The 54,260-nt window shown below is 72.0% G+C and carries 57 protein-coding genes and 1 pseudogene (1 of these 58 running past the window's edge); 35 read left to right on the forward strand and 23 right to left on the reverse strand.

Features of this window, described 5'->3' with window-relative positions; all coding sequences use genetic code 11:
* The first annotated feature begins 388 nt into the window (after positions 1-388).
* Positions 389-1,612, forward strand: coding sequence for a phosphatidylserine/phosphatidylglycerophosphate/cardiolipin synthase family protein (locus tag ACFYXC_RS35890; protein WP_389556664.1), 1,224 nt, complete (start codon positions 389-391; stop codon positions 1,610-1,612).
* A 31-nt stretch (positions 1,613-1,643) separates the two neighbouring features.
* Here ACFYXC_RS35890 and ACFYXC_RS35895 read toward each other — a convergent pair whose 3' ends face one another.
* Entirely contained in the window at positions 1,644-2,348 is a 705-nt protein-coding gene (locus ACFYXC_RS35895) for a GAF and ANTAR domain-containing protein (protein WP_388905735.1), read from the reverse strand.
* 249 nt (positions 2,349-2,597) lie between these two features.
* Between ACFYXC_RS35895 and ACFYXC_RS35900 the strand changes: the two genes are divergently transcribed.
* The 4 genes from ACFYXC_RS35900 to ACFYXC_RS35915 all read left to right on the forward strand — a co-directional run bounded on the left by ACFYXC_RS35900 (position 2,598) and on the right by ACFYXC_RS35915 (position 4,521).
* A complete protein-coding gene (locus tag ACFYXC_RS35900; protein WP_388905737.1) occupies positions 2,598-2,855 on the forward strand; it encodes a WhiB family transcriptional regulator in 258 nt (85 codons plus the stop codon).
* A gap of 197 nt (positions 2,856-3,052) precedes the next feature.
* Positions 3,053-3,406, forward strand: coding sequence for a hypothetical protein (locus tag ACFYXC_RS35905; RefSeq protein WP_389556666.1), 354 nt, complete (start codon positions 3,053-3,055; stop codon positions 3,404-3,406).
* 214 nt (positions 3,407-3,620) lie between these two features.
* Entirely contained in the window at positions 3,621-3,962 is a 342-nt protein-coding gene (locus ACFYXC_RS35910) for a hypothetical protein (RefSeq protein WP_389556667.1), read from the forward strand.
* 67 nt (positions 3,963-4,029) lie between these two features.
* Positions 4,030-4,521: a hemerythrin domain-containing protein gene (locus tag ACFYXC_RS35915; protein ID WP_388905744.1), complete on the forward strand. Its 492-nt coding sequence runs from the start codon at positions 4,030-4,032 to the stop codon at positions 4,519-4,521.
* A 106-nt stretch (positions 4,522-4,627) separates the two neighbouring features.
* Here the strand turns inward: ACFYXC_RS35915 and ACFYXC_RS35920 are convergent, their stop codons facing one another.
* Both ACFYXC_RS35920 and ACFYXC_RS35925 read right to left on the reverse strand, forming a co-directional pair.
* Complete coding sequence (locus ACFYXC_RS35920; RefSeq protein ID WP_388905748.1) at positions 4,628-5,086, reverse strand: ATP-binding protein; 459 nt, start codon at positions 5,084-5,086, stop codon at positions 4,628-4,630.
* Positions 5,087-5,161: 75 nt separating this feature from the next.
* Positions 5,162-5,335, reverse strand: a complete 174-nt coding sequence (locus ACFYXC_RS35925; RefSeq protein ID WP_388905751.1) for a CsbD family protein — start codon at positions 5,333-5,335, stop codon at positions 5,162-5,164.
* A 319-nt stretch (positions 5,336-5,654) separates the two neighbouring features.
* On the opposite strand from ACFYXC_RS35925, the gene ACFYXC_RS35930 reads away from it, so the two are divergent.
* From ACFYXC_RS35930 to ACFYXC_RS35965, 8 genes are all read left to right on the forward strand, one after another.
* Entirely contained in the window at positions 5,655-6,632 is a 978-nt protein-coding gene (locus tag ACFYXC_RS35930) for an ABC transporter substrate-binding protein (protein ID WP_389556669.1), read from the forward strand.
* A gap of 332 nt (positions 6,633-6,964) precedes the next feature.
* On the forward strand, positions 6,965-9,553 hold the full coding sequence (locus ACFYXC_RS35935; RefSeq protein ID WP_389556671.1) for a LuxR C-terminal-related transcriptional regulator: 2,589 nt from the start codon (positions 6,965-6,967) through the stop codon (positions 9,551-9,553).
* 189 nt (positions 9,554-9,742) lie between these two features.
* Positions 9,743-9,940, forward strand: a complete 198-nt coding sequence (locus tag ACFYXC_RS35940; protein ID WP_388905760.1) for a hypothetical protein — start codon at positions 9,743-9,745, stop codon at positions 9,938-9,940.
* A gap of 268 nt (positions 9,941-10,208) precedes the next feature.
* Positions 10,209-10,709: a PLDc N-terminal domain-containing protein gene (locus tag ACFYXC_RS35945; protein WP_389556673.1), complete on the forward strand. Its 501-nt coding sequence runs from the start codon at positions 10,209-10,211 to the stop codon at positions 10,707-10,709.
* A 37-nt stretch (positions 10,710-10,746) separates the two neighbouring features.
* Complete coding sequence (locus ACFYXC_RS35950) at positions 10,747-11,208, forward strand: hypothetical protein (protein ID WP_388905765.1); 462 nt, start codon at positions 10,747-10,749, stop codon at positions 11,206-11,208.
* A gap of 129 nt (positions 11,209-11,337) precedes the next feature.
* A complete protein-coding gene (locus ACFYXC_RS35955) occupies positions 11,338-12,003 on the forward strand; it encodes a TetR/AcrR family transcriptional regulator (protein WP_389556674.1) in 666 nt (221 codons plus the stop codon).
* A 103-nt stretch (positions 12,004-12,106) separates the two neighbouring features.
* Positions 12,107-13,174 (forward strand): threonine aldolase family protein, encoded by a 1,068-nt coding sequence (locus tag ACFYXC_RS35960; protein WP_389556675.1) that lies wholly within the window; start codon positions 12,107-12,109, stop codon positions 13,172-13,174.
* Between the two features lie 221 nt (positions 13,175-13,395).
* Positions 13,396-14,361 carry a YihY/virulence factor BrkB family protein gene (locus ACFYXC_RS35965; protein WP_388905773.1) on the forward strand — a complete coding sequence of 322 codons (966 nt, stop codon included), beginning with the start codon at positions 13,396-13,398 and terminating at the stop codon, positions 14,359-14,361.
* A gap of 25 nt (positions 14,362-14,386) precedes the next feature.
* On the opposite strand, the gene ACFYXC_RS35970 is transcribed toward ACFYXC_RS35965, so the two are convergent.
* Positions 14,387-14,767: a hypothetical protein gene (locus ACFYXC_RS35970; RefSeq protein ID WP_389556677.1), complete on the reverse strand. Its 381-nt coding sequence runs from the start codon at positions 14,765-14,767 to the stop codon at positions 14,387-14,389.
* A gap of 295 nt (positions 14,768-15,062) precedes the next feature.
* Here ACFYXC_RS35970 and ACFYXC_RS35975 point away from each other — a divergent pair, with 295 nt between their 5' ends.
* Positions 15,063-16,325 carry a helix-turn-helix domain-containing protein gene (locus ACFYXC_RS35975; protein ID WP_388905778.1) on the forward strand — a complete coding sequence of 421 codons (1,263 nt, stop codon included), beginning with the start codon at positions 15,063-15,065 and terminating at the stop codon, positions 16,323-16,325.
* Positions 16,326-16,446: 121 nt separating this feature from the next.
* A complete protein-coding gene (locus ACFYXC_RS35980) occupies positions 16,447-18,090 on the forward strand; it encodes a GMC oxidoreductase (protein ID WP_389556679.1) in 1,644 nt (547 codons plus the stop codon).
* Between the two features lie 55 nt (positions 18,091-18,145).
* On the opposite strand, the gene ACFYXC_RS35985 is transcribed toward ACFYXC_RS35980, so the two are convergent.
* Together ACFYXC_RS35985 and ACFYXC_RS35990 are read right to left on the reverse strand one after the other, a co-directional pair.
* Positions 18,146-18,625, reverse strand: coding sequence for a carboxymuconolactone decarboxylase family protein (locus ACFYXC_RS35985; protein WP_389556681.1), 480 nt, complete (start codon positions 18,623-18,625; stop codon positions 18,146-18,148).
* 25 nt (positions 18,626-18,650) lie between these two features.
* Positions 18,651-19,724, reverse strand: coding sequence for a dihydrodipicolinate reductase (locus ACFYXC_RS35990; RefSeq protein WP_389556682.1), 1,074 nt, complete (start codon positions 19,722-19,724; stop codon positions 18,651-18,653).
* Between the two features lie 350 nt (positions 19,725-20,074).
* On the opposite strand from ACFYXC_RS35990, the gene ACFYXC_RS35995 reads away from it, so the two are divergent.
* From ACFYXC_RS35995 to ACFYXC_RS36010, 4 genes are all read left to right on the forward strand, one after another.
* The gene (locus tag ACFYXC_RS35995; protein ID WP_055510728.1) at positions 20,075-20,278 is read left to right on the forward strand and encodes a cold-shock protein; all 204 of its coding nucleotides are present in this window, start codon (positions 20,075-20,077) and stop codon (positions 20,276-20,278) included.
* 142 nt (positions 20,279-20,420) lie between these two features.
* The gene (locus ACFYXC_RS36000) at positions 20,421-21,950 is read left to right on the forward strand and encodes a DEAD/DEAH box helicase (RefSeq protein WP_389556684.1); all 1,530 of its coding nucleotides are present in this window, start codon (positions 20,421-20,423) and stop codon (positions 21,948-21,950) included.
* A gap of 159 nt (positions 21,951-22,109) precedes the next feature.
* A complete protein-coding gene (locus ACFYXC_RS36005; protein ID WP_388905791.1) occupies positions 22,110-22,541 on the forward strand; it encodes a hypothetical protein in 432 nt (143 codons plus the stop codon).
* A gap of 59 nt (positions 22,542-22,600) precedes the next feature.
* On the forward strand, positions 22,601-23,371 hold the full coding sequence (locus tag ACFYXC_RS36010) for a YqjF family protein (RefSeq protein ID WP_389556686.1): 771 nt from the start codon (positions 22,601-22,603) through the stop codon (positions 23,369-23,371).
* A gap of 17 nt (positions 23,372-23,388) precedes the next feature.
* Here the strand turns inward: ACFYXC_RS36010 and ACFYXC_RS36015 are convergent, their stop codons facing one another.
* On the reverse strand, positions 23,389-25,947 hold the full coding sequence (locus ACFYXC_RS36015) for a SpoIIE family protein phosphatase (protein WP_389556687.1): 2,559 nt from the start codon (positions 25,945-25,947) through the stop codon (positions 23,389-23,391).
* A 357-nt stretch (positions 25,948-26,304) separates the two neighbouring features.
* Between ACFYXC_RS36015 and ACFYXC_RS36020 the strand changes: the two genes are divergently transcribed.
* From ACFYXC_RS36020 to ACFYXC_RS36035, 4 genes are all read left to right on the forward strand, one after another.
* Positions 26,305-26,622, forward strand: a complete 318-nt coding sequence (locus ACFYXC_RS36020) for a hypothetical protein (RefSeq protein WP_388905799.1) — start codon at positions 26,305-26,307, stop codon at positions 26,620-26,622.
* A gap of 204 nt (positions 26,623-26,826) precedes the next feature.
* A complete protein-coding gene (locus tag ACFYXC_RS36025; RefSeq protein WP_389556689.1) occupies positions 26,827-28,383 on the forward strand; it encodes a hypothetical protein in 1,557 nt (518 codons plus the stop codon).
* Positions 28,384-28,668: 285 nt separating this feature from the next.
* Positions 28,669-29,322, forward strand: coding sequence for a YceI family protein (locus ACFYXC_RS36030; RefSeq protein WP_388905804.1), 654 nt, complete (start codon positions 28,669-28,671; stop codon positions 29,320-29,322).
* A gap of 104 nt (positions 29,323-29,426) precedes the next feature.
* On the forward strand, positions 29,427-29,846 hold the full coding sequence (locus tag ACFYXC_RS36035) for an ATP-binding protein (RefSeq protein ID WP_389556691.1): 420 nt from the start codon (positions 29,427-29,429) through the stop codon (positions 29,844-29,846).
* A 14-nt stretch (positions 29,847-29,860) separates the two neighbouring features.
* On the opposite strand, the gene ACFYXC_RS36040 is transcribed toward ACFYXC_RS36035, so the two are convergent.
* The 5 genes from ACFYXC_RS36040 to ACFYXC_RS36060 form a co-directional block, all read right to left on the reverse strand.
* Positions 29,861-31,057 carry a GDSL-type esterase/lipase family protein gene (locus ACFYXC_RS36040; protein WP_389556693.1) on the reverse strand — a complete coding sequence of 399 codons (1,197 nt, stop codon included), beginning with the start codon at positions 31,055-31,057 and terminating at the stop codon, positions 29,861-29,863.
* A gap of 53 nt (positions 31,058-31,110) precedes the next feature.
* Entirely contained in the window at positions 31,111-31,680 is a 570-nt protein-coding gene (locus ACFYXC_RS36045) for a TetR/AcrR family transcriptional regulator (protein WP_389556695.1), read from the reverse strand.
* 133 nt (positions 31,681-31,813) lie between these two features.
* Positions 31,814-32,749 carry a hydroxymethylbilane synthase gene (gene hemC, locus ACFYXC_RS36050; protein ID WP_388905813.1) on the reverse strand — a complete coding sequence of 312 codons (936 nt, stop codon included), beginning with the start codon at positions 32,747-32,749 and terminating at the stop codon, positions 31,814-31,816.
* A 195-nt stretch (positions 32,750-32,944) separates the two neighbouring features.
* Positions 32,945-33,178: a hypothetical protein gene (locus tag ACFYXC_RS36055; RefSeq protein ID WP_389556696.1), complete on the reverse strand. Its 234-nt coding sequence runs from the start codon at positions 33,176-33,178 to the stop codon at positions 32,945-32,947.
* Between the two features lie 125 nt (positions 33,179-33,303).
* Positions 33,304-33,909: a CGNR zinc finger domain-containing protein gene (locus tag ACFYXC_RS36060; protein ID WP_389556698.1), complete on the reverse strand. Its 606-nt coding sequence runs from the start codon at positions 33,907-33,909 to the stop codon at positions 33,304-33,306.
* A gap of 50 nt (positions 33,910-33,959) precedes the next feature.
* On the opposite strand from ACFYXC_RS36060, the gene ACFYXC_RS36065 reads away from it, so the two are divergent.
* The 3 genes from ACFYXC_RS36065 to ACFYXC_RS36075 all read left to right on the forward strand — a co-directional run bounded on the left by ACFYXC_RS36065 (position 33,960) and on the right by ACFYXC_RS36075 (position 36,803).
* Positions 33,960-34,745 carry an AzlC family ABC transporter permease gene (locus ACFYXC_RS36065; RefSeq protein ID WP_389556700.1) on the forward strand — a complete coding sequence of 262 codons (786 nt, stop codon included), beginning with the start codon at positions 33,960-33,962 and terminating at the stop codon, positions 34,743-34,745.
* Positions 34,742-35,050, forward strand: coding sequence for an AzlD domain-containing protein (locus tag ACFYXC_RS36070; protein ID WP_389556702.1), 309 nt, complete (start codon positions 34,742-34,744; stop codon positions 35,048-35,050). The genes ACFYXC_RS36065 and ACFYXC_RS36070 overlap by 4 nt, the downstream gene beginning before the upstream one ends.
* Before the next feature lie 205 nt (positions 35,051-35,255).
* Positions 35,256-36,803 carry a CHAD domain-containing protein gene (locus tag ACFYXC_RS36075; RefSeq protein WP_389556704.1) on the forward strand — a complete coding sequence of 516 codons (1,548 nt, stop codon included), beginning with the start codon at positions 35,256-35,258 and terminating at the stop codon, positions 36,801-36,803.
* 45 nt (positions 36,804-36,848) lie between these two features.
* On the opposite strand, the gene ACFYXC_RS36080 is transcribed toward ACFYXC_RS36075, so the two are convergent.
* On the reverse strand, positions 36,849-39,863 hold the full coding sequence (locus ACFYXC_RS36080; RefSeq protein WP_389556706.1) for a SpoIIE family protein phosphatase: 3,015 nt from the start codon (positions 39,861-39,863) through the stop codon (positions 36,849-36,851).
* Positions 39,864-40,072: 209 nt separating this feature from the next.
* Between ACFYXC_RS36080 and rpmG the strand changes: the two genes are divergently transcribed.
* From rpmG to ACFYXC_RS36095, 3 genes are all read left to right on the forward strand, one after another.
* Positions 40,073-40,237 (forward strand): 50S ribosomal protein L33, encoded by a 165-nt coding sequence (gene rpmG, locus ACFYXC_RS36085; protein ID WP_388905828.1) that lies wholly within the window; start codon positions 40,073-40,075, stop codon positions 40,235-40,237.
* 47 nt (positions 40,238-40,284) lie between these two features.
* Positions 40,285-40,545, forward strand: a complete 261-nt coding sequence (locus ACFYXC_RS36090; RefSeq protein ID WP_389556709.1) for a type B 50S ribosomal protein L31 — start codon at positions 40,285-40,287, stop codon at positions 40,543-40,545.
* 244 nt (positions 40,546-40,789) lie between these two features.
* Positions 40,790-41,353, forward strand: coding sequence for a snapalysin family zinc-dependent metalloprotease (locus ACFYXC_RS36095; protein WP_389556711.1), 564 nt, complete (start codon positions 40,790-40,792; stop codon positions 41,351-41,353).
* A gap of 125 nt (positions 41,354-41,478) precedes the next feature.
* On the opposite strand, the gene ACFYXC_RS36100 is transcribed toward ACFYXC_RS36095, so the two are convergent.
* Entirely contained in the window at positions 41,479-41,721 is a 243-nt protein-coding gene (locus ACFYXC_RS36100) for a DUF6411 family protein (protein ID WP_388905835.1), read from the reverse strand.
* A gap of 449 nt (positions 41,722-42,170) precedes the next feature.
* Between ACFYXC_RS36100 and ACFYXC_RS36105 the strand changes: the two genes are divergently transcribed.
* A complete protein-coding gene (locus ACFYXC_RS36105) occupies positions 42,171-43,859 on the forward strand; it encodes a serine/threonine-protein kinase (protein WP_389556713.1) in 1,689 nt (562 codons plus the stop codon).
* Between the two features lie 15 nt (positions 43,860-43,874).
* Here ACFYXC_RS36105 and ACFYXC_RS36110 read toward each other — a convergent pair whose 3' ends face one another.
* The 5 genes and pseudogenes from ACFYXC_RS36110 to ACFYXC_RS36130 form a co-directional block, all read right to left on the reverse strand.
* On the reverse strand, positions 43,875-44,117 hold the full coding sequence (locus tag ACFYXC_RS36110; protein ID WP_388905839.1) for a helix-turn-helix domain-containing protein: 243 nt from the start codon (positions 44,115-44,117) through the stop codon (positions 43,875-43,877).
* On the reverse strand, positions 44,117-44,614 hold the full coding sequence (locus ACFYXC_RS36115; protein WP_388905842.1) for a DUF2975 domain-containing protein: 498 nt from the start codon (positions 44,612-44,614) through the stop codon (positions 44,117-44,119). Before ACFYXC_RS36115 ends, ACFYXC_RS36110 begins: the two co-directional genes overlap by 1 nt.
* Before the next feature lie 78 nt (positions 44,615-44,692).
* Positions 44,693-45,244, reverse strand: a pseudogene (locus ACFYXC_RS36120) (MFS transporter); the annotation flags it as partial.
* 45 nt (positions 45,245-45,289) lie between these two features.
* Positions 45,290-45,766: an excalibur calcium-binding protein gene (locus ACFYXC_RS36125; protein ID WP_389556715.1), complete on the reverse strand. Its 477-nt coding sequence runs from the start codon at positions 45,764-45,766 to the stop codon at positions 45,290-45,292.
* A 238-nt stretch (positions 45,767-46,004) separates the two neighbouring features.
* Positions 46,005-46,958, reverse strand: a complete 954-nt coding sequence (locus ACFYXC_RS36130; protein WP_389556717.1) for an alpha/beta hydrolase family protein — start codon at positions 46,956-46,958, stop codon at positions 46,005-46,007.
* A 238-nt stretch (positions 46,959-47,196) separates the two neighbouring features.
* Between ACFYXC_RS36130 and ACFYXC_RS36135 the strand changes: the two genes are divergently transcribed.
* Genes ACFYXC_RS36135 through ACFYXC_RS36145 form a run of 3 tightly spaced genes read left to right on the forward strand, consistent with a single transcriptional unit; the run spans position 47,197 to position 48,735 of the window.
* Complete coding sequence (locus ACFYXC_RS36135) at positions 47,197-47,808, forward strand: TetR/AcrR family transcriptional regulator (RefSeq protein WP_389556719.1); 612 nt, start codon at positions 47,197-47,199, stop codon at positions 47,806-47,808.
* Between the two features lie 43 nt (positions 47,809-47,851).
* Positions 47,852-48,271, forward strand: coding sequence for a helix-turn-helix domain-containing protein (locus tag ACFYXC_RS36140; protein WP_389556762.1), 420 nt, complete (start codon positions 47,852-47,854; stop codon positions 48,269-48,271).
* 53 nt (positions 48,272-48,324) lie between these two features.
* Positions 48,325-48,735 (forward strand): VOC family protein, encoded by a 411-nt coding sequence (locus tag ACFYXC_RS36145; protein WP_388905852.1) that lies wholly within the window; start codon positions 48,325-48,327, stop codon positions 48,733-48,735.
* Here ACFYXC_RS36145 and ppk2 read toward each other — a convergent pair.
* Both ppk2 and ACFYXC_RS36155 read right to left on the reverse strand, forming a co-directional pair.
* Positions 48,716-49,669: a polyphosphate kinase 2 gene (gene ppk2, locus ACFYXC_RS36150; protein ID WP_389556764.1), complete on the reverse strand. Its 954-nt coding sequence runs from the start codon at positions 49,667-49,669 to the stop codon at positions 48,716-48,718. The two genes, ACFYXC_RS36145 and ppk2, sit on opposite strands and share 20 nt — an antisense overlap.
* A gap of 225 nt (positions 49,670-49,894) precedes the next feature.
* Complete coding sequence (locus ACFYXC_RS36155) at positions 49,895-51,085, reverse strand: PP2C family protein-serine/threonine phosphatase (RefSeq protein WP_389556722.1); 1,191 nt, start codon at positions 51,083-51,085, stop codon at positions 49,895-49,897.
* Positions 51,086-51,353: 268 nt separating this feature from the next.
* Here ACFYXC_RS36155 and ACFYXC_RS36160 point away from each other — a divergent pair, with 268 nt between their 5' ends.
* Entirely contained in the window at positions 51,354-52,892 is a 1,539-nt protein-coding gene (locus ACFYXC_RS36160; protein ID WP_389556724.1) for a HEAT repeat domain-containing protein, read from the forward strand.
* Complete coding sequence (locus ACFYXC_RS36165; RefSeq protein WP_389556726.1) at positions 52,882-53,415, forward strand: NUDIX hydrolase; 534 nt, start codon at positions 52,882-52,884, stop codon at positions 53,413-53,415. The genes ACFYXC_RS36160 and ACFYXC_RS36165 overlap by 11 nt, the downstream gene beginning before the upstream one ends.
* Positions 53,416-53,458: 43 nt before the next feature.
* Here the strand turns inward: ACFYXC_RS36165 and ACFYXC_RS36170 are convergent, their stop codons facing one another.
* A complete protein-coding gene (locus ACFYXC_RS36170; protein ID WP_389556728.1) occupies positions 53,459-53,992 on the reverse strand; it encodes a hypothetical protein in 534 nt (177 codons plus the stop codon).
* 21 nt (positions 53,993-54,013) lie between these two features.
* Positions 54,014-54,260, reverse strand: the 3' portion of a protein-coding gene (locus ACFYXC_RS36175) for a hypothetical protein (protein ID WP_389556730.1). Its footprint extends 26 nt past the window's final position; only the last 247 of its 273 coding nucleotides appear in the window; its start codon lies off the right edge, out of view; the stop codon is at positions 54,014-54,016.

A 54,260-nucleotide genomic window follows, 5' to 3' on the forward strand; every position in this document is an offset into this window, starting at 1 on the left:
CCCTCTTCCAGTTCCCGCAGCCGGTCCAGGAACAGCCGGGACAGTACCCGCGCGTCCTTGGGGGCGACCTTGCCGCCGTCCTCGATCCACGGCAGTTCACCGGGCAGGACGCCGGCCTCCGGCGCTCCCACGCTGGAAGCAGCCGCCTCGGGTGCGTTCACGGAGGAGATCACGGGGATGCCGCCTTAACTAGAAAGCAAGTTGGTCCTCGTGTGCCCCGGATGCGCGCAGACATGTCTGTACGGACGCGAGCGGTCGTCGACTGTCGCGTTCGTCTCTCCTGGCTCCGGGTGCCCAGGAAGCCGGAGTACAGTCTGCTCGCCGCGCCCGTGCCGGACCGGGCAGCGTGCGTCCTCCTGTTCTCCTCCCTGTGCCGGCGGGTGATGCCATGACCAGTACGCAGGACCAGCCGGATCTGACGTCCCCCACGTCCGGGAGCGGCGCCTCGCCGTTGTACGCGGAACGCGCGGAACGGATACGCCGACGGCTGGAGAGACTCATAGGCATCGCGGCCACCGAGGGCAACCGCCTCACGCCGCTGCGCAACGGCGACGAGATCTTCGCCGCGATGCTGGCGGGCATCCGCTCCGCGGAGCACACCGTCGACATGATGACCTTCGTGTACTGGAAGGGTGACATCGCCCGCGAGTTCGCGGAGGCGCTCGCCGAGCGGGCCCGGGCCGGTGTGCGGGTGCGCCTGTTGCTGGACGGGTTCGGCAGCAGGCTGATCGAGAAGGAGCTGCTGCACGCCATGGAGCACGCCGGGGTGCAGGTGGCGTGGTTCCGCAAGCCCCTCGCGCTCTCGCCGCTCAAGCAGAACCACCGCTGCCACCGCAAGGTGCTCGTCGTCGACGAGCAGAAGGCGTTCACCGGCGGGGTGGGGATCGCGGAGGAGTGGTGCGGTGACGCGCGCAACGAACGCGAGTGGCGTGACACCCACGTCGAGGTCCGGGGACCGGCCGTGGACGGGGTCGCCGCCGCGTTCGCCCAGAACTGGGCCGAGTGCCACGACGAGCTCTTCGACGCGCGTGACCGGTTCATCGGGCACCGCCCGCAGGGCGGGGCCGTGGTGCAGGTGGTGCGCGGCTCGGCCAGTTTCGGGTGGCAGGACATGCAGACCCTGCTCCGCGTGATGCTGGAGTCGGCCGAGGAGCGCTTCCGGCTGGCCACCGCGTACTTCTCACCGGACGCGTTCTTCGTCGAGCTGCTGTGCGCCGCGGCCCGCCGGGGCGTGGAGGTGGAGGTCCTGCTGCCCGGCCCGCACACGGACAAGCGGGTCTGCCAGCTGGCCGGTCAGCACTACTACGAGGACCTCACCGCCTGTGGCGTGAAGATCTACCAGTACCAGCCGACGATGATGCACGCCAAGGTCATCACCGTGGACCGGGTCGCCGCGCTGGTCGGCTCGACCAACTTCAACCGCCGCTCGCTCGACCACGACGAGGAGATCATGCTCGCCGTACTGGACGAGGAGTTCACGGCGACGCTGGACGGCCACTTCGACGAGGACGTCACGGACAGCGTCCTGATCGAGGAGCGCCGCTGGAAACGGCGTTCGGCCGTCCAGCGGGCCAGGGAGGCGGCGGTCATCCCCATCCGCCGCTTCCTGTGACCTGCCCCGGGCCCGCTGACCCCGCCCGCGGTCAGCCGGGCTTCTCGCCCGTCCGGCAGATCTGGCGGGCGATCTCGCGCAGCTTGACGTTGCGGTCCTGCGAGGTCTTCTTGAGGACCTTGAACGCCGTGTCCTCGGTCAGGCCGTAGCGCTCCATCAGGATGCCCATGGCCTCACCGATCTCATGGCGGGTCTCCAGGGCGTGGCCGAGCTGCTGGTGCGTACGGGCCGCCGAGAAGGCCACCGCCGCGTGGGAGGCGAGGATCCAGCCGGCCCGCCGGGCGGTCTCGTCGAAGGTGCCCGGCGTGTGCGAGTACACGTTCAGGGCGCCGAGGTCGTCGTCCTCGGTGAAGAGGAGGAAGCCCATCATGCTTCCCATGCCCAGTTCCCGCAGCGCGGGGGTGAAGTGGGGCCACTGCTCGCTCGGCCGCGTCATGTCGTCGATCGAGTAGATCTGCTGACGGTCGGTCACGGCGTCGAAGCACGGACCCTCCTGCAGCTCCTGCTGGATCCGGTCCGCGTGGCGCACCACGTCGCTCGTCGCCGCCAGGGCATGCACCTCCCCCTGCCGCACGGTGAGGATGCCGGCCTCGTCGCACCCGTTGATCAGAACCTTCGCGTGCTCCACGACCCGTTCCAGGGTGCCCTGGGCGGAGTCCTGTGCCAGCAGGTCCCGCGCCATCTCCGCAACGGCGATCGCGAACTGTTCCCAGACCTCGCCCGGCTGCTGAGACATGTGTCACCTGCTCTTCTGTTGAAACGTCCCGGACGTCGCCCCGTGCGGGCCCCATCCTGCCACCCGGGCGTTCCCGCCGTGCCGGAGCAGGTGTCCCCGGGCGCCGGTTCGTACGCCGTCGCCGGCACCGCCGGGCGCGCGGGCAGCACTTTCCCACCAGACTCCTTGTTTCACCGGTGCGGTCCTGGGTGACCCGAGGGAGGGACCGAATCCCTTGACGACACCATTGCGACCTAAGGAGGCCCCACCATGGAGGGCTGGCGCGAGTACGCGGAATGCCGCACCGTCGATCCCGACCTCTTCTTCCCCATCGGCACCACGGGCCCGGCGCTCGTGCAGATCGAGGACGCGAAGAGCGTCTGCCGGCGTTGCCCCGTGAGCGGGGAGTGTCTGGACTGGGCGCTGGAGACCGGCCAGAGCATCGGCATCTGGGGCGGCAAGAGCGAAGGCGAACGGCGTGCCCTGAAGCGGCGCATCCGTAACCGCGCCTCCGGGGGCAGCGCGTAGCGGAGGGGGACACCGGAGCCACGGCCGTCGTGCGGAGCAGGCGCGGACCGTACTGTCCGCGCTCCTCCCACACGACGACGATGTGATGACCTGATGACGTAACGGTTCGTCAGTGCCGACAGGTGTCGGTCCTCGTGACGGGGGCAGACGGGACTGCTGAGGAAGCATTCAGCGCCGTACCCGAACGAGGTGGAGCAGTGAGCCTGGAGGAGGACCGAGCGTCCGGTTCCGTCGACGACACGGGCGACGGGACGGCGGAGCCGTCCGAGGACGAGCGTGACGCCTGGGCGCGGGTACGGCGCTCAGCCGCGGGGATGCGCCACCACGACGCGAAGGAAGCGCTGGAGGACGCCCGCAGGACGGTGGCCGGGAGCGGGCGGCTCACCGGCCGGGACGCGCTGGTCGCCCAGGCGGAGATCGAGGAGTGGGAGCGCATCACCGAGGCGCTCTTCGACCACGCCGGGGTGTACGACAGCGCCGACGACCCCTTCGTCCAGGGCGAACTGGAAGGTCGCGCCCACCACGCGCCGACCCCCTCCGACCGCCGGTGAACAGCGGTGCGCGGCAGCGGCCCGGAGCGACACGGAGTGGCCCGGAGCGGCTCGGACCGCGATGTCAGTGCCCTCCGCAACAATGCCGGGCAGCGAGAACGTCGCCGCTCCCGGTGATACGCGATCGAACCCGTCCGTCGAAAGGCCGCCCGCACATGACGCCCACTCTCCGCCGCCGTGCCGTGCCGCGAGCATCGAACGGAGAGCGCTGACCATGACCACGCTGCGAGCTCTCCCGCGTACGCCCGCGCCACTGGGTCCCGGCGGCGCCGAGGTGCTGCGTCTCATCACGGTGCAGCGCGTCCCCGTCTGCCTGACCGTGCACGCCAACGGCCGCCGCAGATACGGCTACTGGCAGCCGGTCGGCGCCGGCTCCGGGTACGGCGGCTGTTACGTGGCGCTCCCCACGGCCGAGTGCGACGCGCTGCACGCGGCGGGCCGGATCGTGCTGGGGGACCCCGTGACGGACCCGGCCAAGACCACGTACCCGGTGCGTCCCGCGGCGCGGACCGCCGCGTCGCCGGGCGCGCCCCGCAGACAGGCCCTCACGGCGTGAGGGTCGCGACAACCGGGGTAGTCGTGCCGGGACACCGAATCAACCACCGAGGAAGGCGCGCCGCACCATGCCTGAGACACGAGATGTCGTCGAACTGATCCTTGATGACCACCGGAGGATGGAGGACCTCTTCCGGCAGATGCGCAGTGTCGAGGCGGACAGGCAGACCGCGCTGGAGGAATTCGCCGACCTCCTGATCGCCCACGCGCTCGCGGAGGAGTCCGAGGTCTACCCCGCCCTCAAGCGCTACCGGAACATCGACGACGAGGAGGTCGAGCACGGCGAGGAGGAACACGAGGAGGGCAACGAGGCGCTGCTCGCCCTGCTGGAGGTGGACGAGGTCGGGTCCGACGAGTGGGACGAGAAGCTGGAGGAACTCGTGGAGGCCATCACGCACCACGCCGACGAGGAGGAGCGCACGATCCTCAACGGGGCGCGTGAGAACGTCGCCATGAAGCGCCGTGAGGAGCTCGGCGCGGCCTTCCTCAAGGAGCGGGCCCGCCAGCTGGAGTCCGGCTGCGGTTCGCTCGACAACGTCCGCCGTATCGTCAAGAGCTGACGCCGCGAGCCGCCGGCGCCGGTCCGGGAGCCGGTTCCGGCGGCGAAACGGTCACCACGTGCCACGACCGGGCGCACCAGCGGGTGCGCCCGGTCCGTCCTGTGCCTCACGGGCGCCTGAGCGGTACCACGGCCGTGATGCGTTTGCCGCCGGTCCCGAGCTCCGAGATCGTGATGTCGCGAGACAGCCGGCAGACGATCGGCCAGCCGTGACCGCCGGGCCGCATGAAGCCCCGCGCGTCGGCATGGTGCTTGGGCGCGGGGAAATCCTCGCTGCGGTCGCACACCGACAGACGCACGGTCTCGTCGTCCAGCGTCACCTCGAAGCCGGTGACACCTCCGCCGTGCAGCATCGCGTTGGTGGTGAGTTCCGAAGCGACGAGCAGAGCGTCGCCGATGATGTCGTCGCCCCCCAGGGCGGCGTCGCGGCGCCGGGTCCGCCGCGCCTCCGCGAGCGCGTGCCTCACCCTTTCGCGCACCTCGGCGGGGCTGCTCGGTCCGGACGGTGCGGACCGGGACGGTGCGGTCGCCGCGTCGACGGGAGCCGTACGGTGCTCAGCGAGCATTTTCTCGCTCCTTCGCCTTAAAAAAAGCAGGCCCGCCGCAAGAGCGTGCGACGGGCCGCGTGCATTAGATGATCCTCAATGCCGGAATGCGTCCTTGGTCTTTTCCTTCGCCTGGCGGGCGTCACCCTTGGACTGCTCCGCCTTGCCTTCGGCGGTCAGACGCTCGTTGCCGACAGCCTGGCCTACGGTCTCCTTGACCTTGCCCTTGGCCTGCTCGGTCTTCGCCTTTGCCTTCTCGTTCTGGGCCACTGCGGATCACGTCCTTACTGAGCTCGTCCGTGCGATCTACTGTTACGGCTGACCTCGGAGAGCCACTCCAAACGCGGCTTTTCGAGAAATCGGCGGGGTTTCCCCCGAACGGCCGGATCAGTCCCCTGAGGAAAGTGCATTACGAAATAACAGGCGCCGGTGGAGTGAATGCGGAGATTCATCCCGTTGATCTTCACCGGCCGGGGCGGTGTCCGGAGTACCGGCCGTGTCCGGAGTGCTGACAGCGCGAAGCTGGGCCGGTAGATTTCTGCCGTCGAGAAAATGCCCAACGTCGACCGAGCCCTGTCAGGAGAAGCTCATGCAGAGGCGCGTTCCGGGGCTTGTCGCCGTGCTGACCACGATCGTCGCCGTGGCCGGCTGCGGTTCGTCGGACTCGGGGTCCGGCGGTTCGTCGTCCTCGGGCGGGGACGGGACCACGCGGGTCAAGGTCGGCATCATCCCGATCGTCGACGTGGCCCCGCTCTACCTGGGACAGAAGAAGGGCTTTTTCGGCAGCCGGGGCATCGAGCTGGAGATGGTCGGCGCCCAGGGCGGCGCGGCCATCATCCCCGGCGTGGTGAGCGGCCAGTTCCACTTCGGCTTCAGCAACACGACGTCACTGATGATCGCCCAGGTCAAAGGGGTCCCGGTCAGGTCCGTGGTCAACGGCGCGGCCTCCAACGGCAAGGTCGGCGGTGACGTCACCGGTGTCGGCGTCCCCAAGGACAGCTCGATCAAGTCGGCCGAGGACCTCGCCGGGCGCACGGTGGCGGTGAACACCCTGCGCAACATCGGGGACACCACGGTCCGCGAGTCGGTCCGTGCCGCCGGCGGCGACCCGTCCGAGGTCAAGTTCGTGGAGATACCGTTCGACCAGATGCCGGCCGCCCTGGACGACGGACGCGTGGACGCGGCGTGGATGGGCGAGCCCGCGATGACCGTCGCCAAGGCGAAGGGGGTCCGCGTCGTGGCCTCGCCGTTCGCCGAGACGGACCCGAAGCTCACCGTGGCGACGTACTTCACCTCGGCCGGGCTGGCGAAGCGCGACCCCGGTCTGGTGGAGAAGTTCACCGAGGCGGTGACCGAGTCGCTGGAGTACGCCACCGACCATCCCGACGAGGCACGGCAGGTCCTCACCACGTACACCGAGATCAGTGGCGATGTCCTGGAGAAGCTCACGCTGCCCGGCTGGCCGACGGAGGTGGACCGGCCCTCCCTGGAGAAGCTGGCGTCCCTCGGCCGGCGGGACGGACTCTTCGGCGACCGGAAGCCCGACCTGGACGTTCTCTTCTCCTGACCGGTCCGCCGTCCGCCCGACGCCGCGTACCGGAGCACCCCCTGCGGACCACCCCGCCCTCCGCGGCGCGCACGCGCACGGGAACGCTGGGATGCTGAGGAAGGAGCGCTGCCCATGTCCTGACGAACAGTGGCGGTGAAAAGGCCATGGCTGGGTTCGAGGAGAGCGGCTCGGGACCGACCGCACCACATGCCTTACACGGCGCACGTGTACCACACGGCCCCCGTGCACCACGCGCACACACCAGGGCGCCGTACGCGCGCGCACCGCACGCCGATCCCCGGGGCGACCCGTTCCTGCGCACCCGGCTCGCGATACCGGGGCGCCCGTCGATGTTCCTGCGGCGCGAGCGGCTGGGCCGGCATCTCGACCAGGCCCTCCGCACCCCCCTGACCCTGGTCAACGGCGCCGCGGGCGCCGGCAAGACCCTGCTCGTCGCGGACTGGGCCACGGGGCGGGACCGGCCCGTGGCCTGGCTGACCACCGACGCCACGGACCAGCGGCCGGGAATGTTCTGGGCCTACCTGCTCCAGTCCCTGCGCACCTCCGGTGTGCCGCTGCCCGCCGGACCGGGCTGCCCCGCCGACCCGGACCGCGTGCCCCACGCGCTGCTGGCCCGGCTCGCCGCCGCTCTGAGCGTCCGGGACCGGCCCGTGATCGTGGTGCTCGACCAGTACGAGCGTGTCACCGATCAGGAGATCGCGGAGCAGCTGGAGTTCGTCCTCCACCACGCGGGGCCCGGCATGCGCCTGGTCCTCGTCACCCGCACCGAACCGCTGCTGCCGCTGCACCGCTACCGGGCGGCCGGTGACCTGACCGAGGTCAGGGACGCGGAGCTGACGTTCACGCCCGAGGAGGCGGCCGTCCTCCTGGCGGCGCACGGGCTGTGCCTCCCGGCCCACGCGGTGCGCTCACTCGTCGAACGCACCCGGGGGTGGGCCGCCGGCCTGCGGCTGTGCGCCCTGGCCGCGCGGGAGAGCCCGGACCCGGAGGCGTACCTGAAGGAGTTCGAGGCGGACCGCTCGACGGTCGCCGACTTCCTGCTCGCGGAGGTGCTCGCCCGGCAGACTCCCGAGACCCAGGACCTGCTGCTGAAGGTGAGCGTTCTGGACCGCTTCGGCCCGGCGCTCGCGAACGCGCTGACGGAGCGCACCGACGCCGAACCCATCCTGGCGGGACTGCACCGTGAGAACGCGTTCGTCGAGGACCTCGGGCACGCCTGGTACCGGCTCCACCCGCTGTTCGGCGAGATACTCCGCGCCCATCTGCGGGTGAGCTCGCCCGGCCTGGAGCCCGAACTCCACCGACGGGCCGCGGTGTGGCTGCGGCACTCCGGATCCCTCGCCGAGACGCTCGGCCACGGTGCCGCGGCCGGCGACTGGGACCTCACCGCCGGCGCGCTCATCGACGACCTGGCCATCGGCGAGCTGCTCGCCGGCCCCCGTTCCGACGGCCTGAACGAGTCGTTCGCCTCCATGGGGCCCGCGGCCACCGGCCCGGCCACGGACCTCGTACGGGCGGCGAGGGACCTGGCCCGAGGCGAGACCGAGCACGGCCTGACCCACCTGCGGCGGGCCGGGCGCGGCCTCGAACAAGAACCCCTCGCGCCCGGCGACGTACCCGAGCCGGCTGCCGCCCGGCTGAGCCACGCCCTGCTCGAAACCCTGGCGGCGCGGCTGACCGGTTCACCCGGAAGGGCGGAGACCGCCGCGCGGGAGGCCGGGAGACTGTGGCAGGAGGTCCCCGCCCGCCTCCTGCACAGACACCCGGAACTCACCGCCCTCCTGCAGACCCAGCTGGGCGCGACCCGGTTGTGGGCCGGGCAGTTCGACGACGCGCGGGCGGCGCTGTCCGCGGTGACGGACCGCTCGGTCACCGCCTCGACGGCTACGACGGCTCCCGCGCGCGTGGACGCCCTGGGGCTCCTGGCCCTGATCGACTACCTGAACGGCCGGCTCGGCAGGGCGGAACGCAGGGCGCTGGCCGCGGCGGCCGGGACCGAACACTTCGGCCGCGCGGGGCCTCTCGGTCCGGACGTCGGACGGCTGGTCCTGGCGGCCGTGGCCGTGGAGCGCGACGAACTGCGGCAGGCGCAGACGCTGTTCGACGCGACGCACGGCCCACGGCACGGGATGTGCGACCCGGTGACGGAAGCGGGCCGGACCATCGTCGCCGCGCGCCTGCTACTGGCCCGCGGTGACGCCCGGGGCGCGGTCGAGGCGGCGCGGAGCACCGTCGTCACCGATGTCGTCTCGCCCTGGGCACAGGGACACGCGGCTCTGATCGAATCGGCCGCGCACCTGGCCGAGGGCCACCCCGAGGCGGCCGCCGAACCGCTGCTCGCGGTCCCCGGTGGTCAGGCGGCGTGCGTGGTGGGGATCGCGCGCGCCCGGCTCGCCGCGGGCCGGCCCGCGGCGGCGGTCGCCGCGCTCGACGGACTGCGCCCGGAAGGCGTCGCCGGCCCGGCGGTGACCGTACGGGCCACCCTGGTCAGGGCGCAGGCCGCGGATGCCGTGGGGGACCGCGCCACCACGCACCGGCTCGTCGCCCGGGCCCTGCGGGAGGCACGGGGTGAGCGCCTGAGACGTCCCTTCGTCGAAGCCGGTCCCTGGATCGGGCCCGTGCTCGACGCGCCACCCCTGCGAGCGCTCTCCGCGGGCTGGCTCACCCCCGCCGCGCCCCGCCGCCCCGAGCCGCGACCCGGGAAGCGGCTTTGCCCGCAGCCCGTCGAGGAACTGAGCGGCCGCGAGCGCGAAGTGCTCCAGCGGCTGGCCCAGATGATGTCGACGGAGGAGATCGCCGCCGATCTGTACGTGTCGGTGAACACGGTCAAGACCCACCTCAAGAGCGTCTACCGGAAGCTGGCCGTGAACCGGCGCGGCGAAGCGGTGCGCCGCGCGCGCGAACTGCGGCTGCTGTGACCGCGCCCGGCCCGCACGAGGGCGTACGGGGCGTGGGCGTGTGCGCGTGCGTGCGTCTGCGCGGGTCGGAGTCCGCCCGGCACCGGCGGCGTATCACCTCCCGGGGGTGAGGCCGAGCGGCCCGGCGCGGCGCACGATCATGGGTGAGGGCGTGACACGCCTGTCCCAGGCCGCCCCGGGGAGCAGCTCATGCGTTACGAGATCCGCGTCGACGGACATCTGTCGGACGCGCTGGCCGGTTCCTTCCCGGAACTGGAGCACGTGCTGATGTCCGGCCAGACCGTCCTGTTCGGGCCCGTGGTCGACGAGGCCCACCTGTTCGGACTGCTGACCCGCTGCCAGTCCCTGGGTCTGCGGGTCCTGGAGATGCGCCGCCTGCCGGAGTGATCCGGCGGCCGGCGGCCCGAGGGACACCAGCGGTCCGTGCACGGTGCCGTCCGGCCGCGCGAAAAACCTCGCGAGGAGGAGCCATGCCCGTACCGCCCGGTCCTGCACCGAGTTCCAGGCCGACCCACCTGCCCGGCGGGGCGGCACCCGGTACGCGCCCGGCTCCGGTCCACTCACCCGCTTCGGGTGAGGCCACCGGGCCCGACCGCGCGCACGCTGAGAGCGGAAGAGTCGGCTGCCGGGCGCCCGCCCGGGACGGAGGAGAGACATGAGCGGACAGATGTACCTCGCCTACGACTATCCGATGCTGAGCATCTTCTGGTCCATGCTGGTCTTCTTCCTGTGGATCATGTGGTTCGTCCTGCTCTTCCGGGTCGTCGTCGACGTGTTCCGGGACGACGACCTGAGCGGCTGGGCCAAGGCGGGCTGGCTGGTGTTCGTGCTCCTCCTGCCCTACCTGGGCGTCTTCGTCTACCTGATCGCCCGCGGCAGGAACATGGGGCGCCGGGAAGTGGCCCAGGCGCACGCACAGCACGAGGCGTTCGAGAAATACGTCCGGGAGACGGCCCGGGGCGCGGACCGGCGCAGCAGCGTCGACGAACTGGCCAGGCTGTCGGAGATCCGCGCCCGCGGCGACATCACGGACGAGGAGTTCCGCAAGGCCAAGGAACTGGTACTGAGCGACTCGGGCGGCGCGGGCCGCCCGTCCGGCGCCGGCTCGTCCGAACGGGCGGGCGCGGGCGCGGGGGCCGCGGCCGCGGGCCGCTGACGGCACCGTACGACACGGATCGAATCGAGGCATCAGGATGACTGCGACACACACCGCGCACACGAACACGCACACGCAGACGCACTCCGCCGAGCGGCCCTGGGCCGAGGGCCTGACGGCCTTCGCCGCGGTCATGCTCATGATCGCGGGCGTGCTGGACATCTGCCGGGGAATCATGGCGATCGCCGAGGACGACGTCTTCGTGACCACGCGCGACTACGTCTTCCAGTTCGACCTCACCGGTTGGGGCTGGGTGCATCTCGTGCTGGGCGCCCTTGCGGTGCTGGTCAGCTTCGGGCTCTTCAAGGCGGCGTTGTGGGCGAGGGTCGCCGGCATAGCCATCGCCGGACTGGTCATCATCGCCAACTTCCTCTCCCTGCCGTACTACCCGGTCTGGTCGATCGTGATGATCGCCTTCTCGGGGTTCATCATCTGGGCCCTGTGCGTGGTCCGGGAGGACGGTTCCGCGGACTTGTCCGGGACGCCGCGCACGGGGTGAGAGGAGCCGGTACGGGCCGTGTGACACCGGTCTGCCCGCCCGTGCACCGGAGTGCCTCAAGGCACCGGACCGCCTCTGGACACCGGCCCGCCCGTATCGACCGATACGGCGTATCGTACGCTGACACGTATGCCACGGCACTCCCCGTCCCTCGACCGCGCGACCCCCGGCCGCATCGCCGAGACCGCCCTGCTGCTGGTCGACGAGGCCGGCCCCGGGGCGCTGACCTTCCGCGCCCTGGCGGGCCGGCTGGGCATCTCCCTCGCCTCGCTCCAGCGACGCTGCACCGACCTGGCCGGACTGCTGGACCTGTGCACCGACCATCTGGCCGCGCGGCTGCCCGAGATCGAGCCGGGCACCGGGTGGGCCGCCGCCACGGAGGCCCGGTTCTCCGCTCTGTACCGGCTGCTGTCGGACCACCCGGGCCTGCTCGCGCTGCGGGGTGCCCGTCCCTGGCTCGGCCCGCACCTGCTGGCCCGCCTCGTCGAGCCCCAGCTGGCCGACAGCCTCGCGGCCGGGATGACCCCCGAGGAGGCGATCGCCGCCTACCGGCGCATGTACCTCCTCACCCTCGGCAGCGCGAGCTTCGTGGACCACCGCGATCCGAGGGCCACCCGGGCGCTCACCCGTACCGCGCTGGCCTCGCTCGACCCGCAGGACTATCCGGCGCTGACCGGCAACACGGCCGTGATCCTGCCCGCCCTGACCGACCACGAGGTCTACTACGGGGCACTGCGCCAACTCGTCCGCGCCGCCGCACCGTCGCCGGTGGTCACCGGCGACGGTCCGCCGTGACCGCACCGGTTCCCGGCCCGGCGCCGACGCCGCCGACACGGCGGCGGACCGCGACCCTCACCCCCGTACCTCCCGCAGTCGACGGAAAGTCAGGACCCCCGGCATGAGCCACAGCACGACCACGACCAGCACCACCGCCGCCCGTGTGTTCAGCAGCGACAACGCCGCGGGCGCCTCCCCGGAGATCGTCGAGGCGGTCGTCAGGGCGGCCTCGGGACAGGCGTCGCCGTACGGGTCGGACGACGTCACGGCCGGTGTCCGCCGCCGGCTGTCCGAGATCTTCGAACGTGACGTGGACGTCCTGATCGTCTCCACGGGGTCCGCCGCGAACGCCCTGAGCCTGGCCGCCCTGACCCCGCCCTGGGGGAGCGTGCTGTGCCACCGCGACAGCCACATCAACAACGACGAGTGCGGGGCACCGGAGTTCTACACCGCGGGCGCGAAACTCGTGGCCCTCGGTGGCGACGACGCCAAGATCGACGCGGCCGAACTCCGCGCGGCCGTCCGGCACAAGGCCGGGGACGTGCACAGCGTGGAGCCCTCCGCGGTGAGCGTCACCCAGGCCACCGAGACCGGCGCCGTCTACACCGTCGAGGAGATACGCGCCCTCGGCTCCCTGACCCAGGAGGCGGGCCTGCGGCTCCACATGGACGGTGCCCGCTTCGCCGGAGCCGTCGCGGCCCTCGGTGCCACCCCGGCCGAACTCACCTGGCGGGCCGGTGTCGACCTGCTGTCGTTCGGAGCCACCAAGAACGGCACCATGACGGCCGAGGCGATCGTCGTCTTCGACCGCTCCCTCACCGCCGAGCTCTCCTTCCGTGCCAAGCGGGCCGGCCAGCTCGCCTCCAAGATGCGCTTCCACGCCGCCCAGCTCGACGCCTACCTGAGCGACGACCTGTGGCTGCGCAACGCGACCCACGCCAATGCCATGGCCGCCCGCCTCCAGGACGGCCTCAAGGCCGTACCGGGGGTCGACCTGCTCGGCGCCGCCGAGGCCAACATCCTCTTCTGCCGGCTGCCCCGACAGGTCACCGAGGGCCTGCTGTCCGACGGGTACGCCTTCTACCACGACCGTTGGGAGCCCGGCGTCGTCCGCTTCGTCGCCTCCTTCGCGACGGCCCCGCAGGACATCGACGACCTGCTCGACGCCGTCCGCAGACACAGCGCCTGACGCCGGCCCCGAGACGGCACGACGCGACGAACCGGATACCGGCCCGGCGCGGACGCGACCGCGAGGGTGTGCGATCATCTCCCGCCCGTGACGGCTGATTTCCGCACGACCGGAAAGACGGTACGACGAGCTCGCTGCGACGAGCTCGCCGAGGGCCGGCGGCCGCCGACGGGCGGCGCGCCGTCGGGGGGCCGCCCGAACGACACGAGGAGACAGACGCGATGGGTACCGCCGTGCACGTCCCGCAGACGCGGGACATGATCGGGGAGGAACTCTCCGGTGACGAGGCACTCACCGCGCTGCGGCACTACGGAGGCCGTCGCCTCCTGGTCGACGCGTTCTCCCGTTTCCGCTACGCCGACGGCTTCACCAACGCGCGTTCCCTGGCCTTCCAGGTGGTCGTCGGCATGGTCCCCTTCACCATCGCCCTGGTGGGCGTCGCCACGACCGTCCACACCGAGAGCGTCGGCCGGGTCATCGAGCTCACCCTCGGCCGGATCGTGCCCGGTGCCAGCGCCGACCTGGTCGAGGAGGCGCTGGACAAGACGGCGCGCAGTGCCGGGTCCGGGGTCTGGGGCGCCCTCGCGATGTGGCTGGGCCTCGCCTTCGCCGTCCTCAACCTGGCCTCCGCGATGGGGCAGATCGAGCGGGGCGCCAACCGCATCTACGGCATCGAACGCGACCGCCCCTTCCTGACCAAGTACGCCCGCTCCCTGGTCCTCGCCGTCACCGCGGGCATGCCCCTGGCGCTGGGGTTCCTCGTCCTCGTCGCCGGTGACGCGGTGGGGGACTCCGTGGTCCAGGCCCTCGGCTGGTCCCGGGACAGCCTCGACTGGTGGCGGCCGCTGCAGGTGCCGCTGGGTGTGGCACTGGCGTGGATCGCGTCCGCGGTGATCTTCCGCTGGGCTCCCCGCAGGGTCCAGCCGGGCTACACCTGGCTCGCCTTCGGCTCCGCGGTCCATCTGGTGCTGTGGGTCGTGGCCACCTGGCTGCTGGCGCTCTACGTCGCCAAGAGCGGGTCGTTCGGTGCCGTCTACGGTCCCCTCACCGCGTTCGTCGCGCTGCTCCTGTGGGCCAACCTCACCGGTATCGCGCTCTTCCTGGGCGTCGCCTTCGCCGCCCAGCTCGAAGCCGCCCGGGCCGGCATCACCGACGCCGTGGAACCGGACCCGGGTTCCGGCCCCTGAACCCGGGACGCGCCCGCGGTCACCGTCACCCGGCCGCCCGGAACCACCGTTTCCGCGCCGTCGGCGTCTCGGTGCGATGGTCGTAGTACGCCCAGAGCCCGACCGCCACGACGGCGGTGAGCGCGACCGCCACCACCCGCGGCACGCCCGAGGTGGCGACGGCGACCAGCGCGGTCGCGCCACCGCCGCCCAGCATGATCAGGCGGCTCACGAGGCGCTGCCGCGGCGACTGCGGCTCCTCCCGGTCCTTGAGATCGTGCAGGGCGTCCTGGGCCGGGTGCCGGGAACCGCGCCGGTCGCGCGCCCAGTACGCCAGCGCGTAGCTGATCACTGCGTACAGCGCGAGAGCTCCCAGTGCCCAGAGCCAGATGTCGGAGTCGCCGCCGCTACCACGTGCCAGATGCATGACACCTCTCCTCCCGTTCGGCGTCCGGATGCCCCGGTAATCCCGATGCACGCCGGACGCCCGTCGCACGGGCGGAGGCCCCGTGCGTCACTGACGGGGTGTCACGTGCGGGGAGGGGGTCGATGTGATGGAAAAGACCGACGCAGAACCCTAGGGACCGACTGGACGGTATGTCATTCTACGGGGCAGGACGAGACAGGTACCGACCATCGTGGGGGAGTCGCGGCCGACAGGCGGCCGTACCCGGACCGCGGTGGGCGGCGCCGCCCACCGAGCCGACGCCCGGGAGAACGCGATGCATCAGGCAGTACGGTCCCGAGTCGAGCTCGGTCACGGACCGCCCTCCGCCGCGCTGTCGCGTGCCCCGAAGGTGCGTTCGCTGATCGACGCCGACGCCCTGCGCGTCCTGCACCGGTCGGCCCGGGTGCTCCTGAACAACCTCCCCGAGCTGACCGACCGGCTCGTGGCGGCACTGCGGGAACGGGAACCCGCCTACCGGACCACCCTGGACAGCGATCCCGTGGGCACCTGGCAGGAGGTGCACCGCTCGCTCCGGCACAGCGTCAGCTCGCTGCTCGACCCGCGCAGTTCCCGGGACGCGGCGCTGCGCTGCTCGTGGAAGATCGGCGCCACCCGCGCCGAGGAGGGGCTGCCGCTGGACGCGCTCCTGCACGCCTTCCGGCTCGGCGGGTCCCTGATCTGGCAGGCGCTGGTCGAGGAGACCTCGCGGACCGCCCCCGAGGACGTCCGGCTGCTCGTCCATGTGGCGGCCGACGTGTGGAACTTCGTCGACGAGCACTGCACCCTCGTGGCGGACGTCTACCGCAAGGTCGAACGCCAGCACGCCTGGCGCCAGGAGCACCGGGTGCGACTGCTGACCGCGGCCCTGCTCGACGGTACGAGCAGGATCGCCGACGTCGCCGAGACGGCCGAGGCGCTCGACCTGCCGGAGCAGGGCCGGTATGCCGTGGTCGCCGTCGCGAGCGGCCGCCAGGGCGGCAGGACCGCCCTGCCCGCCGCCGTCGTGCCGGCCGGTGCGCGCGTGCACTGGCACACGGGGGTGGACGTCGACCACGGCATCGTCCTGGTCGGGGACGGGGACCTGCCCGGGCCGGCGCCGACCGCCCCCGCGGGTACGCGCGTCGGCGTCGGGCCCGTGGTGGCGGGGCTGGCCGCGGTGGGTGACGCCCGCAGACTGGCGGACATGGCCCTGAGCATGTGCGCCGAGGACGGCGGCACCGTACGGCTGACCGAGCAGTTGCCGGCGGCCCTGGTGATGTCGTGCCCCGAACTGGGCGCCGCGCTGGCCGAGGAGGTGCTCGGACCGCTGCTGCGGCTGGAGCCGTCCGACCGCGACATCCTGCTGGACACCCTGGCGGCGTATCTGGAGTGCGACGGCTCGGCACAGCGGGCGAGCGTCCGCCTGTACTGCCACCGCAACACCGTGCTGAACCGGCTGAAGCGGTGTGAGCAGCTGACCGGGCGCTCGCTCGCCCGTCCGGCCGACATGGTGGAGTTCAGCCTCGCGCTGACCGCCCGGCGTCTGCTGCGCGACTGAGCGGCGCGGGTGCGTGATGCCCAGTATGTGATCGTCTGAAAGTTACCTCAGGGTATGGCGTGACTTCTCACGGGGCTCCCAGTAGAACCCGTTTCACTCTATGGAGAGTGAGGAGTCGCGCATGCCTGACGATGTCCCACGTGGGACGCACCTCAGAGGTGTGTCCCGGAGAAGATTCATCGCTGGAACCGGTTCTGTTCTCGGGTCGGCCGCACTGGCCGGACACGGGACCCCGGGCCACGCCGCCACAACGGCCGCGACCGCGGTGATCGAGCCGGGGGCGCACGTGCCCGCCCTGGTGATCGGCACCGGGTACGGCGGGTCCGTGGCCGCCCTGCGCCTGGCCGAGGCCGGTGTCGACGTACACATGGCCGAGATGGGCATGGCCTGGGACACCCCCGGCTCCGACGGCAGGATCTTCGCCAACACGACGAGCCCCGACTACCGTTCCTACTGGCTGCGCACCAGGACGAAGCAGCCGCTCAGCAACTTCCTCGGCTTCCCGATCGACCGGGACGTCCCGCGCCACACCGGGATCCTGGACGCCGAGGAGATGGGCGGCATCATCGTCTACCAGGGCCGCGGCGTCGGCGGCGGCTCACTGGTCAACGGAGGCATGGCGGTCACGCCCAGGCGCGAGAACTTCGGCGCCGTCCTGCCGTCGGTCGACGCGGACCGGATGTACTCCGTCTACTATCCGCGCGCCAACCAGAACCTCGGCGTCGGCACGGTCGACCCGGCGTGGTTCGAGACCGCCGACTGCTACCAGTACGCCCGGGTCGGCCGCAGGCACGCGCAGCGTTCGGGCTTCCCCTTCGTCTTCGTGCCCGACGTGTACGACTGGGACTACATGGAGCAGGAGGCCGCCGGGACCGTCCCCAGGTCCGCGCTCGCGGGCGAGATCCTCTACGGCAACAACCACGGCAAGAAGTCCCTGCAGAAGACCTATCTCGCCAGGGCGAGGGCGACCGGACGGGTCGCCGTCTCACCGCTGCACAAGGTCACTTCGGTCGCCCCGGCCACCGGCGGCCGCTACCGGGTCGTCATCGACCAGCTCGACACCACCGGCGCCACCACGACGACCAAGACCGTCACCGCGGACCGGGTGTTCTTCGCGGCCGGCAGCGTCGGCACGAGCAAGCTCCTGGTCAGGCTCAGGGCCACCGGCGCGCTGCCGGGTCTCAACAGCGAGGTGGGCAAGGGCTGGGGTGACAACGGCAACGTGATGTGCGGCCGCGCCAACCACCTGTGGGACCCCACCGGCGCCCTGCAGTCGTCCATCCCGTGCTGCGGGATCGACAACTGGGCCGCGGGCGGCGCGTTCGCCGAGGTGGCCCCGCTGCCCACCGGCATCGAGACCTACGCCTCGTTCTATCTGTCGATCACCAGGAACCCCCACCGCGCCCAGTTCTCGTGGAACGCCTCCGCGGGCAGGGTCGAACTGAACTGGCAGACCGCCTGGAAGCAGCCGTCCATCGACATGGCCAAGACGATCTTCGACAGGATCAACGCCAAGGAGGGCACGATCTACCGGACCGACCTCTTCGGCACCTACAAGATCTGGGGCGACCACCTCACGTACCACCCCCTGGGCGGCGCGGTGCTCGACCGGGCGACGGACAACTACGGCCGCCTGCACGGCCATCCGGGCCTGTACGTCATCGACGGCGCGCTCATCCCGGGCAACACCACGGTCAATCCGTTCGTCACCATCACGGCGCTCGCCGAACGGAACATCGAGGCGATCATCGCCGCGGACCTGTAGCCCGCCGGAAGGGTACGGGACCGGGGCCGCCCGGACCGGACGGTCCCGGACCTGCTCAGTGCCCCGGCAGTACGCACCGGGCGTCCAGCCCCAGCACGCGGTTGAGCCGCCCGAACGCCAGCCAGGAGCCGAGGCTCATGGTCAGTTCCACGATCTCACCCTGGCTGTAGTGCCCGGTCATCCGGTTCCAGAACTCCTCGTCGAGGCCGTGATGGTCCAGGGCGTACCGCTCGGCGTACTCGGCGGCCAGCCGGGTGCGTACGTCGAAGGCGTCGGTCGTGCGCCACTCGGCCACCGCGTCGGCGAACTCCTCCTCGACCCTGAGCCCGTCCCGCTCGGTCCGCCAGTCGAGACAGAAGAGACAGCCGTTGATCTGCGCGATCCGCAGCCGTGCCGCCTCGAACTCGCGGAGCCCCAGGGTCGTATGGGTGTAGACGGCCAGTGAGAAGTCCGCGGCGGCGGGCCCGATGCCGGGCACCAGCTCGCCCCACACGTACTCGATGGGGTTCCTGCCGTCGGGGATGTCGACGTTCATCCGGGGCTCCTTCCGCCACGCGGTGTCACTTCCTGCCGAGCCTGCCGACCGCGGGGCGCAGCGGGACGTCCAGTGCGTCGTACAGTCCGGGCTCCGCGTCCACCAGCCAGTCGACGGCGCCGACCAGCCGGCCGGCCGCCGTGGCGTTTCCGCCCGCTGACCGGCTCTCGCCCTCGTCGGTCGCCTCGACGGTGATCTCGATGCGCGGCCGGCCCTCGATGATCACGCGGTGCGCCCCGTCGCCGTTCGGCGGCGTCGGCCAGTCCGGTGCGCAGGACGGGTGGATCCGGGTGACGTGCTCGACGACGATGCGGGGCTCGCCCCCGACGAGACCCTGCACCTCGAAGCGCACCGCACCCTGGGTGCCGGCCTCGAACACCCCCATCGTCCGGGTGCTCACCGTGGCGTCGAGCGCGCGGCGCTGCAAGGTCTCGCGCACGTCGTCGAGTTCGGCGCCGAGCGCCCTGGCCATCAGCCGTATCTGCCCGCCCCACACCATCGTCGGGATCGACGGGGCGAGCATGGGCGGCTCGTACTCCATCGGCTGGCCCATCCCGACCAGGAACCGCACCGACTCCTCCTGCTCGTACGTGGAGTAGTCGAAGATCTCCTGGCAGCGGACGGTGTCGACGACCGTGCCGAGACCGCTCATCAGCAGCGGCAGTACGTCGTTGCCCCAGCCCGGGTCGACCCCGGAGACGAACAGCGACCCGCCGCCGTACGCCACGGCGGCGAGCACGGGATCACGGAACTCGGGCGGGGCGTTGCGCTGGTCGTAGAGCGGATACAGCGACGGGGTGACGACCACGGCACCGCCGCGGACCGCCCCGACGACGTCGGCCAGGGCCTCGTCGGGCCGGATGTCGCCCGACGCCGCGTAGACGACGGCACGGGGACCACCGGCCAGCACGGCCCCGATGTCGTCGGTCGCCGCGAGCCCCAGGCCCCGGCCCAGACCGGCCAGTTCGCCCGCGTCGCGGCCCACCTTGCCGGGACTGTGGACGAGCACGGCCGTGAGGTCGAGCGCCGGGTGCGCCTCGACCGCGCGGATCGCCGCGCGGCCCACGTTTCCGGTTCCCCAGACCACCGTGGAAATCATGCGCGGAGCGTAACCTGACGAGTCGTCAGTTTCCATAGTCCCGCACCGGCCTCCCGGGCCGCGCCCCGGCGGACCGCGGAGGGCTCGCGGGACCGGTGTGAAGGCTGGGCCGCGGGTCCGTAGGTAACGGTTTTCCGGCGGTGCGGCTGTGCCGTTGCCTGACGGGCCCTGCGTGCTAGTCTTGATCCAGTTGCAGTTGTAGTTCCCGCACACTTCAAGTGCCGCAGGCGAATTCGTATTCGTCGGGCACTTTTGTATTTCCGGCATTTCATTCCGGACGGGGTCAATTGCGGCGACACAGGGGTCCACACAGTGCGGGCCCCCGGGTACTGCCCCGAAAGGGAAAAGACATGGCTACTGGAACCGTGAAGTGGTTCAACTCCGAAAAGGGCTTCGGCTTCATCGAGCAGGACGGCGGCGGCCCGGACGTCTTCGCCCACTACTCGAACATCGCCACCCAGGGCTTCCGCGAGCTCCAGGAGGGCCAGAAGGTGACCTTCGACGTCACGCAGGGCCAGAAGGGCCCGCAGGCGGAGAACATCACTCCTGCCTGATGCTGTAGCGCAAGGCGGCTGGGGTCCCACTTCGTGTGGGGCCCCAGCTTGCTGCTTTCTACATTCGGCTCGTTCTTGCAATTCATTCGGCCGCTGCCGCCGAGAATTCCTCGATACGTGCCATATCGAGGAAGGTTCTTCCATGAACCGATCGGCTCGCACGAACGATCGCACGACAGGCAATCGCAGGGACGGTTTCGCCGGGGCCGCCCAGGGCGGCCGGTCCCGCTCGCCGGGACAGGGCCGTCCCGTCACCCGTTCGGACGGGAGTGGACGCCGTCCCGCCGCGGTGCAGGGGGAATTCACCCCGCCGGCCACCCTCACCCCCGCCCTCCCCGCGGTGGCGGACTTCGGTGAGCTGGGCCTGCCCGCCGAGCTGCTGGAGACGCTCACCGGCCTCGGCGTCGAGGAGCCGTTCCCGATCCAGGCCGCCACACTGCCGAACTCGCTGGCGGGCCGGGACGTGCTGGGCCGGGGCCGTACCGGCTCGGGCAAGACGCTCGCCTTCGGTCTCGCCCTGCTGGTCCGCACGGCCGGACGGCGGGCCGAGCCGAAGAAACCGCTGGCCCTGATCCTCGTCCCCACCCGGGAGCTCGCCCAGCAGGTCACCGACGCGCTCACCCCGTACGCCAGGTCACTGAAGCTGCGGACGGCCACCGTGGTCGGCGGCATGTCGATCGGCCGGCAGGCCGGCGCCCTGCGGTCCGGCGCCGAGGTCGTCGTCGCGACCCCGGGCCGCCTCATGGACCTCGTCGAGCGCAAGGACTGCCGTCTGGACCGCGTCGGCATCACGGTCCTGGACGAGGCGGACCAGATGGCCGACATGGGCTTCATGCCCCAGGTCACCGCGCTCCTGGACCTGGTGCGGCCCGACGGCCAGCGCATGCTGTTCTCCGCGACGCTGGACCGCAACATCGACCTCCTGGTCCGCCGCTACCTCCACGATCCGGTGGTCCACTCGGTGGACCCGTCGGCCGGCGCCGTCACCACGATGGAACACCACGTGCTGTACGTGCATGGCGCCGACAAGTACGCCACCGCCACGGAGATCGCCGCCCGCGACGGGCGCGTGCTCATGTTCCTCGACACCAAGCACGCCGTCGACCAGTTCACCAGGCATCTGCTCGGCAGCGGTGTGCGGGCCGCCGCCCTGCACGGCGGCAAGTCGCAGCCCCAGCGCAACCGCACCCTGGCGCAGTTCAAGAGCGGCGCGGTGACGGTGCTGGTGGCGACCAACGTCGCGGCCCGCGGGATCCACGTCGACGACCTCGACCTCGTCGTCAACGTCGACCCGCCCGGCGACCACAAGGACTACCTGCACCGCGGTGGCCGTACGGCCCGCGCGGGCGAGTCCGGCAGCGTCGTCACACTGGTCGTGCCCAACCAGCGCCGCGAGATGACCCGGCTGATGTCCGACGCCCGGATCCGGCCGCGGGTCACCCAGGTCCGCTCCGGCGATGCCGAGCTGAGCCGCATCACCGGCGCGCAGACGCCCTCCGGCGTCCCCGTCGCCGGAAGTACCCCGCCCGCCGACCGCCCGCAGCGCGGCGGCACCCCCTTCCGGGGCATGGGCACCCGCCCGGGCCGGGCCGGCGGCGAGTCCCGCCGCTCGGCGGAGGCCCGCCGGACCGCGGAGGCCCGCAAGGCCGCCCGCGTCCGTCGCGGCGCCTGAGGCGGAGGGCCGGCGGGCCTCCGCCGGGCAGCTCCGTTTGCGATGGTGACCGGGCCGGTCGGGTGGGTGGTGGGGGATGCCGAGCGGCGGCGTGCGCCCGCGTCCACCATTCTGGACGCAGATGCGATCACATTGCCCACATCGGGGAAGTCGAGTGCCATGACTGATGCAGAGTTTCCGCCGGAAGGCCGGCCCGTGGATCTGTACCTCGACCTGTTGCGTGTCCGCATGACGCCGTCGGACTACGCATTGCTGCTTCGCATGGTCGAACCCGTACTCGAAGCGATGCAGGAGCAACGGGCCGGACCGATCGAACTGAATCTGGAGGGCGAGGACGGCGCCGGCGTCTCGCAGGAGGTCCGTGACGAGGCGTCCCTCGTCGTGGCGGTCGCCGTCACCGGGCGCATGGACAACCAGATCGTCGAGATCGAGACCGAGGAGGGCGGCTCCGTCCGGGTCGTGACGGACTCGGGTACCGCGGCCGATCCCGCCCGGTGCCAGGAGATCGCCGACTTCATCGGCGAGCGCCACCGGCAGGACGAGGAACTGCGCGGCATCGCCGAGGTGAGCGGCCTCCCCACCGACGTCTGACGGGTGCGGAACGCGTCACACGGCACGGGATCCCGGCACAGCCGGGGTGCGGCCCTGCGATGCTGGCGCCCGTGCCGATCACCTCACCCGTGCCGGAGCCGGTCACGCCCGACGCCCCGGTCGTCCTCCACCGCCCGCTGCTCACCCAGCAGTGGCTGGACCTCACCTTCGTGCACTGGGCCGTGGACCCGGCGGACGTGGCGGGGCTGCTGCCGGCCGGCACCACCCCCGACACCCTGGACGGGGCGACCTTCGTCGGCCTGGTCGCCTTCCGCATGCACGGGGTCGGCTGGTGGCGCACGCCGGGCGTGCCCTACTTCGGCTCGTTCCCGGAGACCAACGTGCGTCTGTACTCGGTGGACGAGTACGGGCGGCGCGGGGTGGTCTTCCGCTCCATGGACGCCTCCCGGCTCGTACCGGTCCTGCTGGGGCGCCTCGGTTTCCGGCTGCCGTACGTGTGGTCCTGGATGTCCGTCCGCACCGACGGCGACACGGTCCGCTACGACAGCGTGCGGCGGCTGCCCGGCCCGCGGGGCGCCTACGGCCGCCTCGTCGTCAGACCGGGGGAGCGGATAGCGGAACCGACCGGCCTCGAACACTTCCTGACCGCCCGGTGGGGCATGCACAACCCGTTCTCCGGCGGCGCCGGATTCCTGCCGAACGACCATCCGCGCTGGCCGCTGCACCGCGCGACGCTGCTCTCGTGCGAGGAGAACCTCGTCCGCTCGGCCGGCCTGCCGGCGCCGACGGGCGATCCCGTGAGCGTGCTGTACTCGCCGGGAGTCGCGGTACGCCTGGGCCGCGCGAGCACGGGCCCGCCGCGCAGGTGAGGGGGAGCGCCCGCCCCTCAGCCGTGCGGCCGGGGCTCCGGGCGGCGGGTGGCGAGCAGCAGCGCGATGTCGTCGGGGCGGTCGGCGACGTGTCTGGCCCTCGCGGTGAGCCGGTCGGCGACGCCCGCGAGCGACCGGGCTCCGGGGCGGCCGGCGGCGGGAGCACCGGCCCGGGCCAGGGCGACGCGCAGCGCGGTGATCCCCTCGTCGATGTCGGCGCCGGGCTGCTCGACCAGCCCGTCGGTGTAGAGCGCGAGGACGGCTCCGGGGTCCAGCTGCACCTGCGTCACCGGATAGTGCGCCTGCGGATCGACTCCGAGGACGACACCGCCCGGGATGTCCAGTACGTGGGTACGGCCGTCCGGGTAGCGCAGTATCGGCGGCGGGTGCCCCGCCCGGGCCACCTGGGCCACCCCCGTCAGCGGATCCAGCCTGAGGTAGCAGCAGCTCGCGAACAGACCTGGGTCGAGGTCGATCAGCAGGTGGTTGGTGCCGCTCACGACCTCGTCGGGCGGTCGGTCGCCGAGCGCGAACGCCCTTACCGCGCTGCGCAGTTGACCCATCGTGGCGGCCGCCTGGACGCCGTGTCCCTGGACGTCGCCGATGACCAGCGCGAGGCCGTCGCCGGACTCGACGACGTCGTACCAGTCCCCTCCCACGTCCATCCCCTGGGTGCCCGGCAGATAGCGCCCCACGGTCTCCACCCGCGGGTGCGCGGAGAGCCGGCGGGGCAGCAGCGCCTGCTGGAGCCCCCGTGCCAGCGCCGCCTCGGTGTCGTAGCGCTGGGCCTTCTCCATGGCGTGGGCGATCAGCCCGGCGAGGGCCGTCAGCACCGTGCGTTCCTCGGTGCTGAACCCGCGGGGGCGGTCGAAGCCCAGGATGCAGGACCCGACGGGGCGTCCCGAGGCGATCAGGGGCAGGAAGGCCCGGGAGCCCTCCACCGCGTCGAGGGGGAGGTCCGGATAGGCGGCGGCGAGCTGCTGCATCGACTCGAAGAAGAGCGGGCGGCCGCTGGTCAGGGTCTCGACGCCGGGCAGCCGGGCGTCGAGACCCACTCCCTCGAACGGCGCGAGGAACCCCGGCGGGAAACCGGATTCCCACGCCAGGTAGAGATGCCGGTCCTGCAGCAGGTAGATGGCGAGCCGACCGCCGCCGAAGGCCGGCAGCAGCTCCTGCATCACGACGGCGGACACCTGGCGCGCGGTGACCGCCTCGGTCAGGGCGATCGCGAGGACGATCGGCCGGTACAGCGGGGCCATGGAGGTGACCCCGGCCGCCGATCCTTCGTCGGACACGGGGTCGGGGCCGAAGTCGGAGTCGGAGCCGGAGTCGGAGTCGGGCGCAGGGTCGGTCACCCGGTTCGCGGGGGCGACGGTGCAGGTCAGGATGTCGGGCCCGGGGTAGACGGAGAGCGCCAGCCAGTCACCCCCGCGCAGTTCCGGCAGCGGGTCCTCGCCGTGCTGGGCGGGCCGTACGACGTGGAAGTGCACCGGTTCCGAGGACAGCAGGGCCTCGCGCAGGTGGTCCTCGTAGGCGGACCGCTCCAGCCACGGCGCCTCCTCGCCCAGGGGCCGGCCCAGGAGGTGTCTGCGCGGCTGTCCCAGGAGGCGGGCGGCGCGCTCGTTCGCGTAGACGATCAGTCCGAGACGGTCGAGGCAGAACACGCCGTCGGGGAGCAGGTCGGCCGCTCCGTCGCCCGCCGAACCGATGTCCGGGTCGAGGACGAGTCCCCGTACGGTACGCGGTCGTGCCGATACGGCGGTCTCCTCGGACGTCCAGAGTTCCAGCAGCCGCAGACTGCCGTCGGCCGCGTGCACCGGCAGGGGAAGGGGCGGGGGCCGTCCCACGGACGTCTCCCGCAGGGCGGCCAGGATCTGCTGGGCGTCGGCGGCGGCCACGGCGTCCGCGAGCCCCTGCGGGGTGTCCGTGGACTTTCCCGGCGCCACGCCGAGCAGCGCGTGCAGACGACTGTCCGCGCTCACGACGTCGGAGACCGGATCCCAGGTGAAACGCCCCATGCGCCCGGCGGGACGGTGGCTGGCCGGCGGCCGCACGCACAGCGGCTCGCCGTCCCAGGAGACGTCAGGACCGCCCTCCTCCTCCAGGTCCCGCAGAGCCTGCCCCAGGTTCTCCGCCAGTTGCGCCATGCGGTCCCGGTCGGGCAGGACCTCGGTCGCGTCCGAGACCGAGGGACGCAACAGGGTCAGTACGCCGTACGTCGTCGACTTCCCCACGACGGGCACGTACAGGGAGCCGAACTGGAACGGCAGGCCCGCCGCGAACTGGGGATAGCGGCGCATCGTCTCCGTGGCGTCCGGGAGCACCACCTGGACGCCCAGCCGGTAGGCGTCGGCCACCGGGAAGCGGCGGTCCACGTGCAGGCGCCACCAGGGGCGGAACAACGGTCCGGGCAGTCCCGAGAGGACGGCCAGCCGTAACAGCCCGGGCGTGCCGGAGCGCAGGTACACGCCCCCCGCGAAGCCGCCGGCCGCGCCGATCGCCTCGGTCGTGATCGAGGTGAGCAGCGAGTCCAGGCGTCCGGGGGTCCGCGTCTCGTGCTCGGCTCTCCCAGTCATCGGCCCCACCTCGTCCGTGCGCCGCCGGGTGGCTGACACAGCAAGAATGCGCCACGACGCCCTCCGGGTGCACCCGGGAGAGGCGTTGCGCGTATGGATCCGATGAGGCTACCGGGGTCTGCGCGAACCGTGGGTGTCCGGTGACGACCGCGTTTCCGGCCACTCGCCACCCCGGCGCCCTCAGGGGTCCCGAGGGCGCCACGGGTGGCGTGAAAGAGGCCGGTCGAGCGGCGGGCCGGCCCCGTGCGGGGGACGGCCCGCATTTCCGGGCGCAGGAGGGGAACGTGGATCGTGGATCACCCAGGGGCCGGGAGAGCCCTCGACGACCCGGCGCGTCCTCGTTCGTAAGGAGTTCCCATGACCACGTACGTCATCACCGTTCCCGGCACGTTCGTCAACGGCGTGCCGGACGGGGCGCGCTCCGACATCGAGCGCAGGCTCCGGCCCCGGGACCCGAAGAACACGGATCTGGGCGAGAGCGAGGAGCTGAGTCTGCTGACGGTCGAGGAGGGCGGCATGTTCTCCGCCAGGGTCGAGGTCGAGGCGGCGGACCAGGCCGGCGCCGAGACGGAAGCGGTCGAGCTGGTCTCCCGCGCCCTGCGCGACAGCGGATTCCCCGAGCAGGACGCCCCGCTGGGTCCGGCGTTCGTGACCGGCATCGACAGCGAGTTCTGAGCAGCTCCGCCGGACGCCTGCCTCTGGGCTCGGAGCCGCCGGGTACGCACAGGCTCCGGCCGTGCGGGCGGCCCGGGCGCCGGGTCCGGCGTGCGCCTCGCCGCGGCGTTCCGAATAGGCGCCGCTGCCCCTTGTCGCCCTCGAACGGCTGACCGTACGCTGACAAGCCAGAGAACCGCGGGCATGTTGACTGGGGGAGCCGTCATGTCCTGGGACCACAACGACCCGCGCGCCGGGTTCGTCGTACCGCCGATGCCGACCGCGCCACCACCCGCACCAGCGGACGGCTGGAGAGCGGCCGGGGTCGGGCTGCTGAACCTCTCGGGCCTCGGGCTCGGCTACTTGCTGGTGCGCCGCTGGTGGCTGATGGCGGCGTGCTGGGTCGCGACGGCGGTTCTGCTGCTGGTCGCCCTGCCCGCGGACCCGGACGGTGTCTCCGGCGGCGCTCTCGTCACCTACCTCCTCCTCGTCGTCCTGGCGGCCGTCCACGGCGCGGTCGTCGGGCTGCGGACCCGGCTGATGTGGCCGCCGGCGGCCTGGGTCGCCGTCGTACTGGGGATCGTCCTGCTGGCCGTGCCCGCGGGAGGCGTCGTGCTCTACGACGAGGCACGAGACGAAGCCACCGAGCAGATGCTCCTGGACCGCCTCGAACGGGCGGACGACCTGGTCCTGGCCGCGGGGAAGCGGCCGTTCTCGACGGCGGAGTCCGACTACCGCCGAGCCCTGCGCACGTACAGCGACCTCCGCGGCGACCATTCCGGCTCGCGGGCGGCCGACGAGGTCCCCGGCCGCCTCAAGACCTACTACACCACCGTCGGTTCTGCCTACGAGGACGAGAACTACTGCGAGGCGGTAGCTCCTCTGAAATATCTGCGCACGGTGCCGCGCACCATGAACGAGAAGGACCTCGGGTCCCTCGCGACGTGGCCCGACGACCGGTTGGCCACCTCGCTCTACGAGTGCGGGTCCCAGTACCTGACCGGCGGAGTGGCCGAGTGGACCACGCACCTCGGCGAGCTCCTGTCGGACTTCCCGCAGACCGAGCAGGCCGCGAAGGTGGAGCCCTCGGTCGAAACGGCGGTCGACAAGGCCGTCAAGGACGTGGGCGGCGACGACCCCTGCAAGGCCGTCGAGCGCCTCGACACCCTGAACTCGCAGGTCTCCGGAGTGCGGGGAGAGGACGCCGCGGTGACCGAGGCCCTCGACAAGGAGGCCGCCCGGGCGAGGAAGAACGCGGACTCGGGGACGTACGCCTGCGGGGTCGACCAGTACAAGGAGAAGAGCTTCGCCGAAGCCGTCACCACCATGAACGACTTCGCCGAGAGCAACCCCCACCACAAGAACCGGGCCCGCGCCAAGAAGATCGCCATCGCCGCAGAGGTCGCCCAGACCGTGCCCGCCGCGGGCAAGCGCCTGCCGACCACGGCCTCCGGCGGCAGCATCTCCGTCACCGTCAAGAACGACAGCCCGGACGAGATCACGGTGCTCTACACGGGACCCGTGACGGGCAGCTTCACCCTCAAGGCGTGCGGGGGATGCACCTCCTACTCGCTCGCCAGCACGGTGGGCCTGGGCTTCGAGCCGTGCAGCGACAGCGGCAAGAACTATCCGCAGCGGACCATCCGGCTCCCCGCCGGAACGACGTACTTCGTGCACAAGTCCAGGAGCGGGCTCGGAAAGTCTCCGGCGTCCGACACGGCCAAGCTGTCCGGCGGCTACCTCTACACCGAGTGCGCCTACACGACGAGCTTCGGCTACTGACACCGCAGCCCCGCTTCCGTGCCGTGTTCGAATTCGCCGAATATCCGGGATCGGCGTAATTCTGACGCCCTGCGCATATCGCCCGCTCGGTGCTGGCTCAATAATGCGGCGGCGCGCCCCGGAAGGCACTCAGTGCCTTCTGGGGGCAGAGTGACGGGTGTGAGGATTCTGTGACCCATTGGCCCCACGGGGATGCTCGGCCGACCCGCGGGTATGGACGCAGGTAAACTCGCGAATCTGGGTTTGGCTTGCGGGAATATCTATTGCGCAATAGCTAGGTGAGTCATGAATCTTTTCAGTCGGGGTGCTTCTGCGCGCCGCTCGGACACACTCGTCGAACCGAAACGGCCCACCGGTCGGCCCGCCGCTCCCCAGGGCGGGCGGACCGAACCCGACCTGCAGTCCCTGACCGGGAACTGGGTCATCGACCCGGCGCACAGCAGGATCGGTTTCTCGGTCCGGCACGCCATGGTCACGACGGTGCGGGGGGCCTTCACGGACTACCAGAGCCGGCTCTTCTTCGACGGCCGTGACCCGTCCCGCTCCGGAGCCGAGATCGTGCTGTCCACCGCGAGCGTCGAGACCGGTGTGGACCAGCGGGACAGCCACCTGGCCGGCCGTGACTTCCTGGACTCCGCGGCCTACCCGCACATGCGCTTCCTCAGCACCGCCGTGAAACTCGCGGGCCCCGACGTCTACCGGATGACCGGCGACCTCACCATCAAGGACAGGACGCGTCCCGTCGTCCTCGAACTCACCTACATAGGGCACGTCACCGACCCGTTCGGCTACGAGCGCGTCGGCTTCGACGGCACCACCACCATCAACCGGTCCGAGTGGGGCCTGACCTACAACAGCCGCCTGGCCGAGGGCGGCGCGATGGTGAGCGAGAAGGTCCGCCTCCAGCTCGACATCGCCGCCATCCGCAGCACCCAGTGACTCGCTGACCGGAGACGACGTGCGGCGGGATGCCTGTGAACGCGAGTGCCGGGTACCCGGTTCGTGGACATGAACGTAGGCACGTCAGGAACGGGAGTGAGCAGGTGGGGGTCAAAGCGATGGGCTGGGCGCATTCCTTTCCCGTCTCGGGCGGGGTGCGCGCCGGGCGGGAGTGGACGAGGGAACATCTGGAGTCCCTGCCGTGGACGGAGCGCGAGCCGGAGACGGTGGACGCCGTCGTACTGGCCGTGTCCGAGCTGCTGACCAATGCCCACGTCCACGCGCACAGCGACGCGAGTCTGGTCCTCACCTGGGACGGCGACTGCCTCCATGTGAGCGTCCACGACGAGGACCCGACACTGCCGCGGCAGCGGGAGCCGGGGATCGGCGAACCGTCCGGCCGCGGGGTCGGGATCGTGCGGATGCTCGCGGACGACTGGGAGATGCGGTGCCAGCGGCACGGCAAGGTGGTGACGGCCTGCTTCCGCCCGGCCCTGACCCCTCCGGAGGCCGAGGACTCCTGATCTCCGAGTCCCCCTCAGACGCGCGGCGCCGCGAACGCCCCGCCGGTGCCGAAGACCTGGTCCGCGAAGCGTTCCCCGATGCGGCGGTGGGCGGCCGCGTCGGGGTGGAGCCCGTCGGGCAGCGGCAGTTCCGCGAAGTCGGTCTCCCCGTACAGCCGCAGGCCGTCGAGGTGATGCAGGTTCGGGTCCTCCTCGGCCCGCTGTGCCACGATCCGGGCCAGCTCGTCCCGGATGACACGCAGGGTCAGTTTCCCGGCCGCCTTCTCCGCCGGATCACCCATGGCCGCGAACCGCAGTCGCCCCTCGCTCAGGTGCGCGAGGTCCGGAGCGCTCGGCCCGGGCGTGTCCTCGTGGAGCGGGCACAGGATCGGCGAGACGACGAGCAGCGGGGTGCCGGGGTGGCCGTCGCGGATGGTGTCGAGGAAGCCGTGGACGGCCGGGGTGAACGCGCGCAGCCGCATCACGTCGGCGTTGACCACGTTGATGCCGATCTTGACGCTGATCAGGTCTGCGGGGGTGTCCCGGAGCGTACGGGCGATGAACGGGTCGAGCAGGGCACTGCCGGCCAGGCCCAGGTTGACCAGGTCCACACCGCCCCCGGACGCCGCGAGGGCCGGCCAGATCTCGGTGGGCCCAGCGGCGTCGGAGCCGTGGCTGATGGAACTGCCGTGGTGCAGCCACACCCGGCGCCCCCGGTCCGGCGCGGGCTCGACGGGGGCGTCGGTGCGCAGAGCGAGGAGCTCGGTGGTCTCGTTGTGCGGCAGCCAGATCTCGACGTCCTTGCCGCCGTCACCGTCGCCTTCGGGCAGCCCGGTGAAGCGGAGGGTGCCGGCCGGGCCGGTCCGCAGCTCGGCGCCACCGGTGGTCATGTCGATGGTCAGGATGTTCCCGTCCGGCACGCTGCCCCGGCCGGCCGGTCGGCCGTCGACGAGCAGTTCGTACACGCCGTCCGGGCGGGGCGGCGCGCCCACGTAGGTCCGCTTGGTGGGCAGTGTGTCCAGCTCGACGGCGGTGGCCCGGGTGCGGAAGGCCAGCCGTACGCCCGACGGCTGGGACTCGGCCATCGCCAGTTGCCCGTCGGTGTACCGGGCGCGGACCCGGGCGGGCAGCCGGTGCGGGAGTACGCCGTGCTCGGTGTGTTCGAGGTCGAGGGCGCCGCGCAGGAGGTCCGCGGTGATGGGCGTGGTGATCCAGTCGTTCTCGGTGCGCATGGTCTCGGCCTTGTCGGTTCGGTCGGTCCGGTGGGTCCGCTGGGGTATGCCTGTCACTTGGCGGGCCAGTTCCGGAGGAGGGTGTCGAGGGCGTCCAGGATCCTGGTCCAGCTCTCCTGCGAGTCGGGGGCGCTGTGGCTGAAACCGCCGGCCAGCTCCAGGCTGACGTAGCCGTGGAAGACGCTGCCCAGCAGCCGGACGGCGTGCGTCTGGTCCGGTTCCGTCAGGTCGTAGCCGCGCAGGACGGCCCGTGTCATCGCGGAGTGCCTGCCGCCCGCGCTGGCGGCCGCCGCCTCCGGGCCGAGCCTGAACCGGGCGGCGTCATAGCGGCCGGGGTGCTCGGAGGCGTAGTCGCGGTAGACGTCCGCCAGGGCGGTGAGGGCGTCCTTGCCGGCCCGGCCGGCCAGTGCGGCCGCGCCCCGGTCGGCGAGCTCCTCCAGGGCGAGCAGCGCGATCCCGGTCTTGAGGTCCTGGGAGTTCCTCAGGTGCGAGTAGAGGCTCGCGACCTTCACGTCGAAGCGCCTGGCCAGCGCCGACAGGGTCACCTGGTCGAAACCGACCTCGTCGGCCAGCTCGGCGCCCGCCCGGACCAGGCGTTCCGTCGTCAGTCCTGCGCGGACCATGGGCTTCCTTCCATTCGGTGCACTCGATTATGCATTTACCTAAAGTCTTTAGGCAAATGCAAGCACCTTGAAGGAAGGGGGGGAGCGGAGAAGGGAGGGGCGGCGCCGGAAGGGTGAGGGCGGGTCGGGCCGGTCAGTGGGCGATGGCGTCGATCAGATCCCGGGCTCCCTGACGCAGCAGGGCCACCGCCACGGAGGTGCCGAGGGTGGCGGGGTCGAGGCGTCCCGCCCATTCGTGGGCGTTCAGCTGGGTCTTGCCGTCCGGGGTGAACACGCAGGCGCGCAGGGACAGTTCACCGTTCCGGCCGGCCGTGGCGTAGCCGGCGATCGGCGAGTTGCAGTGGCCCTGGAGGACGTGCAGGAACATGCGCTCCGCGGTGGCCTCGCGGTAGGTGTCCGGGTCGCCGAGCGCGCTGACGGCGTCGATGACCGTCGTGTCGCCCTCCCGGCACTGGAGGGCCAGGATGCCCGCGCCGATCGGCGGGATCATCGTCTCGGGGGAGAGGATCTCCGTGATCACCTCGGTGCGTCCGATGCGCTCCAGGCCGGAGACCGCGAGCAGCAGCGCGTCCGCCTCGCCGGCCGCGAGCTTCTCCAGGCGCCGGTTCGCGTTGCCGCGGAACGGCACGCACGTGAGGTGCGGACGGGTGGCGGCGAGCTGTGCGACACGGCGTACGGAGGAGGTCCCGATCCGTGTTCCGGGCGGCAGTTCGTCGAGGGTGAGCCCGCCCGGGTGGATGAGGGCGTCCCGGATGTCGTCCCGCTTGAGGAACGCGGCGAACATCGTGCCCGCCGGGAGCGGCCGGTCGGCGGGCACGTCCTTGACGCAGTGCACGGCCAGGTCGGCCTCGCCGGCCAGGAGCGCCGCGTCGACCTCCTTGGTGAACGCGCCCTTGCCCTCGACCTGGGAGAGGTCCCCCATCCACTTGTCGCCGGTGGTCTTCACGGGTACGACCTCGGTACGCGTCCCGGGGTGGAGCGCAGCCAGTTCGGCCTGTACGCGGGCCACCTGGGCCAGGGCCATCGGCGAGTCGCGGGAGACGATACGGATCAGCTCGGGAGCGTGCATGCGGCCCACGATAGACGGTGGACCTCAAGCACACCCTGAGCCGGGCGGCGGACGCCCCGAACGAGGGCGTTTCGTTCCGCTCCGGTGTCAACCGGGCCCACGGCTTCGGGAGTTCGCCCGGCACCGGGCCGCCGCCGCGACGGCTTCCCGGTCGTGACCGGTCTCAGGTCACCGGTGGCCGTATCCGGACCGTCGTCAGGCGGGCGGGGCCGGGTTCCCCGGATGGTCCCGGTCGTCCTCGGCCGACGGCAGGATGTTCGAGCCCTCTGCCCAGTGGTTGACCCAGCCGCAGTACGAACAGGCGTATCTGTTGTTGAGCCCGCTCACCTGGGCGCCGCACTGGCGGCAGTCCGTCGTGGTGATCTCCGCACCGGTGGAGGTCGCGACGGCGTCACCGGACTCGGCTTCCGAAGCCCCCTCCTGCGTCATGCAGGCAGCGTACCCGCGGGTGCCCGTTCCGCCGGAAGTGTCACCACAGGGGTGGCCGGGACCAGACGCGGCGGGAGACGCCCGGCCGGCGCCGGCCGGTGTGCGCCCGAGCCCTGCCGGGGGGCTCAGTCACGGGCGCCGCGCGAGCGTGCGTAGTGCCGCCGCACCCGCTCGCGGTTGCCGCAGTCGCCGGTCCGGCACCACCGCCGGGTGTGGCTGCGGCTGCGGTCGAGGAAGAACCACCCGCAGCCCGGCCCCTGGCACCGCCGGAGGCCGGCCGGCGACGCGGACAGCAGGTCCGTCACCTCCAGCGCCAGCGCTCGTACGACGTCGTCCGGCACCGCTACGTCCAACGCGGGGCGCAGCGGCAGGTCCGGCGCGAACTCCGCCCGCCCCAGGGCGTCGAGGAAACAGCGGTGCACCACGGTCAGGTCCTCGCGGCGGGGCGGCCGGCCGTCCACGGCGGCGTCGAGCAGGCCGAGCAGCGCCGCCCGCAACCGCCGGGCCGACTCCAGTGCCCGCGCGGCCGAGGCCGGGTCGTCCGCGGCGGCCCGTACGAGCGCGTCGACCCGGTCCTGCTCCAGCAGGCCGCTCGTGCCCGACCAGGCGAGCAGGGCCGCCGTGTCGGGCACGCGGTCGACCCGGCGTCGTACGTCCAGCCGCCACGCGACCGTGTTGGCGAAGTCCAGTACCACGTGCCCGCCGATCAGAGCCGGCGCCGTCGCCTCCATGTCGCCCACTCTAATACTCATAGCGTCTGATGACTGTTAGCCTGTTGGACATGGACCGGACAACTCCGCACGCAACGGGCCACGCAGCCCGGCAAGCGGCCGGCGACTCCCGTCGGCAGGGCTTCGTCGCGGGCGTCAAGGTGGGCGTGGGTCTGGCCGCGGCCGGCTTCGTCCTGGCCGTCACCTTCGGAGCGTTCGCCCGCGCGGAGGGCTGGGGAATCCTCGCGCCGATCGTCTGCTCCCTCGTCGTGTTCTCGGGATCGGCCCAGTTCGCCCTCGCCACCGCTCTGGCCGGCGGCGGCGGGGTGGCGACGGCCGTCGTGGCCGCCGCGCTGATCAACGGCCGCTTCATCCCGATGGGCGTGGCGGTGGCCAAGGACCTGCGCGGCGGCAGGATCCGCCGGGCGCTGGAGGGCCAGGCCGTCGTGGACGGGTCCTGGGTGGCCGCCCACCTGGGCGGCGGCCGGTTCGACCGCTACAAGCTGTTCGGCGCCACCGCCGTGCAGTGGCCCGCCTGGGTGGCCGGAACGGCGCTGGGCGTCGTCGTGGCCCCGCCGGAGAGCCTGGTGGAGACCCTCGGCCTCGACGTCGTGTTCCCGGCCTTCTTCCTGCTGCTCCTGCTGGACGAGCTGCGGGGATCGAGGGCGGCACGCGCCGCGGCGGCCCTGGGCGCGTGCATCGCCGCCGTGCTGGTCTTCTGGGTACCGGCGGGCCTCGCGCTGCTGGGAGCGAGTGCGGCGGCCCTGCTCGGGCTGCGCAACGGGCTCGTACCGCGTGCCACGGCCGCACGTGCCACGGCGGCGCGCGATGCGGAGGAGGAGGGCGGCGGATCATGACCCTGTGGTGGGCCATCGGCTGTGTCGCCCTCGTCAGTTTCACCTTCAAGGCGGCCGGACCCGCGGTGCTCGGGGACCGCCAACTGCCCGTGGCGGCGCGCGGTGTCATCGCGCTGCTCGCTCCCGTGCTCCTCACCGGTCTCCTCGTCGTCGACGTGGCGGGCCCGCGGTGGACGGGGCTGGACGGCGCCCTGCTGCTCGGACTCGCCGCGGTGGTCGCCGCACGGCTGGCGCGCGCACCGATACTGCTCGCGATCGTCGCCGGCATGGTGGTCACGGCGCTCGTCCGCCTCCTGGCAGGCTGATCCGCCGCCGGTCACCGCCGTCCACGACCGGATACCGTCACGCATCACCCGTACCGTCCGCAGCCCGGAGCCGCCGGCATGTCCGACCCGAAGGTCACCGGAGGGACGTGAGTGAGGTGCCGTCGCGGCTCCACGCGCTCCTCCGGCATATGTCCCTTTCGCAAGGGTCGTGTTTCGGTCGGTGAATTGTGTCAACCGGTAATACATGGTCCAGTCGATGCGAGAGACAGAACGCAAGTACGAGGTCCCTTCGTCCGCCGACACCTCCTGGCTGCCCGAGTTGAAGCGCGTGGACGGTGTCGCGAAGGTCGTCGAGCGAAGTCCGGAGGAACTCGACGCGGTCTACTACGACACCGATGACCTCCGCCTGGCCGCCTCCTCGGCCGTGCTGCGCCGCAGGACCGGTGGAGCGGATGCCGGCTGGCATCTCAAACTGCCGTTGTCGGGCGACAGCCGCGAGGAGATCAGCTCGCCCCTGACCGACACCGTCCCGGACGCACTGCTCGATCTGACCGCGTCCCGCACCCGCGGAGCCGAGCTGAAGCCGGTGGTGCGTATCCGTTCGACGCGCGAGGTGCGGCACCTCGTCGACACCGACGGCACCCTGCGCGCGGAGCTGTGCGTCGACACGGTCCGCGCGGAGTCCCTGCGCGCGGACGGCAGGCACGCGGCGTGGAACGAGATGGAGGTGGAGCTGGCCGAGGACGCAGACCCCGCCCTCCTCAAGGCCGTCGACAAGAAGCTCCGCAAGAAGGGGATCGCCCGCGCGCACTCCCCGTCCAAACTGGCCAGGGCCCTCGACGAGACAGCGGCCGGGACCACCAGCACCCGGGCCGGGTCGGCCGACGACTCCGCCGGCCTGGCCGAGGACCGGGCGGGGGCGCAGGTCCTCGCGTATGTGCGGGAGCAGGTCCGTGTCCTGACCGCTCTCGACCCGGCCGTGCGGCGCAACCGGCCCGACGCGGTGCACCAGATGCGGGTCGCCTGCCGCCGGCTGCGCAGCTGCCTGCGGTCCTACCGCTCCGTCCTGGACCACGAGGCCACCGACGCCGTCCGGGACGAGCTGAAGTGGCTTGCCGGTGAACTGGGTGCCGAGCGCGACCAGGAAGTGCTGATGGAGCGCCTCAGCGGGGAGATCGACGCCCTGCCGCAGGAACTGGTCCTCGGCCCTGTCGCCGCGCGGCTGCGGGTGTGGAACGTCGTCGACAGCACGGAGTCCCACCTGCGCACCCTGGAGGCCCTGGGCTCCCGGCGCTACCTCGCCCTGCTCGACTCCCTCGCCGCGCTGACGGAGCGGCCGCCGCTGCGGGCCAAGGCCGCCAAGAACGCGGACCGGGTCATGGGCAGGGCCGTCCTCAAGGAGTACGGGCGACTGGCCGGACGCATGAGGACCGCCCTGGAACTGTCGCCGGGTCCCGAGCGCGACGTGGCGCTGCACGAGGCGCGCAAGGCGGCGAAGAAGGTCAGGTACGCGACCGAGGTGGCCCGTCCGGCGCTCGGCAAGCCCGCCAAGGACCTGGGCAAGCGGATCAAGGCCGTGCAGCAGGTCCTCGGCGACCACCAGGACAGCGTGGTGGCCAGGGCCGCCGTCAGGGACCTCGCCGTGGCGGCCCAGACCGCGGGCGAGGCCGGCTTCACCTGGGGCCTGCTGTACGGCTCGGAGCAGGCCCGCGCCCTCAGCAGGGAGCAGGAACTGCCCGCCGTGTGGGAGCACGCCTCCGCCGCCCGGGCACGCGAGAAGCTCGGCCGGTGACACCCGGGCGGGCTCGCCGCGGCACCGGGCGCACCTGACCCGCCCCTATGAGGCGTTGTCCGCGCCCCGGTCTCCGTCGGCATCCGCGTCGGCGCCGGGATCGGCGTCTTCGTCGCCGTCCTGGGAGAGGAGCGCGTCCAGGTCCGCGGCGAACAGGCCCGGGTCCAGGAACACCAGGTCCTGGGCCCCGGGTGCCGGGCCCGTCCGGTCGTCGAGGCCGCAGAGCACCTGCTCGGTCCAGATGCACTTGCCCGTCGGTGTGTAGCGCACCCCCCAGCGCTCCGAGAGCGCCGTGACCAGTTGCAGTCCGCGGCCCCCCTCGTCGCTCTCCGAAGCGCGCCGGATGCGGGGCATCGTCAGGCTGCCGTCGAAGACCTCACAGATCAGCTCGGCCCCGTACAGCAGCCGCAGGCGCACGGGGCCCTTGGCGTGCCGTACGACGTTGCCCACCAACTCGCTGACCAGCAGTTCCGTGGTGGGTACGAGGTCGTCGAGGCCCCAGTCGGCCAGTTGCCCCCGGACGTGGCGGCGGGCCTGGCCGGCCGCCTTCGGACCCTTGGGCAGCGGCCAGGCGGCCATCCGGTCCTCGGGCAGCGCGTGCAGCCGGGCGACGAGGAACGCCGCGTCGTCGGCCGCCTGCTGGTCGGTGGGGAGCAGACCGGCCGTCAGGATGTCGCACAGGTGCTCCAGGTCCGCGCTGGTCCCGTCCTCGTGGGTGGTGTGCAGGAGCCGCGCCAGGTCCGCCATGCCCGTGTCGATGTCCCGCTTCGACGACTCGACCAGGCCGTCGGTGTAGAGCATGATCAGACTTCCCTCGGGCACCGGCATCTCGATCGTCTCGAACGGCGGTTTTGCCGCGCCCAGCGGCGGATCGGCGGCCGGCTCCGGGAAGTGGACGGTGCCGTCGGGATGGACCAGGGCGGGCGGCGGATGCCCCGCACGGGAGATGTGGCAGGTCCGGGTGGTGGAGTCGTAGAGCGCGTACAGACAGGTGGCGTACGACTCCTCGTTCATGCCGCCGACGATGTCGTTGAGGTGGCTCATGATCTCGTCGGGCGGCAGTTCGAGGTCGGCCAGGGTGTGGACGGCGGTCCGCAGGCGGCCCATGGTGGCGGCCTCGGGCAGGCCGTGCCCCATGACATCGCCCACGACGAGGGCGACCTGGCCGCCGGACAGCGGGATGATGTCGTACCAGTCGCCGCCCACGTCCATGCCCTGGCCCGCCGGGAGATAGCGGGCGGCAGCCGTGCACGCGGCCAGTTCGGGCAGGCCCTGGGGCAGCAGGCTGCGCTGGAGTTCGCGGGACCGGGCGTACTCGGCGTCGTAGAGCCGGGCCCGTTCCAGGGCCTGTGCGACGAGGGCGCTGATCGTCGTCAGCAGGGTGCGCTCCTCGTCGTTGAGCAGGCGCGGCCGGTCGAAGGCGACGACGCACACCCCGAAGGTGTGCCCCGACGCGGCCAGCGGCAGGAACGCCCACGCCTGGGTGCCGGCCAGCGCGGGCAGGCCGGCCGCGGCCTGTTCGGGCCAGTGCGCCGCGAACTCCTCCACGGAGGACAGGAACAGCGGTGTGCCCGACGCGATCAGGTCCCAGGCGGGGTCGCCGGAGCTGCGGGGACGGCTGTCGAGGAGGTCGAGGAACTCCTCCGGATAGCCGACGGCTCCGACGCGGTGGAGCCGGTCGCCCTCGATGACCTGCATCAGCAGCCCCGTGGCGGCGAACGGCGGCAGCACGCGTCGGGCGACGGCGTCCACCACGTCCTGCGAGGTCGTCGCCTTGGCGAGGTCCGCGGTCAGCTCCGCGACCCGGGCCGCCCGCTCGGCGGTGGCGCGCTCGGCCGACTGGCGTTCCTCGGCCAGGCGCCGCTTGTCGGTCACGTCCGTGAAGTAGAGGGTGCAGCCGTCGGGCCCGGGGACCAGTCTCAGGTGGTACAGACGTCTGCTGCCGGGCGAGCGGACGTCGAAGCCGACGGGCTCGTCCTGGACCGCGGCCTCCCGGCAGCGCTCCTCCAGGCCGGTGATCCGCCGTGCGGAGGGCAGGTCCCACAGGAGGCGACCGAACAGTTCCTGCTCGGAGAAGCCCAGCGTGCGTTCCGCCTGCAGGTTGGCGAAGGTGATGCGCCACTGCTCGTCCACGGCCAGGAAGCCGTCGCTCATGTGGCGCAGGGCCCGGCTGAGCGCCTCACGGGCGGAGCGCGACTCGTTGCTCTCCCAGCCCACGCCGACCATCCGCACGGCTTCGCCCTGCTCGTCGTACACGGCCCGGCCGCGGGCCCGGGTCCAGCCGTACGAGCCGTCCAGCCGCCGCACCCGGTACTCGGCCTCGTACACGGTGTGGTCGTGGATCGCCCGCTGCGCCACCGCCAGCGTCGGTGCCAGATCGTCGGGGTGGATGGCCCGCATCCAGTTCTCGATCTTCCCGGTGAAGTCGGCGGGCAGGGTGCCGTAGAGGTCCAGCGCGGCCTCGTCCCAGACCAGGTCGCCGGTACGGATGTTCCAGTCCCACGAGGCGACACTGACCTCCGCGAGCGCCTGCCGCAGGCGCTCACCGCTGAGTTCGGTGTGCGCGGGTGCCGCGGGCGGCGGCGCCTGCCGGAGGCGTTCCTCGGCCCAGGCGACGACGGCTTGCAGGAAGGCCCACTGCCGCGGGGTCGGTTCGCCCCGGTCGCCCGCGAGAACGGTGAGTGTGCCGATGCGGCGGTCCTCGCTGGACACCGGCAGGGCGGCCAGACCGGAGCCGGGCCACGCGGGGCCGGCCGGGCCCGCCACGGGCCGGGCGGCACTCTCGCCGGACTCCATCGGGACCCATACGCCGTCGCCCCGGTGGAGGGCCAGCGCCGGGGCCGACGGACCCTCCTGGTCGACGATCTCCCACGAGCGGGTGAGAACGGCGGGCAGACCGACCGCGGAGACCAGCCGCAGCGCGGACATGGGGCCGCGGATGTGCATCGCCGCCCCCAGCGCACCCAGCTCTCCCACCGCGTGCTGCAGCGCCAGCCGGAAGACCTCGCTCTCCGCGGCACCAGGGGCCACCGTGCCGAGAAGATCCAGCCGTGCGTTCATGACGCGAACCTTAGCGCTCCCATCTCGGCCGAAACCGTGCTTTGCCAGACCCTCACCTCGGTTTCGACCCGCTTCGTACAGGCTCCGAAGCAGCGCGGTGACCAGGACCGCATGGAGGAATACCACCGCCCGGTCCCTGGTTGTACCGATCGTGAATGACATGGCCCCATCAACCCAGTTGGGTGTCCGGGGTGTGGAAGGAGAATTCCATGGCTGCCTCAGGTGTGCGTCCCGTGGTGACGCTCAGGTCCACGGCCGGAACCGGTGCGACCTATGTGACGCGGAAGAACCGACGGAACGACCCCGACCGACTGGTCCTGCGCAAGTACGACCGGGTGGCCGGCGAGCACGTCCTCTTCCGCGAGGAGCGATGAACCCGGCCGTCGCCCCACGGGTGTCGGCCGGCAGGAAGGAAACCCCCATGAAGCACGGAATTCATCCCGTCTCCCGCCCGGTCGTGTTCCGCGACCGTGCCTCGGACGCCACGTTCCTCACCCGCTCGACCGCGCGCTCGACGGCGACGATCGAGTGGGAGGACGGCGCCATCTATCCGCTGATCGACGTGGAGGTGTCGTCGGCCAGTCACCCCTTCTACACGGGGACCGCGCGGGTTCTGGACAGCGCGGGCCGTGTGGAGCGGTTCGAACGGCGCTACGGCCGTAAGGCGTCAGCCACCCGCTGACGGCCGGCCGACGACCCGTCAGGGCTGACGCGTCGGCGGTGAGATGTCGGGCCCGGTCCCTGGAACAGGGGGCCGGGCCCCTTGTCCGTCTGACGGACGGGGTTGCGCGTGGTGTCCGTGTGGCGGACGGGGGCGTGCTCGTACGCGGTCCGATTGACGGATTGGCGGCGGTCCGGGCTGGGCAGGGAGCCAGGGAATGTCATGTCATGTGCACGACTACCTTCCCCCCACAAGGAGGTCGACCATGCACGTCCGTAAGCTGACCAGTGGATTCGCCGCCGTTCTGGCAGTGACCCTCTCCCTGATGGGTGGCCAGGCCGTGGCCGCCCCGGCCCCGGCCGCGGACACCGCCGCCGCACGGGTCGTGACCTACGACGCGAGCGGTTCCGCGGAGTTCAGGACCGCGGTCGACCGGGGCGCCGCGATCTGGAACGAGAGCGTCGACGCGGTCGAACTCAGGCCGGCGGCATCCGGGCAGCGCGCCAACATACGGGTCCTGGCGGACAACGGCTGGCCCCGGGCGCTGACCACCTCGCTCGGCAACGGAACCGTCTACATCGGACGGCAGGCGGTGGACCAGGGCTACAACACGGTCCGCATCTCGTCCCACGAACTGGGGCACATCCTTGGTCTGCCGGACCGCAAGCCCGGCCCGTGTTCGAGCCTGATGTCCGGTTCCAGCGCGGGGACCGCGTGCACGAACCCCTACCCGAACGCGGCGGAGAAGGCCGAGGTCGAGGGCAACTTCGGCGGTGAGCTCGCGCGGACGGGCGGAGCGGTACCGGTCGGTGTCATGATCGTGGACTGACCCGCACCGACTGACCCGCCGTACGGGAACAGGTGCACAGGAACAGCCGTACGCCCCGGAGGCGCTGTCGCGTTCCGGGGCGTACGGACGTGCGGGGACGGGGTCGGGGCTTTGCCTACCAGACGTCAGAAAGGCAGCCGGTTCCGGGTGCGGCGGCCTGCCGACCCGCTGCGGCCCACCGCACGGGAACTGCTGCTGAAGGGCTTCTGCAGCAGCCTGCCCAGCGGCCCCGGCGCCTTGCTCCCGGCGCGCGCACCGGCGCCGAGCGAACGCTGGGTGCCGCGCTCGGGATGGCGCGAGAGGCGGGGCACGAGGAAGGCCAGTACGGCCAGCACCACACAGACGGCAATGACAGCGGCGATTATCACGGGTCAGCTCCCTACGGTCGATGCGATGCGGTGCTTGTGTCGATTGCCCCGACACGTCGCGGACACGCCCGCCGGAGCCGAAAACATGCAGAACGATGTCGGCCTGGCTGCGCCCGCAGGTCCTCCCTCTTTCACCGCATACGCGGCTGCCTCCCACGAAATGTGCCCGGACGGAAAAAACGGTGGAGTAAGCCTGAAGAGCGCGGGTAGTGGCCCGGATGGCGCGGGAAAGCGGGACGTGGAGCCTGGGGAGGTCGCACGTCCCGCTTTCCCGCCTTCCTGTCTGCCCGCCCTCCTGTTTCCCCTGCCTTCCTGTTCCCTGGCTTCCTGTTTTCCTGCGTCCTGCCGACCGCCGTTCCGCTTCCCGCGTAGGCAGTTTCGGATGCGTTGAACGCAGGACATGCCGCACCGCGTATTCCTGGTGACTGGGAGCAAGGATTCAGTGAGGGATGGGCATGGGCAACGCGGGTGCCGCTGCAAACGAGTTGGTCGCCGGGAGATACCGGCTGCAAGAGGTCGTCCACCGCGAGGTGAACAGCGTCTGCTGGTACGGCGAGGACACCGCGTACGCGCGTCCGCGACTCCTGACGCAGACCCAGCTCCCGCCGGCGCAGGACCCGGCCGGGGAGACCGCCGAGCGCGTCCTGTACGCGTCCGAGGTCATGGGACTGCGATGTCCGGGCGCGGTCGCGAACGTCATCGACGTGATCGACGTCGCCGAGGAGTTCGACAGCCTCTGGACGGTCGTCGAGTGGATCGACGGCGTGCCCCTCGGGGAGTTCCTCGACCGGTACGGCGCGCTCGACCCCGTGTGGGCCGCCCGTATCGGGCTCGACATCCTCGACGTGGTGGAGTCGGCACACGGTGAGGGGCTCGTCCACGGCGAACTGAGCCTCGGGCAGGTGTTCGTACGCGACCACGGAGGCGTGGTCGTCGCCGGGTACGGCCTGGCGGGTGCCGGTCGGCCGGCACGGATCGGCGCACCGGCGTACGCGGCCCCGGAACAGGCGCGCGGCGAGTCCTGCGGTGCGCCGGCCGACCTGTGGGCACTGGGCGCGCTGCTCTACACGATGACCGAGGGGCGGCCGCCCTTCCGCGACCGGGGACAGCCGGAAGCGACCTTCAAGTCCATCGTGAAGCTGCCGCTGCGCAGCCCGCGACGGGCCGGCCCCCTCGCCGGGATCGTGCAGGGGCTGCTCCGCAAGGACCCGGGTGAGCGGCCGACCGGCCCGACGGCCCGTGAGGCCCTCCTGCGCGTCCTGGACGAAGCCCACGCGGGCGCCGGCGTGGACGCGGACCCGGACGTACGGCTGGCCGTTCCGCAGCCGGGCTCCTCGGAGCACGGCCTCGTGGGCAGGGCCGGGGGCAGACCGTACCTCGGCCGCGCGACGCTCGTTGGGGCCGCCGCCGTCGCGGCCGTCGCCGTGACGGTCACCGCCCTCGCCATGACCGGTGACCGTTCCACAAGCGATTCCTCGGCGTCCGACGCGGCGCCCTCCCGTACCGCGCCCGCACTCCCGACCGCGGACGTGGGCGGCGCGAGCACGCAGCCCCCCGGCGCGGCGGCCCCCACCGAGTCCGCGTCCCCCGCGCCCTCCGCCTCTTCTTCTGCCTCCTCGTCACCCTCGCCCCCGCCCCCGCCCTCGGCGTCGCCGTCCGGCTCCGGCGCCCTTCCCGCGGGCTTCCGTGTCTTCACGGCGCGGGAAGGGTTCGCCGTCGCGCTGCCCGAGGGCTGGAAGCGACTCGACACCGGCCGCGCCGAGGACCGTTCCTACCGGGTGGTGTTCGGTGCCGACGGCGATCCGCGGAACCTGGCGGTCACCTACAGCACGCGGGTCGGCTCCGACCCGGTCGCGGTGTGGCGGGACACCGTCGAGCCCGGCCTGCGGCAGGGGTCGGGCTACGACAGGCTGGGCGCGATCCGCGCGACGACCTACCAGGGCCGCGAGGCCGCGGACATGGAGTGGGTCGACGAGTCCGCGGGCACGCGGGTCCGTACCTTCGGCCGTGGGTTCCTCATCGGCGGCGGTGAGGGGTTCTCGCTCCGCTGGACGACTCCCGACGCCGACTGGGACACCGCGGCCAACCAGCGGGCGCTGAAGACCTTCCTGGCGACCTTCCGCGGCCTGCCGGACTGATCCGTGGGGCGCCCGTCAGCCGTCTCCGGCCGTGTCGCCCGAGCGCTGGGCGTCGTCGGGTTTCCAGCGCAGCAGGTCTCCGGGCTGGCACTCGAGCACCTCGCAGAGCGCGGCGAGCGTCGCGAAGCGTACGGCCTTGGCCCGGCCGTTCTTGAGGACCGCCAGATTGGCCGGGGTGATCCCGACGCGGTCCGCGAGCTCGCCCACGGACATCTTCCGCCTGGCCAGCATCACGTCGATGTCGACGACGATCGGCATCAGATCACCTCGGCCAGTTCGGCCCGCATCCGCGCCGCCTCGACGTCACGGGCGACGGCCTGGGCGAGCAGCATCCGCAGCACGAGCACGATGAGCGCGACGCCCAGCACCGCCACCACCGCCCCGCAGATCAGCAGGACCACGCCCGGGGCGACGGCTTCGCCCGGCGCCAGGAGGACCGCGAGCCCGAACAGCAGCAGGGCGGCCGCCACGACCGCGCCGATCACGACGTGGACGTACCGGAAGGCGGCGGGGGAGAACACGGTCCCGCGGCGCACCATCGTCACCAGCCGCCACACGCAGACGAGGACGACCTGGACCGCCACGACACCCAGGACCGTGATCGTGAGGAAGGGGGTGCGCAGGTAGGCGTAGTCGCGGTTCAGCTCCTCCATGTCCGCGGCCAACAACGGCACCATCACCGTCTGGACGAACACCGAACCGGTCACCAGTGCCACGAGCACGGCGCGCAGGGCGAGCACTGTCAGCTTCCCCATCATCTCTCCCTCGACGTCAGTCAACTCACTCAATCGACTTGCGATAAGAATCTATCGAATCTCGATAGGTCGAGCAAGTCATGGCCTGGGCTCGTCCGTCTGTTCCACCGAGCGCGACCGGGGCGCGGGCAGATCCTCGACCTGCTGCCGGCCGGCGCCTCGTCCGCGACCGCGGTCCATCTCGCGCCACTCGGGCCGCAGTCCGGTCAGGGTCGTCGTGAGGAAGTACGCGGCCCCGGCGGCCAGCAGCACCGGCGCCGACCCGACGGCGGCCACCGCCGCTCCCGCGATCAGTCCGCCGAGGGGGATGCCGGACCAGGCCAGGGAGTCACCGAGCGCGCCCACCCGGCCCAGCAGCGGACGTGGCACCCGCTCGAAGAGGACGGCACCGATGATCGGGTTGAGGAAGCCCGCGCCGAGCCCGCTGACGGCGAACACGGTCAGCACGGCGCCCAGCGGCGCGTCGGCGGCGAGGATCAGGAACTTCGGCGCCCCGGCCAGCAGGAATCCGACGAAGAACACCGCTCGGCGCCGCAACCGGTGTGCGACCACCGCGGCCAGCAGGCTCCCGCCGATCGCCGCCGCTCCCGCCGTGCCGGCCACGAGGCCGATCCCCGTGGGCCCGTGTCCCGGTGGGAAAGGGCCGTGGAGGACTGCCGGGCTAGGACTGCCGGGCTAGGAGCGGCGGCGAGCGACGAGGTAGCCGGCGGCCGTGAGCAGGGCGGTGACCCCGAGGCCGATCCCGATGACGACGTCCCGGTGGGAAGGCCGGGAGTCGGACGGCCCGCCGACACCGGCTCGCGCTCCGAGGGTGGGCCGAGCGCTCGCGGACGTACTGACGGGCGTACTCAGCGGAGTGCCTGCGGGAGCGCTGGAGGGCGGGCTGGCGACCGGGCTGGGGAGGGTACTGGCGGCCGGGCTGGTGAGGGTGCCGGTGCGGCGGGGCAGGACCTCACAGGCGATGCCGTCGTCCACCCCCTGGTCCTCGTCGAGCCGGTTGGGGTCGGTGGGGTCCTGGTTGTAGACGGACTGCGCGTCCTCCTGGTAGGCGAAGTCGCGGCAGTCGACGTCCTGGGCGTGGGCCGTTCCGGCGAGCGGTACGAGGGACACGACCGCGGCTATGCCTGCGGCGACGGCGGTACGACGTGGCATGGCGTCTCCTCCTGGCGGATGCGGCCGGCCGGGGGGCGACCGTCAGGGAGACGCTAGAAAACGATCGGTGCGAGCGCGCGGGGCGACGAGCCGAACGGGTGGCCGCCCCTTCTCGACGACGTGTCCCCCTGGGGCGAGCAGGAGGCGGCGCGTCTCGCCGCGGCGGTGGAGTGGGTGACCGGCGGTGCGCCGCTGTACCGGCTGCGCAAGCCCGACGTGCCGCCGGTCAACCCGGGCGCTACTTGGAATCGACCCTGCCGAGCGCGTCGGGGCCGCTGGTCAGGTCGGCGCGCGCCGCCTGCCAGGCGGGGTCTCCCGGGTAGAGCTCGCTGCGGAGGTAGGCCCAGGTGAGTCGCTGGACCGCGGCGACCCGCTCCGGGTTCTCGTCCGTGGTCTCGGCGACGTCGTAACCGGAGATCCCGCCGAGTCCGTGCTCCGCGCCGAACAGCGTGAGCAGCGACTTGCGGCCGGGGGAGAGGACGTACGGATCGGCGTGCCAGTCCGGTCCCGCGTTCGTCAGGTGGGCCGAGTCGTCCTTGTCGCCCGCGACCACCAGGGTGGGCGTGGCCATCCGTGAGAAGTCCGTGGTCAGGAGGAAGGGGAGGCCCTCGGCGATGGACTCCGTGAGGGCGTCGCCGCCCCTGCCCGGCGCGGCCAGGAGGACACCGGCCTTGATCCGGGGGTCGGCGAGGTCCACCTCCGTACCGTCGTCCGGATCGGTCAGGCGCGCACCCAGCAGGAGGCTCGCGGTGTGCCCGCCCATCGAGTGCCCGGCCACGGCGACCCTGCTCCGGTCCAGCCGTCCGAGCAGCTGCGGCACGGCGGCCTCGATCGCGTCGAGCCGGTCCAGGACGAACCGCAGGTCCTCGGCCCGTGACCGCCAGTGCAGCGGAGCCCCGGGGGTGTCGGCGGGCAGGTTCAGGGTCGAGGAGCTCAGATGGGTGGGCTGCACGACGACGAAGCCGTGCGCCGCCCAGTAGTGGGCGAGCGGCGCGTAGCCGTTCAGGGAGGAGAGGTGGTTCGAGTAGCCCTGGCCGTGCGAGAGGAGGATGACCGGCAGGTCGCTCCCGTCCACGGGCGCGGAGACGCGCAGGTGCAGGTCCACCGCCCGGCCCGGAGCGGGCAGCACCACCGGAGCGACGGAGAGGACGGGGGAGACGGAGGTGCCGGCTGCTTGGGTCGGTTCAGTCATGAGGTAGGTCCCGTTCGTGTAAGACATGTGCAAGACATGTGCCGCCGGGCCCTGCGGCCGGCGGCGGGAAGACGGCCCTGGGCGCACGCCGGGCAGCGCGCGCCTGACATCCGTGCCTGATGCGCGTGCCCGGAGTGCCCTGCTTCGGTTAGGCTGAAGCGGAGCGCCGTTCCGTTTAATATACGGAGCGCTGTTCCGTTTTGTCAACGGCCGTCGCGGCCATCGGAAGGAGTGCGTCGTGCCCACTACAGGCGAGTCCGGGAAAGGGCCGGCCCGAAGCAAGCGGGTCGACGCCCGGCGCAACCAGCAGACCCTGCTCACCGCGGCCGCCGCGGTGTTCGTCACCTCCGGCGTCGACGCGCCGATCCGCGAGATCGCGGCCCGGGCAGGCGTCGGGATGGGGACCATCTACCGGCACTTCCCGACCCGGGCGGACCTCGTCGTCGCGGTCTACCGCCACCAGGTCGACGCCTGCGCCGAGGCCGGTCCGGCCCTCCTGGCCGAGGCGGACTCCCCGCTCTCGGCCCTGCGTCAATGGGTCGACCTCTTCGTCGACTTCCTCGTCACGAAACACGGACTCGCCAACGCGATGCAGTCGGACAGCAGCGGCTTCGACGCGCTGCACTCCTACTTCCTCGACCGCCTGGTGCCCGTCTGCGCGGACCTGCTGGACGCGGCGGTGGAGGAGGGCGAGATCAGACCCGGCACACACGCCTACGAACTGATGCGCGGCATCGGCAACCTCTGCATCGGACGGGACAGCGACCCCCGCTACGACCCCCGCCGACTGGTCGCCCTGCTCCTCCGGGGACTGCAGTCCTGCGGGGACGGCGGCGACCGTGCCGGGTGACCGTCCGTCCGCGGGCGCCGGGAACCGTGGTGTGACGGACGCCGTGAGCCGCGCCTCGGAGGAGACCAACCGCCGCATGCTGCGGGCGCGGGACGCGATGGACCGTGCCTACGCGCAGCCGCTGGACGTGCCGGCTCTGGCCCGTATCGCCCATGTGTCCCCCGCGCACTTCGCCCGCACCTTCCGGGCCACGTTCGGTGAGACGCCGCACCGCTATCTGCAGCGCCGCCGGGTCGAGCGCGCGATGGCGCTGCTGCGGGAGACCGACCGCAGCGTGACGGACATCTGCTTCGGCGTCGGTTTCGCCAGCCCGGGAACCTTCAGCCGGACGTTCAGCGACATCGTCGGCCGGTCGCCGCGGACGTACCGCAAGGTGGCCGGGCGGGCCGCGGACACGCAGGCACCGCCGGCCGCGGGCGTACCGACCTGTTTCACGATGGCGTGGATGCGCCCGCGCGCCTGAGCAGAGCAGTTTCGGATAAGTTTCCGTCCCCCCGCGTCGGTAGCGTGAGACACATGTTCACCGCCATCACGCACTCGCAGATCTACGTACTCGACCAGGACGAGGCCCTCGACTTCTACGTCGGCAAGCTCGGCCTCGAAGTCAACGCCGATGTCGACCTCGGCTTCATGCGCTGGCTGACCGTCAATGTCCCCGGCCACCCGGACCGCCAGATCCTGCTGGAGAAGCCGGGCCCGCCCGCGCTGTCCGAGGAGACGGCGCGGCAGGTCCGCGACCTGGTGACCAAGGGCGCCATGGGCGGTCACCTCATCTTCAGCACGGAGGACTGCCGCAAGACGTACGAGGCACTGCTGAGCCGGGGGGTCGAGTTCACCGAGGAGCCCACCGAGCGCCCTTACGGCATCGACTGCGGACTCCGCGACCCCTTCGGCAACAGCATCCGCTTCACCCAGCCGCAGACCTGACGGACGGCTCCTCGGGGTGCCGGCCGGGTCCGTCGCTGTGCGGTGAGAGCGGTGTGGGGGAGAGGTCCGTCGGCTCCTCCCCGCTCTCCAGCAACGTGTCGGCGGCACCGATGATGTACGGGTCGGCCGCCCCGACGGCCTCCTCGTCCTTCGCCGCGTAGTCGCAGAGCAGCAGCAGATGACGCATGGCCTCCAGGCGGCCCCGGCGCTTGTCGTTGCTCTTGACGACGGTCCACGGCGCGTACGGCGTGTCCGTCGCGCGGAACATGTCCACCTTCGCCTCGGTGTACGCGTCCCACAGGTCGAGGGAGGCCAGGTCGGTGGGGGACAGCTTCCACTGCCGGACGGGATCGACCTGGCGGATGGCGAACCGGGTGCGCTGCTCGCCGCGTGACACCGAGAACCAGAACTTGACCAGCACGATCCCGTCGTCGGTGAGCATCTTCTCGAAGACGGGCGCCTGCTTCAGGAAGAGCCGGTACTCGGCCGGGGTGCAGAAACCCATGACGCGTTCGACACCGGCCCGGTTGTACCAGGACCGGTCGAAGAAGACGATCTCACCGGGCCCCGGCAGATGCGGCACATAACGCTGGAAGTACCACTGCCCGGCCTCCTTGTCGGAGGGCTTGTCCAGCGCCACCACATGGGCACCGCGCGGGTTCAGCCGCTCGGTGAACCGCTTGATGGTGCCGCCCTTGCCCGCCGCGTCGCGCCCCTCGCACACCACGACGACCCGCTGGCCGGTGTCCCGCACCCACTTCTGCAGCTTGAGGAGCTCTATCTGCAGGATCCGCTTCTGCCGTTCGTACGCCTGACGGCGCAGCTTCTTCTCGTACGGATAGTTCTCCCGCCAGGTGTCGAGGGGCTTGCCGTCGCCGTCCAGGAGGATGGGCTGCTCGGGGCGCTCCTCGTCCACCAGCAGCCCGTCGAGCAGCTCCGCCTCGACGGTGGGGTCTTCTTCGCTGTTGGAGGCCGACGCCTTCCGAGGATCAACCACAATGGTCCCTTCATCACCCGGGCGGCCACGCGGTCCACGGCCACACACCCCGTTGCTCGTGTGCCCAGTACCCCGATGCCGGGCGCAATCACGGCGCCGGCCGTGGCGGGCTCCACCGCCGTGGCCCGCGGGCGGTACGGCCGGCGCCGGTGCCGTGCGCCGTCACCGCGCTGAAACGGTGTCCGGTACGGGACGAGGGGCGCCGTGCCAGTCCAGTACCAGGACGGTGGCGTCGTCGGTCAGGTCGCCCCGGCACGCTTCCCACACCTCGGCCGTCAGGGTCCGGACGGCCTCCCGGGGATGGAGCGCGCGCGTCTCACGGACGAGCCCCCTCAGGTCGACCGCCGAGGCGGCGCGCTCCTGCATACCGTCGGTGAGCAGTATCAGCCGGTCTCCGGCCCGCAGGTTCAGCTCCTGCTCGCGGTAGGGCATGGGCGCCGGCACGCCGAACGGCAAATTCACGGCGAGCCGGACCTCTTCGACGTCGCCGTCGCGCACGCGCAGCGGCCAGGGGTGGCCGGCGTTGACCAGCCGGCAGGCACCTGTCGCGAGATCGATGCACAGCAGCTGCCCGGTGGCCAGGCCGCGGCTGTGCTTCAGCAGGGCCTCATGGGCCTGGCGCGCCTGGGCGACCGGGTCGCAGCCACTGCGGCGGGCCCCGCGCAGCGCACCGACCAGCAGGGTGGCGAGCAGCGCGGACTCGGTGTCGTGACCCATGGCGTCGGTGATCGACAGATGCAGGGTGTCGCGGTCCAGGGTGTAGTCGTAGGTGTCGCCACCGATGTCGTCGGCCGGGATCAGCCCCGCGGCCAGGGTGAACTGCGCCGCCTCGCAACTGGACGCGGTGGGCAGCAACTGGTGCTGGATCTCCGCGGCCAGGCTGGCCCTGGTGGTGCGCCGGGTCAGGTGGTACAGGTCGGTGAAGCGGCGGTCCGTGACGATGATGTAGGCCAGCGCGTGCGCCGCTTCCCTGACCTGCCTGAGCACGGTGTCGTCGGCGTGCTGGAGGGTCACCTCCAGTACACCGAGACAGTCCCCTCGGTTGCTGACGGGCGTGATGACGCGCTGTTCGCCCTCTCCGTCCGGCTCGACATGCTGGCGCTGGGTCCGCAGCACCGTGTCGTAGACGCTCCCCTGCAGCTCTATGGGCTCGGCCGGCTCCGCGACGTCACCCTCCGCGGCCGCGACGAGCCGCACCATCTTCTGACCGATGAGGTCGAGGAACAGGAAGGACACATGCTCCGCGCCGAACCGCTTCTGCAGGTTGCGCGCCACCACGTCAACGGACTCCCCGGGCGGCGCGGCCTCCGCAGCGGCCAGCACCTCACCTAGTTCCAGATCTCCGCCATCCACGGCAACCTCCCATCGACATTGGATTCTTCTTCCCCGAGTTCCTGGGACCTCACGTGGTGTGCGGCTCGTCACGGGGTGTGTGGCCGTACACATGTGCGGGCAAGAGAGGCGCTCCCGGGGCGGTCCCCATGGGAGCCGCGGAATTCGACACGGTCCGGCGGCTCGCCGTCGGGGACCGGGTCGCCGGACCACGGTCGGCACACCGGGCGCGTGACCGCCGGGCGGGCAACCTCTCGGTCTCCCGGGAGTCTTCCTTCCCGGGGGTGCCATGGGAGCGGAAGAACAGATCGCCTTCTTCCTGCGGGAGGTGCGCGGCGCGGATCCGGGGCGGCGCGCGGCGGCGGCGAAGGGACTCGGCAGACTCGGCCGGCCCGAGCACGCCGGGGCACTGGTCGATGCGGCGGGTGACGCACGGTCCGCCGTACGCGCCGGGGCGGCTCTCGGACTTGGCCGGCTGGGAGTCGCGGAGGCCGGCGGCCAGGTGCTGCCCGGCCTGATGCGTGACGAGGATCAGCGGGTACGGCGCCAGGCTTCGCTCGCGGCCCTCCGGCTCGGCCTGGAGGGCCCGGCGGTCACCGCTGCCTTCGCGAGCCTCCTCGGCGATCCGGACCACCGGCTGCGGATCAACGCCCTGGCCGGTCTGGCGGCACTGGACGTGCCGGGCGACGCCGTGGCACTGGTGCGGCTCCTGGGCGATCCGGAGGAACTGGTGTGGGCACACGCCAGGAAGCTGGTGTACGAGTTCTTCCGGTACCCGGACGTCCGGGCCGAGTTGGTGCGGACGGCCCGGGAGGGCGAGGACTCCGCCCGCGCGACGGCCCTGGACATGCTGCCCCGGGACCACGTCGAGCAGGTGCTCGATTCGCTGCTCGTGGGACTCGGCGACCCGTCCCCCGTGGTGCGGGAGGCGGTGGCTACGCGGCTGTGGGATCTGGTGCGGCGCCAGGAACGGCCCGCGGTGCGGGACGCCCTGGTCGCGGCCCTGGAGACGGAGCTGGACCCACGGGTGGCGGGCACGCTGCTGACGGGTCTCGGCCCGCGGGAGGAGCCCCGCGCGACAGACCTCGCGGCGCGGTGGCTGCGCGATCCCGAGGCCGGTCGGCGGGCCGCGGCCGTGCTGCGCGACCTGGGCACCCGGGAGGCCGTGGACCGTCTCGGCGAAGTCCTCGACGACACGCGGGCACCGGCGCCCAGCCGGGCGGCCGCCGCGAGGGCGATCGGCGGCGCGGGGCGGTGGGACGCGGTGTGGGTGCTCTTCCCGCTGCTCGACGATCCCGAGGCCGAGGTCCGGGCCGGGGCCGTCGACGGTCTGGGGAAGTGCGTCGAGGAAGGTCTGCGCCCGTGGGAACGCGTCTTCGTGGCCGAGGCGCTGACCTCCCATCTGGCGTCCGGCAGGGACCCGGCCCGGCGCACGCGCAACGCCGTCCACGGTCTGCGCAGCGCACTCCCCGCCGTCCGCCGGCTGGCGGACACGTCCTCCTCGGGCGAGGTCCGGGCCGCCGCGCTGTCCCTGCTGGACCCGGAGGACGCCAGAGACGGCAGGACCGCCCGGCAGGACGTACGGCGCTTCGAGCGAGGGCTCGACGACGAGGACGAGGACGTCCGTCTGTCAGCGGTCAGGGGCCTCGCCCGCTGGGCGGCGGACGGCGCGCTGCCCCCGCTCGGCGAGGCGGTCCGCGACCGGCTCACGGCCTGCACGACCGACGCCTCCCCCGCCTCGCTGCGCCGGGCGGCCACCGACCTCCTGGAGACGTGGGACACGAGACATGGGACACGGAGCACACGGGACACTGACCGTGAGCAGTGACGCCGACCGGACGCCTCCGGACCGCCCCGCCGGCCGGCCGGTCGTGGTCGATCCCGGTGTCGAGGTGCCCGTGCCGGGGGACGGGGAGGTGTGGACCGTCGGGGCGGTGATCCTGAACGGCCGGGGTGAAGCCTTCGCACAGAGACGTGGTCCGGACCGGCGGCTGTACCCCGACACCTGGGACATCGTGGGCGGCCACGTCGAGCCGGGGGAGACCCTGCTGGGAGCCCTCGCCCGCGAGGTGCGGGAGGAGACCGGCTGGCGCCTGCGCCGGGTGCGCCGGCTCCTCGCCGTCTCCACCTGGACCGGCGACGACGGCGGCGGCCTGCGCCACGAGGCCGATTTCCTGGTCGAGGTCGACGGCGACCTGGACCACCCGATCCTGGAGTGGACGAAGAACTCGGCCTACGCCTGGTTCGGCCCCGCCGGCCTGAACCGCCTCAAGGAGAACCGCGCACCGGGGGAGTACCTGGTCCACGACCTGATCGCGGGGGTCGTGGACCAGGCCCTGGAAAGGGCGTGACGGATCGTCGACCCGTCAGCGGCTCGGCCGGCTCCGGCTGCGGCTACAGCTGTGGCTGCGGGGCCGGGCGGGTGGACTTCAGGGCCGCGTCCATGGTGTTCAGGTGGCGGCGCTGGGTGGAGCTGTCGGCGATCATCCAGCCGAGGAAGACCACGGTGAACAGGGCGAAACCGATGGTCGCGCGCAGCCCGCCGGTCAGGGCCGTCAGGACGGTGACCGAGCCGAAGAGGACACCGATGAGGACCAGGGCCGCCACGCGGTGACGCGTGCGGTGCAGCCGCTGGTCCACCAGTTCGCGCATGGCCTCGCGTTCCGCCGGGTCGACGGGCACGTCACCCCTGCGCAGCTTCCGGTCCAGCACGACGAGCCCGTCCGTGCTGCCGGCGGCACGCTTCTCCTTGCGTCGCACGACGAGCAGGACGGCGATGCCTCCGACCGACATCAGGGCCGTGCGGGACACGACGGAGAGCACGGAGTCCCCCGGGAACAGGAGCACGACCAGAGCGCTCGCGGCCAGGACCGACAGCGCGAACTGCAGCCACACGTGCTTGCCGAGAAAGGTGTTGACGCGTTCCATGTGTCACTCCCTCACCCTCGGTCAGACCCGCGCCCGCCGGCGGATGGTCGCCACCCGCAGGGCCAGGGCGATGGCGAGGAGGACCCAGGCCACGGCCGCGTAGGCCCAGTCGGTCGTCCCGTTCGTGGCGCCGAGAACGCTCCACACGGCCCACAGGGCCAGGACGGTGCACAGCGCGGTCCACGCGATGTCCATCAGACGGACCCGCAGTTGTCCGCGTTGCCTGGTGCCGCGCTCCAAGGTGCCCAGCTCGGATGTCTCGGTCGTC

It is taken from the genome of Streptomyces sp. NPDC002701, assembly GCF_042889045.1.
Lineage (GTDB): Bacteria > Actinomycetota > Actinomycetes > Streptomycetales > Streptomycetaceae > Streptomyces.

What these genes read in the sequence shown, in the direction of transcription:
- ACFYXC_RS36170 (WP_389556728.1), bottom strand. Translation starts at nt 53,992, where the DNA reads ATGGAACGCGTCAACACCTTTCTCGGCAAGCACGTGTGGCTGCAGTTC.
- ACFYXC_RS36045 (WP_389556695.1), bottom strand. Translation starts at nt 31,680, where the DNA reads ATGGTCCGCGCAGGACTGACGACGGAACGCCTGGTCCGGGCGGGCGCC.
- ACFYXC_RS36080 (WP_389556706.1), bottom strand. Translation starts at nt 39,863, where the DNA reads ATGAACGCACGGCTGGATCTTCTCGGCACGGTGGCCCCTGGTGCCGCG.
- ACFYXC_RS36065 (WP_389556700.1), top strand. Translation starts at nt 33,960, where the DNA reads ATGGACCGGACAACTCCGCACGCAACGGGCCACGCAGCCCGGCAAGCG.
- ACFYXC_RS36130 (WP_389556717.1), bottom strand. Translation starts at nt 46,958, where the DNA reads ATGACTGAACCGACCCAAGCAGCCGGCACCTCCGTCTCCCCCGTCCTC.
- ACFYXC_RS36145 (WP_388905852.1), top strand. Translation starts at nt 48,325, where the DNA reads ATGTTCACCGCCATCACGCACTCGCAGATCTACGTACTCGACCAGGAC.
- ACFYXC_RS36070 (WP_389556702.1), top strand. Translation starts at nt 34,742, where the DNA reads ATGACCCTGTGGTGGGCCATCGGCTGTGTCGCCCTCGTCAGTTTCACC.
- ACFYXC_RS35955 (WP_389556674.1), top strand. Translation starts at nt 11,338, where the DNA reads ATGCCACGGCACTCCCCGTCCCTCGACCGCGCGACCCCCGGCCGCATC.
- ACFYXC_RS36055 (WP_389556696.1), bottom strand. Translation starts at nt 33,178, where the DNA reads ATGACGCAGGAGGGGGCTTCGGAAGCCGAGTCCGGTGACGCCGTCGCG.
- ACFYXC_RS36040 (WP_389556693.1), bottom strand. Translation starts at nt 31,057, where the DNA reads ATGCGCACCGAGAACGACTGGATCACCACGCCCATCACCGCGGACCTC.
- ACFYXC_RS36115 (WP_388905842.1), bottom strand. Translation starts at nt 44,614, where the DNA reads ATGGGGAAGCTGACAGTGCTCGCCCTGCGCGCCGTGCTCGTGGCACTG.
- ACFYXC_RS36030 (WP_388905804.1), top strand. Translation starts at nt 28,669, where the DNA reads ATGAATCTTTTCAGTCGGGGTGCTTCTGCGCGCCGCTCGGACACACTC.
- ACFYXC_RS36105 (WP_389556713.1), top strand. Translation starts at nt 42,171, where the DNA reads ATGGGCATGGGCAACGCGGGTGCCGCTGCAAACGAGTTGGTCGCCGGG.
- ACFYXC_RS36125 (WP_389556715.1), bottom strand. Translation starts at nt 45,766, where the DNA reads ATGCCACGTCGTACCGCCGTCGCCGCAGGCATAGCCGCGGTCGTGTCC.
- ACFYXC_RS36025 (WP_389556689.1), top strand. Translation starts at nt 26,827, where the DNA reads ATGTCCTGGGACCACAACGACCCGCGCGCCGGGTTCGTCGTACCGCCG.
- ACFYXC_RS35960 (WP_389556675.1), top strand. Translation starts at nt 12,107, where the DNA reads ATGAGCCACAGCACGACCACGACCAGCACCACCGCCGCCCGTGTGTTC.
- ACFYXC_RS36010 (WP_389556686.1), top strand. Translation starts at nt 22,601, where the DNA reads ATGCTGGCGCCCGTGCCGATCACCTCACCCGTGCCGGAGCCGGTCACG.
- ACFYXC_RS36015 (WP_389556687.1), bottom strand. Translation starts at nt 25,947, where the DNA reads ATGACTGGGAGAGCCGAGCACGAGACGCGGACCCCCGGACGCCTGGAC.
- ACFYXC_RS36005 (WP_388905791.1), top strand. Translation starts at nt 22,110, where the DNA reads ATGACTGATGCAGAGTTTCCGCCGGAAGGCCGGCCCGTGGATCTGTAC.
- ACFYXC_RS36110 (WP_388905839.1), bottom strand. Translation starts at nt 44,117, where the DNA reads ATGCCGATCGTCGTCGACATCGACGTGATGCTGGCCAGGCGGAAGATG.
- ACFYXC_RS35950 (WP_388905765.1), top strand. Translation starts at nt 10,747, where the DNA reads ATGACTGCGACACACACCGCGCACACGAACACGCACACGCAGACGCAC.
- ACFYXC_RS36000 (WP_389556684.1), top strand. Translation starts at nt 20,421, where the DNA reads ATGAACCGATCGGCTCGCACGAACGATCGCACGACAGGCAATCGCAGG.
- ACFYXC_RS35935 (WP_389556671.1), top strand. Translation starts at nt 6,965, where the DNA reads ATGTTCCTGCGGCGCGAGCGGCTGGGCCGGCATCTCGACCAGGCCCTC.
- ACFYXC_RS36060 (WP_389556698.1), bottom strand. Translation starts at nt 33,909, where the DNA reads ATGGAGGCGACGGCGCCGGCTCTGATCGGCGGGCACGTGGTACTGGAC.
- ACFYXC_RS35980 (WP_389556679.1), top strand. Translation starts at nt 16,447, where the DNA reads ATGCCTGACGATGTCCCACGTGGGACGCACCTCAGAGGTGTGTCCCGG.
- ACFYXC_RS35990 (WP_389556682.1), bottom strand. Translation starts at nt 19,724, where the DNA reads ATGATTTCCACGGTGGTCTGGGGAACCGGAAACGTGGGCCGCGCGGCG.
- hemC (WP_388905813.1), bottom strand. Translation starts at nt 32,749, where the DNA reads ATGCACGCTCCCGAGCTGATCCGTATCGTCTCCCGCGACTCGCCGATG.
- ACFYXC_RS35930 (WP_389556669.1), top strand. Translation starts at nt 5,655, where the DNA reads ATGCAGAGGCGCGTTCCGGGGCTTGTCGCCGTGCTGACCACGATCGTC.
- ACFYXC_RS35970 (WP_389556677.1), bottom strand. Translation starts at nt 14,767, where the DNA reads ATGCATCTGGCACGTGGTAGCGGCGGCGACTCCGACATCTGGCTCTGG.
- ACFYXC_RS35995 (WP_055510728.1), top strand. Translation starts at nt 20,075, where the DNA reads ATGGCTACTGGAACCGTGAAGTGGTTCAACTCCGAAAAGGGCTTCGGC.
- ACFYXC_RS35920 (WP_388905748.1), bottom strand. Translation starts at nt 5,086, where the DNA reads ATGCTCGCTGAGCACCGTACGGCTCCCGTCGACGCGGCGACCGCACCG.
- ACFYXC_RS36160 (WP_389556724.1), top strand. Translation starts at nt 51,354, where the DNA reads ATGGGAGCGGAAGAACAGATCGCCTTCTTCCTGCGGGAGGTGCGCGGC.
- ACFYXC_RS35900 (WP_388905737.1), top strand. Translation starts at nt 2,598, where the DNA reads ATGGAGGGCTGGCGCGAGTACGCGGAATGCCGCACCGTCGATCCCGAC.
- rpmG (WP_388905828.1), top strand. Translation starts at nt 40,073, where the DNA reads ATGGCTGCCTCAGGTGTGCGTCCCGTGGTGACGCTCAGGTCCACGGCC.
- ACFYXC_RS36075 (WP_389556704.1), top strand. Translation starts at nt 35,256, where the DNA reads ATGGTCCAGTCGATGCGAGAGACAGAACGCAAGTACGAGGTCCCTTCG.
- ACFYXC_RS36090 (WP_389556709.1), top strand. Translation starts at nt 40,285, where the DNA reads ATGAAGCACGGAATTCATCCCGTCTCCCGCCCGGTCGTGTTCCGCGAC.
- ACFYXC_RS35915 (WP_388905744.1), top strand. Translation starts at nt 4,030, where the DNA reads ATGCCTGAGACACGAGATGTCGTCGAACTGATCCTTGATGACCACCGG.
- ACFYXC_RS35910 (WP_389556667.1), top strand. Translation starts at nt 3,621, where the DNA reads ATGACCACGCTGCGAGCTCTCCCGCGTACGCCCGCGCCACTGGGTCCC.
- ACFYXC_RS35945 (WP_389556673.1), top strand. Translation starts at nt 10,209, where the DNA reads ATGAGCGGACAGATGTACCTCGCCTACGACTATCCGATGCTGAGCATC.
- ACFYXC_RS35940 (WP_388905760.1), top strand. Translation starts at nt 9,743, where the DNA reads ATGCGTTACGAGATCCGCGTCGACGGACATCTGTCGGACGCGCTGGCC.
- ACFYXC_RS35985 (WP_389556681.1), bottom strand. Translation starts at nt 18,625, where the DNA reads ATGAACGTCGACATCCCCGACGGCAGGAACCCCATCGAGTACGTGTGG.
- ACFYXC_RS35895 (WP_388905735.1), bottom strand. Translation starts at nt 2,348, where the DNA reads ATGTCTCAGCAGCCGGGCGAGGTCTGGGAACAGTTCGCGATCGCCGTT.
- ACFYXC_RS36020 (WP_388905799.1), top strand. Translation starts at nt 26,305, where the DNA reads ATGACCACGTACGTCATCACCGTTCCCGGCACGTTCGTCAACGGCGTG.
- ACFYXC_RS35965 (WP_388905773.1), top strand. Translation starts at nt 13,396, where the DNA reads ATGGGTACCGCCGTGCACGTCCCGCAGACGCGGGACATGATCGGGGAG.
- ACFYXC_RS35890 (WP_389556664.1), top strand. Translation starts at nt 389, where the DNA reads ATGACCAGTACGCAGGACCAGCCGGATCTGACGTCCCCCACGTCCGGG.
- ACFYXC_RS36095 (WP_389556711.1), top strand. Translation starts at nt 40,790, where the DNA reads ATGCACGTCCGTAAGCTGACCAGTGGATTCGCCGCCGTTCTGGCAGTG.
- ACFYXC_RS35975 (WP_388905778.1), top strand. Translation starts at nt 15,063, where the DNA reads ATGCATCAGGCAGTACGGTCCCGAGTCGAGCTCGGTCACGGACCGCCC.